The sequence below is a fragment of the Chryseobacterium pennae genome, assembly GCF_003385515.1.
GTDB lineage: Bacteria > Bacteroidota > Bacteroidia > Flavobacteriales > Weeksellaceae > Chryseobacterium > Chryseobacterium pennae.
In genome coordinates this window covers 57,672-115,342 of record NZ_QNVT01000017.1, presented here as the reverse complement: position 1 = coordinate 115,342, position 57,671 = coordinate 57,672, and the positions used below count along the sequence as shown (strand labels likewise).

Genomic DNA, 57,671 nt, shown 5'->3' with positions numbered 1-57,671 from the left:
CTACCATGCAGGCTTTACAGACTACAATTGGGCAGCTGATTGTTATTAAAGAAAGATACAAACAACAGGATCCTACACTTACCCCACAGGAAATAGCAAGAGTTACCACCACCTTACCTTATAATCTGGATGCGTGGGATGGATATTTCATGGAAAGAGAACAGCTGTATTCCCTTCTTACTGGTAAAAATGTTATCGTGCTGGCAGGTGATACCCACAATGCATGGCTGGGGAAACTCACCAATGCACAAGGAAAGATTATTGGAACTGAGTTAGCCTGTAGCTCTGTTTCGTCACCAGGGCTTGAAGGTTATCTTGGGATTACATCAGATCCAACTCAAGCAATTGCTTTGGCTCAGGCATTTTCATCATTAATTGACGATCTGGAATATGCTAATCTTTACAAAAGAGGCTACCTTCATGTAAAATTTACTGCCGGAAATTCTGATGCGGAATGGAGGTTTGTAGATAATGTTGTTTCCAATATTTATACCGTGACTACAGAAAAAAAATACACAATCTCATAGTTTTAAAGAACATATCTTATTTTCAATTTTGTACAGAGCTCCAGGGAATACTGGGGCTTTTTTTATTCTTATTTTTTCCGTAAATTGAACAGATGCAAGAGGATTTTAGAAAAGAGTTTTTACCATTAGTTTCAAAACCTAACTGGGTAATCACCTGGCTGATTAATATTTTTGGTAGAGCATTGTTACTGGTTATGTTTATAGTGCTTGCTGTATTTCCACTTTTGGTTTCCGGGAGTATAGGGATATTGGTTGTGGTAGGCGTATTATATTATCCTGTTTGGGCTATAGCTATGTATCATTTTTTCCGTCATATCAGGAAAAATATGGCTATAACCATAAAAAAGATAAGAGTAGATGATACAGGTATTCATTTCTATAAAAGGGATGGAAGTATAGATGATGTGCTTTACAGTCAGTTGGGACCATCTTATCTTTCAGATGATTACGAGGTGTATATATCAAAAGAACACAAAACATGGATGCTCGCTGTAGGAATAGATCGTAATGAAACTAAAGTGGTTTTTGATGGAACACACCTTGGAAGTATATATTATATCAAAAATGCAAGAGCTTTACGGGCCAGGTTTATAGAAGGAATTGTTCGTTTCAGACCAGATTTGAAAATAGACCCGTTTGTATTTAAGGAATTCAGTATTCATCCCGAAAAGTTTACGTTCGACGGGAAAAGATATATGAAACATGTTTTAGAAGGTGCAATAATAATAGGCATTATATTACTGATAAGTTTTGGAATAATGTTTCTGGTTGTAAAATTATAGAGCATAAACCGTAAAATGTATCTGTTTTTCCTGAATATGTATCATAAGGACACCACTCAAAAGATGTAATTTTACCCATTATTGAAAGCCTGTACAATGAGCATGAAAATATTAAATATCCCCGAATTCTGCCGTTACCTGAATGTTGGCCCCCTGAAAAGTGATGATCTTCACATCGTAGATTTTGAGACAGAGAATGATATCAGGTTAAAATCCGAACCGGTAACCATTGATTTTTATCTTTTGGCTATCAAGCCCCCCATGGAAGTGAAATTTACTTCTTACCAGCTGCTGGAAGATCAGTCTGATTCATCCTATATGTACGTAGATTGTCCGCAAAATACGTTGGAATGGGAGATTACAGCGCCATTTTCAGGATTATGCATTATGGTGGGCGCCAAATACCTTGAAAAATATGCCAAGGACTACAGCTTTGTACATTATAACAATCACGAAGCTCTTTTCCTCACCAAGGAAGAAGAGAATATTGTTTGGGATCTGTTCAGAAAAGCCAATCATGAATTTCAGAAAGAATACTATTCAAGAACAGTGATCATTTCTTATGTCAACCTCATTCTTACCTATGTTAAAGACTTTTATGATCGCCAGTTCGATACCAGAAGTGAAATTTACCACAGGGTTATTGATGAGTTTTATAAAAATCTGGACTATTACTTCAGAGAAAATGAAAACCTTGCAGGACTGCCATCTGTAGCTTATTTTGCTCAGAAAAGTAACCTTTCACCTAATTATTTCGGTGACCTCATCAAACATTTTACAGGCAAATCACCGCTGGATCATATTCACGACTATGTTATAAAACAGGCCAAAGATAAGCTCAAAAATACCAGTCTTTCCATAAGTGAAATATCTTACAGTCTCGGTTTCGATTATCCCAACTATTTTGCCAGGTTCTTCCGGAAAAAAACAGGACTTTCCCCAAAGGTCTTCAGAAATCAATAAATAATTATACATACCATTATAAAAGGCAGCTCAATGAGTTGCCTTTTTATTTTCAGGAGCTTTTTCCGGCTATCCACTTATACTCCTCACGCCAATACACCCCAAGGCTAAGTCCTTCAGTTCTCCAGCTATGTTGCGGGGTAACCGTTACTATCCGGGCTAATTTATAAGTAATGAGTAATAATACTTTTAGACCCCAAATGATGCCTTGTTTTCAATAATATCCAAAATCATCTGTGAAAATCTGTGTCATCTGTAGTTATTCAATAAATCATAAATCACTTATACCGTTGTAATCTGTTTCAATTTGTGTTCAATAATATCAATAGAGGTCGGCTTTAGCCCGCCTGAAAAATATAAAAAAATCATCTGGCTTTAGTCAAAACTTACTATTGAAACATTAAAATACAAAAAGTAAAATGTATCTGTTTTCAGGTAATGAGTCTCCGTTTGCAGCATATTCTCTTCCTACCTTTGATCTGTCAAAAAGAAAGAAAATAGACCGGAGAAAAGCAATCAAAAATAGAAAAGTGCTTTCCACTTCGTTCTGCAAGATTTCATTCGAATAAATAATAACAAATAAAATACAAAATCATGTCACAGGAAAAAATCAGTATTAAAAACACAAACGCTCAGGAAATTACTTTATCAGCAATCATCAATTTCCCAGAAGGGTTTGATCAAAACAAAAAATATCCGGCAGTAGTTGTATCTCATCCGGGAGGCGGAGTAAAAGAACAGGCGGCAGGTCTATATGCGGGAAAATTGGCAAACCACGGATTTATTACCATTGCCTATGATGCCTCTTATCAGGGAGAAAGCACAGGAGAACCGCGCCAATTGGAAAATCCTTACATCAGAACAGAAGATGTAAGTGCCGTAATTGATTACCTTACGACCTTATCTTATGTAGATACTGATAAGATCGGTGCTATGGGAATTTGTGCGGGAGCAGGATATACAGCTAATGCGGCAATCAACGATCATAGAATTCAAGCAGTGGGAATGGTAAGTGCTGTAAACATTGGATCTATGTTCAGGAATGGTTGGGAAAACAATGTGAAAGATGCCGATGCATTACCTTATTTAGTGGCAGGTTCCAATGCCAGAACAGCAGATGCAGGGAGTGCAGAAATTCAGACCATTCCGTTAGCCCCAATGAGGGAAGAAGATGCACCTAATGAAGAATTGAGAGAAGCCTGGGAATATTACCACACAGACCGTTGTCAATACCCTACAGCACCAGGTTTTGCTACAGCCCGAAGCCTTTCACAGATCATTTCTTATGATGCTTATAATAAAGCAGAAGCCTTCTTTACGCAGCCACTGTTAGCCATAGTGGGAAGTATAGCAGGAAGCGCATGGATGAGTGATGATCTTATAGCGCGTGCAGCCTCTGTAGATAAGAGAAAATATATTATTGAAGGAGCAAACCATATGTCTTTATATGACAGGGAAAACTATGTTAATGAAGCCATAGACCAGTTAGTTCCGTTCTTTCAGAAAAAATTAGCTTAACAGAACCCTGTAAATGCTGTTGTATTTTGGATATGGCAGCATTTATTTAATATTAAAACCAATTAAAATGTCAACAAAAGTATTAGTGTTAGGAGCCGGAGGTGCCATTGCACAACATGTCACAGAATTTCTTAAAGAAAATAAAAATATTGAACTTACCTTGTTTGCAAGGAATATAGAACATTTAAATCAACATCAGTCCTCTGCAAATATTGTAAAAGGAGATGTGCTCAATCCCAACGATCTCAACAATGCCATAAAAGATCAGGATGTTGTATATGCAAACCTTTCAGGACCGATGGATAAATTAGCAGGAGAAATCGTAAAAGCTATGGATAAGAATGGAGTTAAAAGGCTCATTTTTGTTACCTCATTAGGCATTTACCACGAGATTCCCGGAAAATTCGGAGTGTGGAATGAAAGAATGATCGGAAAAGACCTCATTCCTTACAGACAGGCCGCTGATATTATAGAAAGATCTTCTCTTAACTATACCATAGTTCGTCCATCATGGCTTACTGATAAAGATGAGGTGGAATATGAAACTACCCAAAAAGGAGAATCTTTTCTAGGAACAGAAGTTTCAAGAAAAGCGGTTGCTGCATATATCGCAAATATCATTGAACACCCTGAAAAAGATAATAAAGCAAGTGTTGGAGTCAATAAGCCTGGAATATATGGTGATAAACCAGTATTTTATTAAATAAAAAAGAAGCAAATTCCAGATAAAAACAAACCATATTTATCAAAAAAATATATACATTAGAGGTACACAATTAATTGAAGAACAAATGGTAGAAAATTTTATTTATTATCTCGGGTTGGTTTTGGTGATCATTGGAGCCATTATGCTGGCGAATCGTTTAAGAGTAGCATATCCCATTATATTGGTTATTGCAGGACTGCTTATCAGTTTTATCCCCGGATTACCACCCCTTAAAATTGATCCTGAACTTATATTTATCATTTTTTTACCGCCATTATTATACGAAGCAGCCTTTGCTGTTTCATGGAAGGAAATCTGGAAAATGAGGCGGATTATCACCAGTTTTGCCTTTATTGTAGTATTCCTTACAGCCATATCAGTAGCTTTTGTGGCTAATTCTTATATTCCTGGGTTTTCATTAGCATTAGGTTTTGTACTGGGAGGGATAGTTTCTCCACCGGATGCGGTGAGCGCAGGAGCTATTTTAAAATTTGTAAAAGTTCCTAAAAATCTGTCTACCGTTTTAGAAGGTGAAAGTCTCTTCAATGATGCTTCCTCTCTTATCATTTTCAGATTTGCAATGGTAGCTGTAGCAACCGGACAGTTTATCTGGCAGGATGCCGTGGTGAGCTTTGGATGGATGGTATTTGGCGGACTGGGAATAGGTCTTGTATTGGCCTATATCTTTCTCAAAATTGAAAAAATATTTCCCACCGATGTCAATATGGATGCCATTCTCAGTTTAGTGGCCCCTTATGTAATGTATATTGCTGCTGAAGAAGTACATTCATCCGGAGTATTGGCTGTGGTGAGTGGAGGATTGTTTCTGTCTATCAGAAGACATGAAATTTTCCGGACCTCAGAATCAAGGCTGAAGGGTTCCAATGTATGGGAAAGTTTTGTTTTCCTGATTAATGGAATTGTATTTCTATTAATTGGCTTAGATCTTCCGGAAATTATGGTAGGGCTTGAGAAAGAGGGAATAAGCGTTTTCAACGCAGTTGGTTACGGATTATTGATCACAGCAGTACTGATTGTTGTACGCTTTTTATCCTCTTTTGGAGCCGTATTCGTTACCCTGATTATGCGAAACTTCATTAATGTAGCAGATAGAGATCCTGGGATGAAAGCTCCTATACTGATGAGCTGGACAGGAATGCGTGGAGTAGTTTCACTGGCAGCAGCTCTATCTATTCCTGTAGTAATGGAAAACGGTCAGCCTTTTCCACATCGCGACCTGATTCTTTTCATTACCTTTATTGTAATTCTGGCAACCCTGATTATCCAGGGGCTTACGTTACCTTCACTGATCAAAAAACTTAATCTGTCCGATACCGGAAGTGGGTATCTTTCTGAAGAAGAATCCGAACATTATTTAAGAAAAGAAATGCGAGGAGTAGCTTTCAGATTTCTTGATGAAAACTATAAGGAACGAAGAAATGAAAACGAATATTTTAATAAACTAATGGACCGTTGGGAGCAGGAAGATAAAGAAGATTCTATCCATAAACTATCAGAAGACGCCAAAGAAATTTATTTCGAAACCCTTGAGCAGCAACGCATCTGGCTTCGGGAAGAAAACAGACGCAATCCTAATATTGATGAAGAATATATAAGACATTATTTAACGAGGCTGGATCTTGAAGAAGAAAGGCTCAGAATGTAAAAAAATAAGGAAATGAATTTAGTAAAACAGCTCGGGCAGTTTCCTGATGAAAAAAGAAAGGAATACTTCAGCACCTTACCCAATTATGCCAATGGGAGATTTCATAATATACTCATCACTCCGCCTTTATTGGAAGGAGAAAGTATGACTAAAGCCCTTCTAAACAGCTTGTGTAAAGTGGAAAACACCTCCCCCAAATCGGCTCTTCCATTTGTCATAACAGACCTGAAAACCCTTGACCCGGAAGAAAATGCTCTGGTATGGTTCGGGCATAGCTCATACTTTATACAGGTGGATGGTAAAAAATTCCTGATAGATCCTGTTTTCAGCGGAAACGCTTCACCTATGCCAGGATCTATTAAAGCATTTCCGGGAGCAGATTATTACAAACCGGAACATATGCCGGATATAGACTTTCTTTTGATTTCCCACGATCATTGGGATCACCTGGACTACAAAACCGTACAAGAATTAAAAGATAAAGTGGAAACCGTAATTTGTGGATTAGGAACAGGACAGCATTTTGAATACTGGGGCTGGGAACCGAAAAAGATCATTGAAAAAAACTGGTGGGAAAGTGTAGATATTGCAGATGGTTTCAGAATTACCCTGACTCCCGCAAGACATTTTTCCGGAAGGTTACTGAACCGGAATATTTCCCTCTGGACCTCTTTTGTCCTGAAAACACCTGCCAAAAACCTGTTTTTAGGTGGTGACAGCGGCTATGGAAATCATTTTACGGAAATTGGAGAAAAGTACGGTCCGTTTGATCTCGCTGTCATGGAGTGTGGGCAATACAACGAAAAATGGCCCTACATTCATACATTACCGGATCAATTGATTGGTGAAATTAAAGAGCTAAAAGCGAAAAATTTTATTCCTGTTCATCATTCAAAATTCAAACTTGCCCAGCATCCATGGTTTGAACCGGTGGAATTAGCTGCTAAAAATGCAGAAGATAATAATCAGCCTATTACTTTACCTTTGATAGGTGAAAAAGTAGATCTGGATCAGTTAGGAAATGTAACCTGGAAAAAATGGTGGGAAGAATATTGGTAAGAATAGCATGTATAAATAGTTTAGAACTCAGTGGACAGTTTCTGTTCATTCTATTCAGAATAAAAATAAGTAATTCACTTAACCAATAAAATTAAAACCTGCCCATTACTGAACAGGTTTTTTTTATTATCAAAAAAAATAATCATTACTGAGGTTCTTTGTGAGAATCCTTAGTATGAATGATGTCGTAAAATACGGTTGGGTTAGTTGCATCAGGAGTAATTCTGTAAGTAAAAGTAGTTTCGTTCAGTACAAGAATATCTACAGTACGGGTAAAAAGTACATTTCCGTTAGCATCTAAAGCAACAAGAGTTCTTGTTTTTCCATCAGGAGAAATAGTCCATGTTCCTTGGGATCGTAGAACATCATTTAATCCAAAGATTTTAAAAGTTCCGTTAGCTTTGAAGTAAGAATATCCAACATAACCTGCTACACTGGCATTATCCAAAGCTACAGCAGCTCCGACGTTATCTTTTGCACCTGTAGTTTTCCATGGAGTAGAAGCTAAGGTAAGCTGTCCGTTTTTTGGTTCCGCATGAGGAGTTCTCATATGGATAATGTCATAATAAACTGATGGATCAACAGCGTTAGGACGGATTCTGTAAGTGAATTCATTTTTGTTTAAAACAAGAATATCAACATCTCGGGTAAAAATAGCAGTTCCATCCGGATTTAAAGCAGCAATAGTTCTCGTTTTTCCCTGAGCATCTACAGACCATGTTCCTCGTGATCTCAATACATCATTTAAGTTGTAAATGGCAAAATTTCCGTCTGCTTTGAAGTAGGCAAATCCTACATAACCTGCTACGCTGGCATCGGTTAAAGCTACGTTAGCTCCATTTTTATCCTTTGCTCCGGTAGTTTCCCATGGAGTAGAAGCCAGAACCTGTGAAGGGGTCTGTTGTTCAATAATAATTTCATTATCATCGCTTGAACACGAAACGAAAGAGGCTGATAAAAGTATCGCCGCAGATAGATAACAAAGTTTTTTCAGTGTATTCATAAGAGTATTTTTAAGTATTTGCAAACTTATCCCTAATAAACATCAAAAGTGTTGTATGAAACATCTCTTTTCTTGTAAAAAATATAACCGATGGTAGATTGAGCTGAAGATAACAGTATTACCAACCTGTTATCAAAAGGTTTCTTGCTGCTTTTACACTGCATTTCTGATATTTTGAATAGGCTAGTGCCGCTCTGCTTCTGATCTGTTCACCCGATTCATTATTGAGGTACCCTGTTAAAGCATCATGCAGGATATAGGCTTCAGGAGCCATCAGATGGCTGGTCCACACCAAAGGATTAGCTTTGGTTTCCTGTAACAGTGGTGAGAAAAATCTTTTGCTGTAACAGGCTAAAATGATACAGTCCCTGGTCTGTTTATCTGTATTTTTAAAAGACTCTGATAACTGGAAGTCCATTAATCCGTCATGGCCTATGTAAGAAACAAGTTTAGCATTTCCGTAAAGTCCGATTTTAGTATTATTAATGGAAAGTATATCCTTCATCTGTCCCGAACTGCTGTAGAGAAAGTCCTTTGTACAGTTTTTGATATACTGTCCATCATAGGCATCAGCAACCAGATAATGATTTTTCTTTGAAGTATGCTGGAAAATAAGCCTTTCCATTCTTATAGAATCCTTTTTTTCGGTCTTTAAAAGCTTCCATTCCTTACTCTTTTTGAAGTAAGTCCGGACGCCATAGCCTGCCCCCCAATACAAGTTCTGGTCAGGATCCTGACCATTTCCTATTTTCTCAGAAACCGGAACAATTCCCTGATATTTATTGTCACATAAAGCAACCAGAACATGGATCGTTTTAGTATTCTTGTCAAAAGTATCAACATTCTTCAGTGGTTCCTGAGCTTTAGTAAAACCAGCAAGGTTGGTTATCTTTTCTTTTACTTTATTTTCACAGCTTTGAAAGCACAAGCAGAAAAAAAAGAATAATAAAACAAAGAAAAAGGATCTGGGTATTTTCATGATTTTGTGCATTTTCCCTAAAAGTACAATAAACTGCTGGCACGAAACAATGATTTCCCGAATTTTAAAGGTAAAGTATTAAGAAATCTATTAATTTTAAATCTTATTTCTCTCAGATGATTGTGCAAAATCTGTGAGAATTTTATCTCTAAAAACTCTATTTTTGAGTATGAATAACAGAAACCGAGGGAAAAATACAGGTGATGACACCCTGTTTGGTTTAGAAAAACAGATCAGCAAGCTGAGACTGGCAGTTCAGGATATGCAGTACCTGCTGACAAGAGGATATGCAGAAAAAGCTGGATCTGATCTTGTTGGAAACAGGTATAGACTAAAGACAAGACAGATACAGGTATTGCGTGGAGCTTCAGCATCTGACGGGCAGATTCAGAACAGGAAAGAAAAGCTGTTGGAAATTTCAGATCTGAAAGATAAAACGGTTTATCTTGACGGTTTCAATGTATTGATCTTATTAGAAAGCCTGCTATCCGAAGCGTATATTTTTGAAGGTGTCGATGGCTGTTTCCGGGATCTTTCCGGTGTTCATGGAACTTATAAACGGGTGAATCAAACGCAGAGGGCAATAGAGCTTGTTGCTGTTTTTTTTCAAAAGGCTCAGATTCAGAAATTAGTCTGGATTTTCGACCAACCGGTTTCCAACAGTGGAAGAATTAAACAAATAGTACTTGATTTTGCCGTTGAAAATCAGTTCAACTGGGAAGGCGAATTACAATATAATCCGGATAAATTTCTGGCTGAAAGTTCAGGAATCATTATTTCCTCGGATGCTTGGATTCTGGATCACTGTAAAGAGTGGTTCAATCTCATTGCTTATCTTATCAAAGAAGAAAACCTGTCCGTTAATCTGATACAATGTTACGATGAATAAGTTTGAAAAATACACTTCTTTACTTTCAGAAGGCTGGAAAGAAAAATATCAGGCGGTTTTAGCGGAAGAATATCTAAAGGGGCTGTCGGAGAATATTCAAAAATTTCAGGATAAAACTCTGAAGTATAATCTCCCGTATTTTAATGAAGAAGTTGAGATTAACAGGGAAAAAATATTTAATCAGTTTGTTAATGTTTTGATAAGTAACGATACTGATGAGGGTAAAGCAAAGCATTTGGAAGAAGTATCTTTTGAAGATTGGCTGATTGTTTTAGGACAAAGGTTGACCTCAGCCAGCATCCGTGACGAAAGGGCTGTTCCTCCGTTGACTTCTGTGTTGATTGAAGCTTGCCAGAAACCTTTTAATGAAGAAATTACCATTGCACAGCGCGCCTGGGAAAAGCATACCGGACGAATGGATGATAATTTTTGGGGTGAAGTGAAAGGAAATAACCGGCAGAAGCAGGAAAAAGTAATGCAGAAAATTCATTATATCCTTGAAAATAAAACCTGGTGGAATGTCTTCTTTCATTATAAGCACGAACTTGTCTTTGAAGTAAGAGAAAAAGAAGGACATGGAATCCGCTGGAGTCACGGCGGTACAAAGCTGATTGGATTTCTTGAAAAATTTATCAATGAATAAAGTCTGGAAGCTGGAAGAAGGAGGCTGGAAGTTACTCTTTGCCGTGAAATTTCTAACCATCTTTTTATAGATTTTAAGGATATAAAAGAGAAATAGAATTGATCTTTATAACTTCCTTCTTCCAGCTCCCATCTTCCAACCTATTTAACTAATATTTTCATACTGCGCAAAAAGATTGCGTTTTTGAGGAATAACTTTGCCTCATCATTCAGACATGATCTGAGCTTAAAAATAAAAATGATGTTGAATAAAATAATAAACTTTTTTAAAAATAAGACTCTCGGAGAAAATCCTCTCTCAGAGGACAACATACAGAAAGCTGATGCGAACAGTATTCCGGAAAATTCATTTCCTCAGCAAGAAACAGAACAGATTAAAAAGGATGCTTCCGCTTATTATAAAAACACAAAAAGTTACAAAGAATACTGTCTGGAAAATACAGGAAATCCACATCTTTTAAAAGCATCAGACATCAGAATTACAGACAAAGACGGAAGTACAGAAACTTTTAAAGTTTCAGGAGATGCACAGGTCTTTCATAAAGAGGAAAAGCCACTGCAGATCGAAAGTGAATACTTTGTGAAATACGTTCAGCACGAATATAATCCCATCACAAAATTCATGAAAAATGCATACTACTATTGATCCCATACAAAAATATAAGATTTTCGCTGAAGAAGATCTTCAGGTTATAGATCCTACCCAGGAGAGTACAGTTGAGGTATATGCCAGACATATTACATGGAATATTGATGAGCTTAATGGAAATCTTGTGTTGCGTGGATCAAATTGCCATTTTCCTAATCTGGTAAAGGTAAAAGGGTCACTTTCTATAGATGCAGAGAACTGCTCTTTACCTCAATTGAAAACCGTTGACGAGAACTTTATGCTCCATTGTCAGGCAGAAATAAATCAACTGGAAACGGTAAAAGGACATTTTAAATGCATCATTGATTTCAACTTTGAAAATCTGAAAAATATTGGCGGAAGTATTTCTTTAAAAAAGGCGAAGGTTTTTGCTGGAAATCAAAAACTGGAAAAGAGAAGCGATGTTATTCTTATTTACCATCAGCATGAAGCAGATCAGCTTCCGGAAAACGGGATGTTTAATGTCGATATTTTTGGTGATGATATCGTGATTCAGAATCATGAAATCTACGGGAAGATCAACGTTCTTGGGAAAAATGTTTCTTTTCCTAATCTTGAAATTATTCAGGGTGATCTCAGTATTAAATGCAGGGATAAAGATGGTTTTCATTTTACGCATGATTTTTCAAGACTGAAGAAGATGATGGGGAACATTAAGCTTGAAAAAACAAAAGCATTCTTTCCTCTGCTGAGGCAAAGTAAGAATATCACTCTGCAAAATAACTCTTATGCCTCTTTACCTCTTTTGGAGAGATCGGGAAGTATTTTGGTAGGTATGAATTCTGCTGCAAATATTCCTGTTCTGAGTGAAGTAAATGGATATTTTAATAATTATGGTTCTGAGACTTGTCACCTTCCAAAACTGAAAAAAGTAACAGGTTTATTGAATGCTACGAAAACCATAGCGTGCAACCTTACAGAAGTAGGAGATATTATTATAAACAGACAGGCTGGAGGACATTTTGATAAACTGAAACGTATCACGGGGAAAGGGCCTTCTCATGATGTAGATTTAAAATCTTTAGAATATCTCGGAAGATGGGGCGGCCATGTCATAAAACCTTCATACTCATTTCCGGTACTGAAAAAGATTAAAGACTATTTATACAATAAAGATGAACATCTGGCAGACAATGTTTATTTTAAAATTAATGAATGGCTGTACATTACCAAAAATATATTTATCATTTCAAAGAATGGTTTTTATTTTATAGATAAGTGCCAGCATTATAGTATCAGGAAGTTTATTGCTGTTCTTAAATTAAAATATAACAGTTTTCAAAGCTTTATGATCCGGGAATATCCAAAATGGGAAAACTATGAAACGCCTCTTTTTGCTGAAATCCTGGAGAAAATAGATCTGCTTTGGGATATGGTAGACCCTGTAGCTGCTGAAGACTTCCTTCATTCAAAAGATCGGTATTTTCAGGCATTATGTTTCCTGTATGCAGATGCCGGTATTGTGATGAAACATTTTCAGGAAACAAAGATCAGCGAAAAAGATATAGAATTGACTCATCATGAATATGACGAACAGGGAAATAAGGTACAGGTAAAAAGACTCAACTGTTATGAACTTTATGAACTGGATAATATTGCATTAAGATCTTTAAATAGTTGGAATACGGAACGTTATTCTTATGTCTTAAAATGTTCATGTCCTTCTACAGAAAAAGAGCACTGGCACTGGATAGAAAAAGAATATAGTGAAGATGCGCTTACAGCTGCTGCATCAACCTTTAGAATTCATGAAAATATAATTCCTCACATAAAATGTGTGAAAAGGCAGGGAAATATTTTAATCTGTGAATTGAAAAAAGAAATAATACCCCAAGGATTTCCAAGAGTTCTTACCCCAGCCGAATATTTTGGATTTTTAGAGGTAGAAATATAGAATAAGAAACAGTAGCTTAATCGGAAAAGCATACCAGAATGATGGAGAGTCACAGGTTCGATCCCTGTCTGTTTCTTTTTAAAATAAATAAAACCTATACATCACATCTTATGAAATATATTTTACTTTCAATAGTCACATTGGCATTGTTCTCCTGCAAAGGAAAAGAAAACGGAAAACCTGTTGGGAAGAAAGATTCATTAGCGACCGTAAAACCTGTTCCTGTTTCAGAATCACAAAAAAACTTTGACATTCTGAAAGTATTACTGGATGAAGAAGTGGGTGATGAAAAACCTGAAGAAATAGATTATAAAAATTATATTGTTTCCTTCCGCAATGATGATGATCCATATACAGTGACCTTTCATAAAATAGCTTCTGATGATTTTAATAATGATGGAATTACAGACTATATCATAGAAAGAAATTCCGAAGGAATGCTGGGTGGAAATGCCAACACCAATTCCGAGATTTTATATATCATTATGGGAAAAGACCATAAGATCAGTGAAAAACATGAAATACAGGAATCAGCTCCATTTTCATACAATATTCTGGATGGAATCTCCTATGAAGGCGGAAAACTGAAAGCAACAGCACAGCAGAACTACCGTTCCTACAATAAACCGACAGACAGCCTTGAATCTACAGATCTTTCTTTTGTTTACAAAGACGGAAATGTTTTCGAAGAATCTTATCTCACCAGCTGTACGTTGGCTAAATGGAAAGATAAAAAAATCTTTAATCCAGATTCGGAACACCACAGAAGTATCGACAGGCATAATTATACGGAAACAATAGAGGAAAAATATGCTTCTGATGGTTTTAAAGCTTCAGCAGAACTGTCCGGATGTGATAATCTGGAGATTATTTTTGAAGGTACCTATAAAACAGCAGACACAAGTTCAAAATCCATTGGAGAAAAAGCCAATCAGTTCCTGAATTTTTTAGCTAAAAATACAAGTCCCATTCTTCAGAAAGACCTTTCCGTTATTCAGAACTATTATCTGAATCATAAGATGTCTGAAGATAACATCAACGTAGGAAACCTGTCCTTTAATATCTTCAGCAATAAAAATAAAGGCGAACTCAATTTCAGACTGGTCATGACAAAAGAATCTAATCCTAACCAAAACGAAAACTGGGAAATTGTAACCCGGACAAAATAATAACTAGTTTCAAATAAGAGGCTGGAAGATGGAAGAGTGAAGCTGGAAGTTGTTTGTAATCATATGATTACTGAGGTCCACGGTAAAATAAATATTAATAGCAATAAAAAAATAATAGCCATTTTTTATGACCTTCATAACCTCCATCTTACAACTCCCATCTTTCAGCCTAATAATAACACAAAAATCTTAAAACAAATGAATACATACATTGATATTGGTATCAATTTAACCAATAAACAGTTCTACAATGAACACGAAGAAATCATTAACCGTGCTTTAGATAATGGAGTAGACTATATGATCCTCACTGGAACAAGCATCCGTGGAAGTAAAGAATCAGCGGAAATAGCAGAAGATTATCCTGATGTCTTATTTTCAACAGCGGGAATTCATCCGCATGATGCAAAATCTTTTAATCATGAAAGTATGAATGAGCTTAGAAAACTGTTGAAGAAGGAGCATGTCATTTCAGTAGGTGAGTGCGGATTGGATTTCGATCGTGATTTCTCACCAAGACCTGTTCAGGAGAAATGCTATAAGGCTCAGCTGGAACTGGCAATAGAAGTTGATAAACCTCTTTTCCTTCATGAAAGATCTGCTTTTAAAAGGTTTAATGAAATAACGGATGATTATCTTTCGAAGTTACCGAAAGCCGTCGTACACTGCTTTACAGGAACCCTGGATGAAGCAAAAACATATCTGGACAAGGGATTTTATCTCGGATTTACCGGAGCCATCAGCGATGAGAAAAGATTTAAACATTTAGAAGAAGTGATCCGATATGTTCCTCTGGACAGAATGATGATTGAAACAGATGCACCATTCATGCTTCCGAAGAATATGCCGAGAATGCAGAACAGACGAAATGAACCCTCCTTTCTCCCTTATGTGGCACAGACCATTGCCCAACTGAAGAAGATCAGCATTTCTGAAGTTGCAGACGAAACCACAGAAACCGCCAGGAATTTTTTCAGACTATGAAAAAGAGCTCTACTGATACAGTAAAGCTCTTTTTTTATATTGTTGAAAAGGCAGCCTTTTCTTATAAACTTTTGATTGCAGACTCTAATGCCAGTTCCATCATTGGTTTCAAAGCTGTTTCTCTTTCGTCAGCAGAAATTTTCTCATGAGTTGGGATAATGTCAGTTACTGTAAGAATAGTCGCAGCATTTTTACCTAAGTGCTGAGCATTTGCAAACAATCCGAAAGCTTCCATTTCTACCGCAGGACAGTTGTATCTTGTAGCAATCTCTGGAGTGTTAGGATCTTTTCTGTAGAAAATATCACTACTGTGGATATTGATTGCTTTAGCATCTAGAGACAGTTCTTTAGACGTTTCATTGATCGTATTGAAGATATTTCCCTGGTGAGGAAGGAGGTCTTCTTCAATTCCCCATGCAAATTTAGCATAGGTACTTTCGCTGGCAGCATTTTCAATATTTAAAATATCAAAAAGCTTAAGGTCTGTATTGTAAGCCCCACATGTTCCGATTCTGATGATCGTATCTACTTCATATTCTGTATATAACTCAAAAGAATAGATCCCGATACTAGGGAATCCCATTCCGCTGGCTCCTACAGTAATCTCCTTACCTTTGTAAAGACCTGTATAATAAAAGATACCTCTGGTTTTGCTTACCAGTTTTGCATTTTCTAAATAATTTTCAGCAATATACTGTGCACGAAGCGGATCCCCCGGCTGCAATACTACTTTAGCAATTTCTCCTTTTTTAGCACTGATGTGAATACTCATAACTTTATTTTGAATGGCACAAATATAATAACTTTTATATTGACCTTATCATTGTGGAAAGTGAAATGATAAAGCTGGTTTATCAGAAAATAATGTATAATTTGTTGTAAATAAATACTTTGTTTACGGACTTTGAAGGTGAGATTTTGAAACTTTATTTCTTTAGGGTAAAAAAATAAAATCAGTAAATACAGAACAAAGATAGAATAACAGAGAGCGGACATGCCATAGTTCCGGCAGCTACTTTTGCAATTATTAATATTCTTAAAATTTTAAAAATGAAAATAGAACATGTTGCAGTCTGGGTAAAAGACCTTGAAAGATCCAGAGTATTTTATGAAAAATATTTTGGAGCCGTTTCCAATGGAAAATATAATAATCCTGTCAAAAATTTTCAATCCTACTTTCTAAGTTTTGATAACGGGAGCCGTCTCGAAATCATGACCAGGCCAGACCTTATAGAAAATAAAAATTCCTATGAATTTCAACAGTTTGGAATCATCCATCTTGCATTCTCTGCAGGAAGCAAAGAAAAAGTAAACGAGCTTACAGAGACTTTAAGAAAAGATGGGTATACGATCGCTAGTGAACCCAGGACAACAGGTGACGGATATTATGAAAGCGTCATCCTGGATCCGGAAAACAATATTATTGAAATAGTAGCCTAATCCGTCACTACAGGAGCGCTGGCGACGAAGCAATCTCTTTTTATAAAACCTCTATTGTTATAAACGCAAGGGTACAAAGATTTTAAATAATATACTGCTTTTAAGATACAGGAAAATCCAAAATTTTCAGCAAGTAGACTGTTTTATGCAACGAATTCACGAATAAAATCATTCGTGAATTCACGGCAATAAACTAAACACTCACAAATTTTATCGCAGATAAAATCCTGGCGCCTTAAAAACATATCAAAATGGAAAAACTCGCACCCTTGCGTTTTCCAAGATAACCCGGTTTTAAAAGTGAAATCTCTGCATTATCAAACATAAAAACGGCATTTTTTCATCATCAGCATAATTTAATATCAATCCTTTCTTTAAAAATTTTATTCTCAACGAAATAATTCTATTTTTGTTATATGATGGAAACCAAATCACCATTCTTAGACACTCTCTTTCTGCTAAGGAAGAATGAATGTATTACTCTTTTTTCGAACATCCGGAACATCTCCCCAAAAGAAGAGGCGGAGGCAGAGGTATATTTTGAAGCAGAGTTTGAAAAAGAAAGGCTTGAATTTCTGTCTGATCAACTTATCTGTAATACATCAACAGCTGTCTGGGCCGCAAAAATACTCTATCATAGTGCACAACTGTATTTGATAAGGGAAAATACGGCTGACAATCTGGAAAATTTTATTCCAACATTTAAAGGGACAAAAGACATTTCCTCTATGCTGTCAGCCGATTTATCATTAAGGTTCCTACCCGATGTGATGATGGCCCTGAATTCAGTAGATCCGGAAGATACACTCCTTAAAATGCTTGAAGATATCCTTACAGAGTTCCATTATTCAGGAGTCGGGTATGAACTTGATCTGAAAGGGATGAACTGGGAAGAAGAACTGAAAGATAAAACCTACCGGAAATTATATCTGGAGAGAATTGTTGAAAAAAAAGATTACAGACTGGCGGAAATTCCGTTCATCAATAAATTGCTTATTTCAGAATTTGGAATGTACAAAGATGCATTCTGGAGAGAATTAAAAATAATAACTGAAGAAAATCAATGACGCAGAATATTAATAAACTTAATACGGTCCTGAACTACGTAAAAGATACTTTTGTAGGTAAAAATGACGTTGTAGACCTTCTGGGAATCTGTCTTTTGGCCAGAGAAAATGCCTTTTTATATGGTCCCCCGGGAACAGCGAAGTCAGCCATTGTAAGAACATTGGCAAAGACCGTAAAGGACGGAAAGAATTTTGAATATCTATTGACCCGTTTTACAGAACCCAATGAGATATTCGGTCCTTTTGATATCAGAAAATTAAAAGAAGGAGAACTTCTTACCAATACCGAAGGAATGATGCCTGAAGCTTCCATGGTTTTCCTGGATGAGATCTTCAATGCCAATTCCGCGATTTTGAATTCACTTTTGATGGCACTTAACGAAAAAGTATTCAAAAGAGGAAAAGAAACCAAACATCTACCCGCTTTGATGTTTGTAGGAGCAAGTAATGTTCTTCCGGAAGATGAAGCTCTGAATGCGTTATTCGATCGTTTTCTGGTAAGAATCAATGTAGATTATGTCAATCCGGAACTTCTGCAACAGGTACTTTTAGCTGGAAGAAAGCTGGAAAATGAAGAAGAAACAGAAGTACCGGAAATTCATGCCAATGAGATCAGAGAATTGCAGAACCTGTGCAGAACGGTAGATTTAAAACCTATTTATGAAGTATATCTGAATACCATCATGAGTCTGCGAAACACAGGAATTGCTATTTCGGACCGTAGAGCTGTGAAACTTCAGAACCTCATTGCTGCAAGTGCATTAATTTGTGGAAGAAACGAAGCCGTTCGTTCAGACCTTTGGGTGTTAAAGCATATCTGGGATACAGAGGAGCAGATTGAAACACTGGAAGGGATCGTCAACCGAACTATTGAGAAAGACGATCATCCGGATTCTCATCCACAAGCTATGCATAACAAAACGCCCAATTCGGAAGAGGTGATGAAAGATGTGAAAATCCTTGTGGATAAATGGAATCAGGGTCAGCTAAGCTTTGAAGAGCAAAACGTGATCAAAGATAAACTGAGATACCTGCAGACCCGCTGCGACTGGATTAGAAACCCGGAACAAAAACAATATATTCAGCAGGAAATTGAAAGCTTATGGCAGAAAATTCTTCAGACCCTATAAAAGAATTTTGGGCAGAACTTCCCCATGCCGATCAGGACTATCTGGGCTCTATCAGAGACTGGAAGAATGTTCAGATCGCAACGGAGGATGAAACCATATGGCTCAAAGGTTTTACTGAAGAACAGGTTGTAGCCTCAGAGCTTCATCAGTTGCCTAACCTTTTGCTGTACGAATTCCGCGATGGCCTGCTATTTAAAAAAGAAGCATTGGTTCCCAGTAAAAAAATGAGAACAGCATTGCTTTGGATGTCTATTGATAAGGCATTACGGCTTACTTTTCCTGCATCCAATCAAAACTATTTCGGAATCAGTGAAAAAGTTCAGATCAGATTAAAGGAAAGTGATGAAGAACATTCCGTAATAGGTTTGTTGAGTGATATAGAGGATATAAAAGATAGTATTGCAGCATTGCCAAAATTCAGACTGGAGAAAATAGAATGGACTGTGATGGGAGAGAAAGCTCTTTTTTTAGGAACTCCATTATTAAGTCTTCCGGGAAAAACATATTGGGCTAAAGACGGGCATCTTTTGCCTTCCGGTTATGATTTTGAGTTTAAAAATCTGAGTACATTCTTACAGCAGAAATATAATAAAATGTCAGATGGATGGCTTTTATGGGATGAGAACGGAAATTATCTTGTAATAAAAAACACAGATTTCCGGCCATTATCTGTAAGCTCATTCCGTCTTACCGAAAAATCAAGAGAATGGAATTAAAGGCTTATTTCCAATCCTATGAAAATTACTTCTGGGAATGGAAAACCGATGAAGATATTCCCGGAGATTCCGGATATAACGACAATAACCTCCTCTCCATACCGGGAGTAGGAGCTATTGCTTATAGACCTTATATCATGGAGATACTGAAAGAGCTTTGTGATCAGGGATGGCCGCCGTTTGGTGCTTTACTTATGGTTTTATATGCAATGCAGGATGGTTATACAGATTTTGCAGGCCCTTTAAGATATACTACGGATTTTTACAGTAGTGGAAATTTTGAATTCAATGCAGAAAGAGAAATCGAATTTCTTGAAAAGATAAAAGCACTTCCGAAAGTTTATAAACAGAAGCAAAATAAGATTATCCTGTTGCAGACTTTGTTTAAAGATAGTCACAACAGAATATCTTCTTCACAGGCTAAAACGTATTTGAAGATTTATGCCAGAATGCCACAGGATCTGTCTGTAAGTGCAGAAAAACAACATGCAGGCCCATCTGTTTTAAATAAAGATCTGGTGGCAATGGATCTCAACAAAAAATTTCCAACTGTACAATCCATCATTGATGCTATGAAAGGGCTCATTGAAGAACCGGAACTGGATGATGAGGTTGTAGAGGAAGAAGCTACTGCAGATACAGATAAAGACTTTATCAGAGAACTGATAGAAGAACCCAAAACATTCCAGGTAGGAAGCCTTATCAAAAGAATCTGGAGTGGACTGAAAATTCCGATGCGTCATCTTTCCCCTGGAGAACAACCTATCGGAGGAATTTCTGATATGACCAATAAAGGAGATTTTCATAGAATGCTTCTGTCTGAGTTTGCCAATGAAGACGATGTATTCATGAGCCGTGTAGCCAATAATGAAGCTTTATACATTCAAAGAGAAATTCCACCTGAAGAAAATATTTTTGAAAGAATTATTCTCATTGATACTTCCCTGAGAAACTGGGGAACTCCAAAAGTGCTGGCATTTGCATCAGCCATTGCCATCATTAAACATCCGAAAGCCCATTCAGAATGTACAGTGATGGCTTTGGGACAGGCAGCCATTCCTATTTCCTTGAATAAAGTGGAAATGGTGATTGAAAACCTTAATCAGGTAGGTCCGGTGCTGGAAGTTTCAGAAGCATTGGAAAAGTTTTTTAATGAAGAATATTCTCAAAAAGATATTGAAGTATTTTTCATCACTCATCAGGAGAATCTTGAAGATGAAAATATTCTGAGAGTAGTTCATCAGAACAGAGACAGGCTTAAGTTTTTGGTGACCACCACGTCAGATGGAGAAATTAATTTTTACAAACACCATAAAGGGACAAGGAAACATATCCAGAAAATAAAACTTCCCCTCCATGAACTGTGGGCCAATCCGCCACAGCAGAAAATGACAGTAAATAATTCGAGCGGAAAGAAAACCAATCTTCCGTTGAATTATCCAATCCTTTTCCCAACACCTGTTAGTAAGATTGCACAGTTTTTATATGAAGGAGAGTTTTTTATACTAAGTTCAAAAAAGCAATTACTGAAAACCTATCTTTCGGATAATTATTATGACAGGAACTCTTATGATTACTATAAGACTTACCATGGTTGCGAAGTGATGTTTGAAGACATTTCTGTAAAGCCAACCGGACAGTTTGCACTGGCAAAAAATAAGCAGCACCACTTTATTATCTGTCAGTATCAGCCTGCTAAAAAATTAATATCCAAGCTTAATCTGAATACAGGAGAGTATTCCGATCAGAATATCACGGGACTAAATATCTCCGATGCTTATGAACTGATCTATTTTGATCAAAGCTTTTATCTTCATCAGGCAGCTAATCCTCAGTTATATAAGATAAATATAGAAGGAAATACTTCTGTAGAACCTTTTGATAACAAATACAGGGATATAGACAAAAATACAGCAAAAGTAGAGACTGAAGTCGCCAAACTGAACCGAAGCGGATTGAAAATTATCGGTAACTTTAATAAGATCGGGATTAACGTGCATGATAACTTTGTTTTTTCAGGATGTGAAATAAGCAGTGTATATGAGAATACCCTGAACCTTTACAAAAACAGATACGAGATCAGGGTTTTTGCAGAACAGAATAAAAATAAATATACCTTCCCTGACGGAAGTGAGGTCATCACAGATTCCCGTGGGATGCTGACATTCAGAAGCAGTAACAAAGGAATAGAGGAGTTTTACATTCCGACTACAACCTATGGATTTCTTGCGCTGGCAACTCAGACAGAATTTGGCGGATCAGAATATTATCTTCCGGAACAGAACTTATTGAAAGTGAAAACGATGGAAGAAATGTATTATCAGTATTTAAAGCCGTTTATAGACCAGGTTATAGCATAGATTAGATTATGGAGCTTAGAATAAAACCTTTTCCGAAAAATATATATCCTAAAAGAGGGCTTTTAATAAAAGGTTCCTCACTATTGATATGGCTTCAGGAAATGGAAAACCTGGGAATAAACTTAGATCAGGTAAAATGTTATGCTATTCCAGCCAATAATCCAATATATTGTATGGATGTTTTCTTGTGTTTTATGACCACCCCCCACAGGAGATTGGAAAGAATTTTTATTTTCAACGGGTGGATAACAAACTTTTTATCCCCGAAAATACTACGTTTTATCCAAAGGTTAATCCGGAGGAATGGGAAGGGGTAGACTCAGACTTCCTCATCATGCATCCTGAATTTGGATTGGTAAAACTATCAGAACAGATCAATTGGATCGAATTGATTCAGGAGCCGGAAAAGATAGAAGAAACAATCAGAAAACCTTTGAACGGGGTTAAAATTCCACAGACTATAGAAAGCTATACGGTGGAGATGGATGATGAAAAAATGCTCGAAGCATTACAGAAGCCTCAAACCGAAGAAGAATGGATGAACAGCCTGCCGTTTGACCTGAAGAAAGTAATGGCCGGAAACAAAAAAGAAATTGAAAAATATTTAAAATACATTGAACAATATCCTGAAAGAGCTATAGAACTCGGAATTCCTTTAGATATCATGGGGACTTCCAGAGGCGACGGTTTTAGTAAATTCACCTGGCTTGAAGGGCTGTTCGGTAGTTCCAATGGTAGGCAGGAAAGTGCAGGTACTAAAAATTTCCGCAGAATATTTTGGATGGTTATAGTAATTGCTATTGTGCTAAAAATAGCTTTGCCGTCAGATAAAGATAATGCAGGAGAGGATGGAAATGTGGTTTCTTCCGGAAACATTGTAACAGATGCTGTAAAAGCTCCTTCAGACATGATTGCGTTTCATTCAGGTGTATCTGAAATAGATCAGAAGATAGACTCGATGTATTTTGATCAAAGGAAAGTTCTTTCCAATGAACTATTGAATGCAGGTCTGCAGGAAAGTAAAACGAAAAAAGAAAAAGAAGAATATAAAAAGAAAGGAGGCAGAGAGGTAAATGCCATTGGCCATGATATTCAAAAGCTTAGCAGTAAGGAACAGCAAAGCCGCGATTCCCTTAAAACGATTTATACCAAAAAAATAACAAAACAGATTAAAGAAAGAAGTGAAGTACTGAAACGTAAAATTTCAGACTCTTTAAAGCAGTATACCAGAGGGAAACCTGTGAATGGAGATGTCGTCAAATACCTTTTAAAGAAAAAGCAGGTTCTGATGCAGGACTCTTTGGGTAAATTGTACGGAACCATTGATCTAGCCGATATGTCACCTCCGTCACCCATCAAAGATTCAAAAATAAAAGGGATGGAATCAGGTGGCAATTCGCTGAAAGAGAATGCTCCGGTTTCAGATATTCTGTACATGGTAATTCTTATGATTGCTGCTGTTGGATTGTATTCCTTCCTGTTTAAAAATAAATCATTGAATCTGGGTGGAGATAATGTTCCGGCATGGGTGAAATTCTTTCTGATTGTAATCCTTATTGCGATGTTAGTATATCTGTTTTATCCGTTGGTCAAGATGTTTGGTTACAACTGGTTTGTATGGATACTTGCTATTGGGGTGATGGTACTGCTTTACCGACTGTTCAGAGATGATAAAACCATTTTAAACTCTGATGATGATGAATAAACAAAAATTTATAGACAAGTTCATGGCTGCTTTTGTACTGCTGGCCATGTTTAAAGTCATCGGAATTGTAGCCCAGCTGTTCCATGAAAGCTTCTGGAGTGTAGTCGGAACTCTGGTGATCTTTTTAATTGTAGCATTCATTATTCTGATGGTCATTACCGCTTTGAAAGATAAAGAACAGAATGAACGCAACTCAGGAAAAGGAGGAGCCGGAGGAGGGAACTTCTATTTAGAGAATTCACTGTTTGACAGAATCCGAAGCAAATATGAAGAGCTGGCTCAGAAATACATCGACGAAAAAGATTATAAAAAAGCAGCAAAAGTGTATATGAACCTGTTACAGGACTATTACAGAGGAGCAAAAATGTTGGAAGAAGGTGGATTCTATAACGAAGCAGCAGCAGTATATCTTAAAAAATTAAATAGCAAATCTGATGCAGCCAATTGCTACGAAAAAGCAAAACAGTACAAGAAAGCCATTGACCTGTACAAAGAAATGGAGCAGAAAGAAAAAGTAGGAGATCTTTATAAAGAGATCAATGATCTGAAAAATGCTCATATCTATTATCAGATGGTGGCGGAGGATTATACAACCAATAACCAGATGGTAAAAGCTTCACTCATATACCGGAAGAAAATGGAAAAGCCGGAAGAAGCTCAATCCATATTGCTAAAAGGCTGGGAAGAAGATAAAGATGCCTTTAACTGCCTGAATAACTACTTTGCCAATATTTTTGACGTTAACAAACTGGAAGTGGAAATAGAAGAGATATACGGGAAAACTCCGGCTTACAAAAAGGCCACTTATCTGGAAGCCATGAAATATGAATTTAAGAAAGACCCTAAACTACAGGCTGTCACAAGAAAAATAGCATATGAGATCATTGCTGAAAAAGTAGAAAACCGCTCAGAAATAATAAATGAGCTTAAACACTTTAATCCTGGTGATGAGGTAATACTTAAAGACATTTCAAGATTCAAGACCGGAAGAAACAAAATGTTTAGAAACTAAAGAATAAAAAAAATGGACAATGCCGTAAAATACCTTGATTTATAATATGACAATAAAAATCCCTTTGAAATTGTACAGGAAACAATATCACAGGGAAAACTTCCATTATTTGCAGTAAAAGATATTCGGGAAAAATTTCCTGCATTCTCATTAATGGAGGCTAAAGAAGTAGTTGCCATAGCTACCTCAGAACATAAAAGTCTTTACGATTATCAGGGAGGACTGCTCAGTCAACTTGAAAAATTAGATGAAGAAATAGAATAATAACTTTACAGTAAATCTAAAAAGGCTTAATTGTAAAAGCTCTGAACTTTAGTTATAATTACCTCAATAACTTCCATCCTCCATCTTCCAGCTCCCCGCTTCCTCGCGATCCTGTTTTTCAGTAGTTTTTCAAGAACATCTTACCTCATTTATTTTTAAAAGAAAACTTATTAAAAATGTTGGATATTGGTAGTAGTCACCTCAATAACTTCCAGCCTCCATCTTCCTCACCATTCTGTTTTTCAGTAGTTTTTCAAGAACATCTTACCTCATTTATTTTTAAAAGAAAACTTATTAAAAATGTTGAATATGGGTAGTAGTCACCTCAATAACTTCCAGCCTCCATCTTCCAGCCCCCATCTTCCTCACCATCCCGTTTCCCGATAGTTCTTCAAAAGCTTTCCATAAAGTTCCAGATCCCCCTGATTGATCTTTACAATAGGATGAAAGATTCTCATAGCACCATCTACAGGATCTAAAGGTGGTATTTTCGTTTTTTCGAAAAGTCTTTCCCTTTTGGATTCTATAGCTCCAGTGGAAATCCAGCCCACATCCACGGCATTCATGAAAATACCATTTTTTACAAAATCAGAAGCAGAGGTTTTTGTGAGCATATTCAACGCTGCTTTGGTCATATTGGTATGTGGATGAAATTCATTTTTACTCTTATAGCTGAACTGGCCTTCGGTGGAGGTAACATTGATGATATGTTTGTGCTCTGCATCACTTTTTTTCATCAGAGGTTTCAATGCAGAGATCAGCAGATAAGGTGAAATATGATTGATGAGATTCACTTCCAGTAGCTCCTCAGTCCCGATTTCATCCATGAGGGAGTTCCAGCTGTTTTTGTCTCTGGAATCTTTAGGCTGCCCAAACCGGGTGACAGGTATTTCAGGCAGATCCTCGTGAGATAAAGTTAAAAAATCATGTTCCCTATCATGAACGGGAGTTTTATTTTCAACCAGGTTTTGAGGAATATGAGATAAAAGAAGCTTTTCCTTTACTATCAAAGGCTGATAATATTCCGAAGTATATTTGATAGTTTGAGCCGCATTGTTGATGAGAACCTCAATACTTCCAAAATTTCCGTAACAGTAATCAGAGAACTCCTGTACTGATCTCAGACTTCGTAAATCCAAACCATAAAGAAAAAGACGGTCCTTCCAGACATCATAATCATTCTCTCTCTGAAACTGTTCGGAAGCCAGTGCTGGAAATCTTGAAGTTGCAATCACTTTTGCTCCGCTTCTTAAGAACTTTAAAGCTGCAGCATATCCTATTTTTACCCTTCCTCCGGTAATAATTACAGTCTGCCCAGTGAAATCATAAGTTAAATTCCTGTTTTTATAATTCTCATCAGCACAGGAAGGACAAAGCTTGTGATAGAAAAAATGAACCTGATAATAAGACTGATGACAGCAATAGCATAATTGAGGCTTTTGCAGTAATGAAAAAGACTGAATCGGCTCTTCAGTGTGAACATACAAAGTTTCATTGTCCAGAGCTTTCTTTACAATAACTGATTGTTTAAGAATTTCCAGGTCAGAGCTCTTAGCATGTAATTCTTGATGATCTCTGTATTCCTCAGGATTTTTACTGATGTTCTTCTGAGCCTTTTTACGAATCGATGAGATCAGGGTTTTGAAACGCTGATTATCCGGATTATGCAATGGGTTTTCCTGAAGTGCTTCCAGAACCTTCAGACAGGTTTCCCATTCTTCGTTGCTGAATGGATATGAGGCCATAATAGAATTTTGTGGGGGAGGAGGGTTCGAACCTCCAAATTCAACGTTAGCAGTGTAGTGTTTTTCCAGTTAAACTATCCCCCGTATTGGTGAACAAAAGTATAGTTTTCCGTTTTGAAAAACAATTTTTCATATCTTTGCGCCAGAAAATTATGACAATACAAAGAGCACATATCAATGCAGAGCTATTCGAAAGTCCTTCTAATAAAGGATTATTAGGATATGATTGGATGATATGGAATGAGGCGAAATGTGCTGACTTTGGAAATTATTTACTGTAAACCCGTAAAAAATTAATCAAAATACAACAGAAACGTCTCGAAAAATCGAGACGTTTTTTGTTTTTTAGGTCAGAAATTATTTAGAATGAAAAAAAATAACCATAAACATGAAAAATTTTTAATTAACAATGCAACTTTAATACAATAAAATAGAGTGATAAGTAACCCAATGAGAGACAGTCATTTAGGTAATTAAGATATCTGCAAAATATTGCGGACAAAAATCGCTTATTCTTAAAATTGATCGTAAATATTTGATTTTCAATTATTTAATTTGAAAATTTATTTGCGGATTCCAAAAATTCATATTTACTTTGCAACCGAAAATTGAAAGCAACATGTTTTCAGGATTCAACAAAAAATAATTTAAAAGCAAAACAAAAATAAAATGAAACAATTGCATAACATACTCAATCAGTATTCAGAACTATTCGGACAGGAACCGGCAGGGAGAGTGTGTAGTTATGATAGTGAAATTGTGGATAAAAGGTGCTTATATACGTGGATCAGCTAATGATCTTTCACGTCAGAATATAAACGAGCGCCTCCCAAAAAGAGGCGCTTTTTTTATGGTTTCTTTAGCTTATTTGGTAAAGCGCCGGTCTGTGGAACCGGAGAACAGGGTTCGATCCCCGGAGATACCCAATTAATCTCATGGCTTAAGGCAGAATATCGGAATTGACCCGAAGGTTGTTTAGGGTTCAAGTCCTTCTGAGATAGCAAAATGGCTTCATAGCTCAACTGGATAGAGCATGGGTTTTCTAAACCCAGGGTTACAGGTTCGAATCCTGTTGAGGTCACAAAAGGAGAGTAGGCAAATATTGGTTTGTTGCGGCTTACTGCTAATAAGTTCTATGACAGTAGTGAAGGTTCGATTCCTTTGCTCTCCGCAAAAAAGGTCTATTGAGGTAATGGTAACCTGCCCGACTGTCTCTTGGGCACTGCGAGTTCGATTCTCGCATAGACCGCAAAGATTCGTAGAAAATCTCCGCTCCGGCTGTCTCCCGGAAAAGAATGGAAATGAATCTGCAAAACTGGAAAGATAACGGTGGTTGTTTACCCGCCTTGGACGCGGGAGGTCGCAAGTTCGAATCTTGCTTTCCAGACAAAATGATTAGTAATAAATAATCAGTAATAAATAGAAAGTAGTTTTTGCTATTAATCATCACTAATTACTATAAAACCGCCGCGGGAATGGTGGAACGGTAGACACACTTGATTTAGGATCAAGGCGCTGAGGGTTCGAATCCCTCTTCCCGTACAAATGATTTTGTAGCTCAATGGTAGAGCGCTGGTCTGTTAAACCAGAAGTTGAAAGTTCGAATCTTTCCAAAATCGCAGTGACTGAATGTTAATTGTTTCAGGAGAAAAATAAAAGTTTGTCGAGAGCAGAAGATCTTTACACCAAAACATAAAAATATAGACAAACTTTTTCTTTCTCAATCATAACAGTTAGAAGCTAAAAAAAATATGATTAATACAATTTTAGGTAAAAATAAAGTCTGTCAAGCGCAGAAGTTCAAACACAAAAATAGAACAGGCTTTGTTTTTTTGAATAATGGGCATTAAAAATTACTCATATTAAAATCTGATGGTTCGCCGAAGTGGAAGAGTCGGGGCGGTCTGCAAAACCGTTGCGTGAGCTGAGTGGGTTTGAATCCCATAACCATCTCAAAGTAAAATTGTAAGTGAATAGAACAAAGTATTCATCACTTATAAGAATAAAGAATATCCTTTATTAGAAAAGAAAAATGTCTGTCAAGAGCAGAAGATCTTTAAGCCAAAACACAAAATACAGACAGGCTTTTTCTTTTTATCAATAATGAGTAATAAGTAAAGAATGATAGAAAAGTAATTTTCATCATTACTCATTACGTATAAAAAATCTGGAAGTACGCCGAAGTTGGAGAGTCGGGGCAGACTGTAAATCTGTTGCTTCATTGCTGAGTAGGTTCGAATCCTACTACTTCCACCCACCCACTGATAATGTAATGGCAGCATGCAGGAACTATACTCTTGTTGTTTAGGTTCGATTCCTAGTCAGTTGGTCAAAGAGAAGAAAATATTAAATGCTCAATATAATTTTCGAAAGAAAGGCTTGTCAAGCGTAGAAGTTCTTTTTGTTAAGCAAATTTAAGACAAGCTTGTTCTTTTTTAATAATGAACAATAAGTAATTAACGATATAAAGTATTTATTATCATGACTCATCACCAATTACTCATTGCTTATAAAATGCTCTATTCGTCTAACGGTAAGGACGCCTGCCTTTCGAGCAGAAAACAAGGGTTCGATTCCCTTATAGAGTACTGGATGTGAATAACTGGTCAATATTAAATTGATTTTAATACCATGAAAGTTCAGATAAAAAAATGGCCAGTTACCATTCACACAAATAAAGAAAAGAGAAAAGGTTTGTCAAGCGCAGAAGATCAAACAAAAAATATAGACAGCCTTTTACTTTTTTAATAATGAGTAATAAGTAATGAATGATAGAAAGAGGTTCTTGTCATTACTTATCAATCAATTATCATTTATGAATTATAAAAAGTATAGAACTTAAATATGTAAAAAAATGGAAACGCAACAACAAACATGGCAGAATATGACCGGAAAAATTTTCCAACACTCTATCGCACAGCTGGTAGAAGAAGCCATTATTCGCGAACAGGCAAACGGACATCGTCTGAAAGTATGTGTGGGATCAGACTCTCACGTATATGGAGAAGCTATTAATTATGCTACGGCAGTAGTATTTATTCGTGAAGGAAAAGGAGCGTTTACCTTTATCAGAAAAGAAAGAGAAATACAGACCATCAGTATCAAAGAGAGAATGCTGAATGAAGTCAACAAATCTGTTGAAATTGCTTATGCAATCTGTTCTGTATTGGACATTTATGGAGTGGAAATGGAGGTACACGCAGACATTAATACCGATCCTGATTTTAAATCCAATGTCGCATTAAAAGACGCCATGGGATATATTCTGGGAATGGGCTATGTGTTTAAAGCAAAACCTTTTGCCTTTGCAAGCTCCAATTGTGCCGATATGATGGTATAATATGAGGCTGGAAGCTGGAAGTTTTAACGTTATAATATGAACTTCCATCTTCCATCCTAAAAATTAAATAATAAAAACTAATAACCATGTATTTTTTAATTCAGTCTAATGTGTATTTAGATCCGGATCATTACAAAATTTTTAACGCGTTGGAAGAATTGAATATTGATTATGATGTTATCAATATTCCGCCAACGGCAGATAAAATAGACTTTGAAACAGATAGAAAAGATGTTTTTGTATATGGTTCGGTGACGATTGCAAGATTGGCGAAACAGAATTCAGATTGGGTTCCCGGTTCTTTTTACGGAGGTAACCATTTATATGAGGTCTATTCTCAGCATTATGGTGAGAACCTTTTGAATCATAAAGTTTCTATTCATCCAATTTCGGAAGAATTATCGTGGAAAAAAGGTGAAGAAAAATTCATCAAACCATACAGTGAAGCGAAAATTTTTACAGGAAAAGTTTTTACAGAAACCGAATGGAAGGATTTTGTGTTTGAAGGACTGCAAAATCAAAACAACAGAATTACAACGGATTCTTTAATTCAGAGCTCTGAAGCAAAACGAACCATAAAAGAAGCAAGACTTTGGATCGTTGGTGGGCAAATCGTCGATGGCGGCTATTACAGATTTAATGATAATGCTCCTTTCGAAGAAAACGTATCACAGGACGGATTAGATTTTGCGAAAAAAATGATTCAACTGTTTACTCTCGAAGAAGCTTTTGTAATGGACATTTGTTTAACGGATGAAGGCTGGAAAATCGTTGAAATAAACTGTATCAACAGTTCCGGATTCTACCCCAATACCAACGTGAAAAGTGTGATCAAAGCATTGAATCTCTACTTTTCAAATTAAAAAAACAAAGACATGCTTTTGTATGATAAAATTACAGTAATAGACATAGAAGCTACATGCTGGGAAGACGAAAAGCCCCCTGAAAATCAGGAAAGGGAAATCATTGAAATCGGAATCTGCAAGCTGAATATGTCAGATGGAAGTATCGAAGATAAAAGAAGTTATTTCGTAAAACCTTACAAATCCGAAGTAAGTGAGTATTGTACAAAACTTACCGGAATTACAGCAGAAAAACTGGAAAAAGAAGGAATCTCTTTTCAGGAAGCCTGTTCAAGAATAAAGAACAGGTACAATTCTCTGGTCAGAACCTATTCAGCATACGGAGGATTTGATAAGGAAATTATTGAAAATCAATGTAGAGAATTGGGAACAAGATTCCCTTTTAGTGACACTTATATTGATTTGAAAATACTCATAAGTTTAATGAAAGGAGAAAAGCCCAAAGGTCTTTTAAAAGAACTCCAGTTCAGAAATCTTGAATTTGAAGGGAATAACCACAGCGGAGCAGATGATGCTTATAATACCGCCAAACTATTATATAGCGTGTTAAGAAAATAACACACCAAAAAACTAAAAACATGACTCACAATAGAATAGCCGTTATCGGTTTACACGAACAGGAATACGAATATATACGACAACATTATGATGGTCTTATGATCTGGCATCAATCCATTCCGATGATTAAAGTAGTGGACGGAACATTATATGTCGAAAAAGCTCAGGGAGTAGGAATGCTTCCTGTAGATAAAGTGGTGTATCACGGGATTTTTGAAGAAGATCTTGATCTTATCGCCGGGTTGACAATTTGGAATGGCCCATGCTTTCCAAATGCATACGGAATGCTGGAATGCCGGTTGAAAATTCCTTGTCTTGCCAAAGCGATGAAGTATTCAAAATTCAATTCCCAAAGAGGATTTATTTCGGCAGGAGCTTATGTGAATACCGATAGAGAGATGGTTGCAAAGTGGGGAAACTGGCATTGTGGAGAAAACAAGCATAAGTTTACAGGAAGTTGGGAAAGTACAGAAAACAGCATATTGGAGCCTTATTTTGAGGGAGATGCTGTAAGAATTTTAAACATAGGCGAAAAATCCTGGCAGATTAAGCTAGAAGGAGATACGTGGTTGAAATCCATACATCCGGACGATGCCCAATTCATGGAAATGGATGCGGAACTTTTACAGGATACTTTAATGTTGAAAGATAAAATAGGAATGGATGTTATCGCGAATGATTATATCATTCAGAAAAACGGAAACAAACATTTATTAGAAATTAATCATATTCCTAATATTACAAGGTTCGAAGAAGTCAGAATGCACTTTTTGAAGACCGTTGTAGATTGGATTGATGAAGACTAAGTTAAAACTAAAACCATGGAAATGACCAAAAGACTATTGTTTCTGGATGATATCCGATATCCTATTGAGGCGTATCGTTATACCAAACAGGACATTTTTCTCAGAAGAGACTGGCATATTGTTCGGAATTACGATCAGTTTGTCAGCAGGATTCAGGAAAAAGGACTGCCGGAAATGATTTCTTTTGACCATGATCTTGCAGATAAGCATTATCTGAAAACAGATACTGGTGAATTTGTGGAAAAAAATGGCTATGACTGTGCAAAATGGCTGATAGAATACTGTATGGATAATTATTTAGACTTACCTAAATTCTATTGCCACTCCATGAACCCTGTAGGAAAAGAAAATATTGAAAGACTTTTAAAAAACTTTAAAAAATTGTAATGGACATTTTCAGATCTATTCAGGATATTAAAAATCATCTCAGCCTCAGCTTTAATGCACAAAGACACATTACCCAAATGGAAAATAACCAGTCAGAAATGACAAAAAACTAAAAAAATGATTTTCAAAACATATAACTCTATAGAAAATGCTTACCAAACCCGTATGATCGATCAGATCAGATTGCAGGGCTTTGGGGATGAGGTTTTCATCGTGCAGGAAAAAGTTCATGGCGCTAATTTCTCTTTCTTTACCGACGGAAAGGAGATTAAGATCGCAAAAAGAACAGCTTTTATTGAAAAAGATGAAAAATTTTACAATGCACATCAAATTTTGGAACAGTACAGAAAAAATGTAATTAATTTGTTTCAAAAAGTGAAAACAATATACCCGGACGTTGAAACAGTAGTCATTTACGGTGAATTGTTCGGTGGCAGTTACAAACATAAAGAAGTAGAACCCGTGAAAGATGCGATAAGAGTGCAGGCAGGAATTGAATATGCACCTTACAACGATTTTTATGCATTCGACATTAAGTTGAATGGGGTAACTTATTTAGATGCAGATATTATCAACTCAATTTTTGAGGAGGCGGGATTTTTCTATGCTAAAACCTTGTTTGAAGGAACTTTAGAAGAAGCATTGAGGTTCCCGAATGTTTTCAATTCTAAAATCCCAACCTGGTTAGGATTTCCGGAAATGAACAATATGTGTGAAGGAACCATTATCAAGACCTTAAAAACCAGATATTTCGGTAACGGAGCCAGAGTCATTCTGAAAAATAAGAATGAAAAATGGATCGAAAAATCTAAAATGGTCAAAAAAGAAAATAAAATTGTTCAGAAACAGCTTCATTTCAGCGAAACAGCTCAAAATATCTGGGAAGAAATCCAACATTATGTAACAGCAAACAGACTGAATAATGTGGTGAGCAAAATTGGTGAATTTGAACCCAAAATGATAGGGAAAGCCATAGGCCTTTTTGCACAGGATATTTTAGAAGATTTTGAAAAAGATTTTCCGGCAGTTTTTACAACCATTGAAAAAGATGAGCAGAAAAAGATCAACAAAAAGTTGAATTCTTTAGTCATAGATTGTATAAAAGAAGAGTTGATGACTCTTAAAGTTTAGTTTCGGTAATTCATTACCGGAACTTTTTTATGTATAAACCCAACCACAAACGTTGAAGTATTGAATACTCACAAATATCTCAGTTGAAGATGTGAAAATTCCCTTTCTCTGAAGGGGAAGCAAAAATTTTTAATTTTTGACGGGGTGGTTTAAAAAGAAAAGAAATGTTACAGGCAGAAATAAAAAGTCTCTTAAAAGAAGATATCAGTATATTAATAAAAGTTCCAAACTCAGCAAAGCATTATGTATGTGATTGTGGAGAAGCAAGTTTATTAACGGTAAAGGAAGCACAGGCGATATCGGCGATATTCATCAGCCATACTCATATCGATCATTTCTCAAATTTTGACGGAATTTTCAGACATCAGATCGGAAGTGGAGAAAAAGTCGTTATCTGTGGGCCGAGAAATATTCATCAGCAAATTGAAGCAAGATTAAAATCTTATACATGGAATTTAATAGATGAAAATGCTATTGAATATGAGATCCGTGAAATTGTTTCCAAAGAAGAAATCAATGTCTACACTATTCGTCCGCCTTACTGGAATCTTGAATATGTAAAGACGCAGAATGTTCTTTTTGAAGATGAATATGTAAATGTAGATTTTGCAATTCTGGACCACAAAACAGATTCTATTGCTTATCTGTTTAAAGAAAAAGATTCTGTAACGTTCCATGAAAATATCTCTGATTTTAAGAATGGAAAATGGATCAGCGAATTAAAAACAGCCTTTGAAAATAATGATCCGGATAAAGAAATTGAAATAGAAGGAACGCTGTATAAAGCATTAGGTCTGTTTCATTTGCTGACCAGAAATGAAGGCTATAAATTAGGAGTTATCATGGATCATGCAGCGGATGAAGACAATTATAAAAAGATAAAAGATGTTTTCAATCATGCAGATATGGTGTACATTGAAACATTTTACAAGGACGAAGATCAGGAATTTGCCAAGATGAATCACCACAGTTTTGCCTCTGCATCAGGAAAGATTATGAAGGAATGCAATGTGAAAGAAGCTATTCCTATCCACTTTTCAAGAAGATATACTGAAAACGACCAGCAGGAAATTGAAACCGCTTTTTATAAAGCATTTAGAAACTAAAAACCCTCAAAATTCCCCTCTTCACAAAAACCTCAGTTGAAGACGTGATATTCCCCTCCTCCGGAAGGGTGTCAAATCTACGATTTGACGGGGTGGTCCTAGGAGCAACTAACAACAAAAAAAATAAAAAAAATGAAACCCAATATATTTTTTACAGCAGACCATCATTTTGGTCACGAAAATATTATAAAATTCTCCGAAAGGCCCTTTGAGTCTATGGAGCATATGAATCAAGAACTCATTAAAAGATGGAATGAGAGAATCAATCCCGGAGATACAGTCTACCATTTAGGAGATTTCAGTCTTGGAAAACCGGACTTTACAAAGGAAATCTTAGATCAATTGAACGGAAATATCCATTTGATCAAAGGTAATCATGAAGGTGTAGCTTTAACGTATCCCAAACGATTTGCGTCCATCAGAGATTATCACGAACTGAAAATTGATGAGCTGGATAATCAAAACGGAAAACAGAAAATCATTCTCTTCCATTACGCAATGCGTACCTGGAATGGTTCACACCGCGGAGTCTGGCAGTTATACGGACACTCACACGGAACATTGCCGGATGATGAAATGGCATTAAGTTTCGATGTGGGGGTAGATTGCCATGATTTTTATCCGGTTTCCTACGAAGAAGTTAAGGAAATCATGAAAAAGAAAAAATGGACCCCGCCATTCGGTCCCCGAGAGTAATTTTTAAGACAACCATGAAAACAACTAATGAAATAATAATTGTCGATTTGGAAGCAACCTGTTGGGAAAACGACAGGATTCCAATCGCGCAACAAGTTGATATTATCGAAATGGGAATTTGTAAGTTGGATCTGATATCCAATACCATTTCCCAAAAACAAAGCATTTATGTTATTCCCGAAAGATCAGAAATCAATAGATTTTGTACAAAACTAACGGGAATTACACCGCAGCTGATAGAAGAAAAAGGAATCTATTTTGAAGAAGCCTGTGAGAAAATCAGAGATGAATATCATCCTGAATCTCTCACCTGGGCCGGATACGGAAACTTCGACAGAGAGCAGATCATCGAACAAAGCGATTGGCTCGGAATAGAAAACCCTTTTTCAGGACAATACATTGATGTGATGTATGAATTCAAAAGACATTTCAGGCTGTATAAATCTATCGGACTGAAAAGAGCCCTGGATTATCTGAAAATAGATTTCGAGGGAAATCATCACAGCGGAGCAGACGATGCTTACAATACAGCCAAAATTCTTAATAGGATTTTGGAATAATAATCCGGATGGAAGCAGAAATTTAAAAACAATAAATGGCTTCTATCTTTTACCTTAAATAAAATACAATGAAAACAACAGAAAATATACTGATCATAGACCTTGAGGCCACATGTTGGGACAACCGCCCGCCACGGGGTCAGGAAAGTGAGATCATTGAAATCGGGGTTTGTATCATGAATGCAAAAACCGGTAAAATTTCTAAAAATGAAGGGATTTTAATAAAACCCCAATATTCGAAAGTGAGTCCGTTTTGTACAGAACTTACCACCCTTACCCAAAATATGTTGGATAGTGAGGGGATTATGCTGGATGACGCATTTGATATTCTGAGAGCAGAATACGACTCTGAAGAATTAACCTGGGCAAGCTATGGAAATTATGATCTGAATATGCTTCAGGATCAGGCCAGAAGATTTTATGTGGATTATCCCTTAAGCGATGATCACATTAATGTAAAAACCTTATTCGGAGAGACTCATCCTACTGTAAGAAAAAGTGTAGGCATGCAGAGAGCACTGAATGAACTTGGATTTAAATTAGACGGTACCCATCACAGAGGTGTGGATGATGCCCGAAATATTGCCAAAATTCTGCATTGGTGCATGCAGAATAATTAAACTGCAATACAGAGAATATAATTGATGCTGAGAGACTGTTCCAAAAGGTTCAGTCTTTTTTTATATACCTTTTATTTTTATAATTTACCTTTGATAAAAATTGTATCCTTTGGAGGAGCTCGCCGGATTACTGGAACATACCAACAGAAGTGTATTCTTGACAGGAAAAGCAGGAACAGGAAAGACCACCTTTCTCAATAATTTTGTAAAGACCACACGTAAAAAGCATATCATTGTTGCTCCCACAGGGATTGCAGCGATCAATGCCGGTGGAGTAACCATACATTCGCTGTTTGCCATCCCTTCGCGTACATTTGTTCCTACTACAGAACCCGTTGATCCTAATCTTGCAATGAATATCAATGAGCTGTTTCCTCACTTTAAATACAGAAAAGAAAAACTTGATCTTTTTCGGGAGATAGAATTGATTATCATTGATGAAGTATCCATGCTGAGAGCTGATTTATTAGATATGATAGATCATTCATTAAGAAGGGTGAGGCGGAACCAGTTGCCGTTTGGAGGAGTACAGTTATTGTTAATTGGTGACTTATATCAATTGCCACCTGTAGTAAGAGATGATTCAGAAAAGATTTTATCAAAATTCTATGAAACTCCGTTTTTCTTTTCAGCCAAAGCGTTAAAGAATGTAAGATTAATTACAGTAGAATTAACGACAGTATACCGCCAGCAGGATGAAGAATTTTTGGAAATACTTAATGCTGTTCGGAATGCAGATTTCCATGAATTGGATTTTGAAAAGCTGAATTCCAGATACAATCCTGATTTTGAACCTGAAAATGAAACCTACATTCATTTATGTTCCCATAACCGCATCGCAGATCATATTAATCAGAAAAAGCTATCTGAGCTGGAGGAAGAGTCTCTGTTTTATAAAGCATCAGTGATTGGTGAATTTAAAGAAACTCAATATCCGATGGAGGAAACACTGGAACTTAAAGTAGGTTCCCAGATTATGTTTATCAGAAATGATTCCTCACCAGAAAAAAACTTTTATAATGGGAAGTTAGCCGAAATTTCTTATCTCGATGAAGACATCATAAAGGTCGTACTGGATGAAAGTAAGAAAGAAATTATTGTGACCACCGAAGTCTGGGAGCAGAAAAGATACACGCTGGATTCAGAAAAAAATATTAAAACAGAAGTATTGGGCAGCTTTGAACAATATCCCATACGGCTGGCATGGGCCGTTACCATTCATAAAAGTCAGGGATTGACGTTTGACCGGGTAATTATTGATGCCGGAAGATCCTTTGCGAGCGGACAGGTGTATGTGGCATTAAGCCGCTGCCGTACCCTGAATGGAATTGTTCTGAAATCTGAAATTTCACAGAATGCCATATTCAAGGACCGTAGAATTGAAGATTTTCAGGATTCTACCAATGCTAACGAAAGTTTACTCCAGATCATTGACCATGAAAAATATGATTATACACTGTATAAAGTTCAGATGACAGTAGATGCAGGCTGGTTAAAAGAAGCTGTAATGAACTGGAGAGAGATTACCTTTACTGTAGGAATACCAGATGCAGAGAAAGCGAATACTCTGTCTGATGATTTTGAAAGAGAAAGTGAATATCTATTTAGAATATCTCAAAAATTTAAAAAGGTCATTCGTTTGAAATTAACAGATTTTATATCCGGAGAAATTCAATGGAGTGAACTAGAAGAAAAATGCAGTGGTGCCATAAACTTTTTCTATAAAAATGTAGCAGAAAAGATCTTATTACCTTTAAAAAAGCTTTATTCAGAAACCATAGGGACCAAAGGTTTGAAAACTTTCAATGAAGAAACAAAAATGCTTCTGCATGATCTGGAAGAATATATTGAAAAGCTTAAGACCTGTTACCTTTTGGATGTATCTTTATTTGATAAAGAAATTGAAATGGATACTTCCACAGCAATTGTTAAAAAGCCAACCCACATGATCACATTTGAGCTATTTGATGAAGGAATGCCCCCTTTTGAAATTGCTGAGAAACGAAATCTTACCCTGGCGACTGTTTACAGACATCTGGCAAAAATGGGGTTAACAGAAGTAGAAAGAACTTTTAAACAATAATGGGTTGTAATACATTATTTGTTTTAATTGTTTTTGAAGTATAAAAGGTTAATAGTATGCACTTCCGAGTTTCTGACTTTACAAAATCTACGTTAAAGAAATTCCAATTATAAATGAACTCTTCTGATATTTTATCTCATATATCTTAACAAAGAGAATTTAAATATGGACTGAAATAGCATTAGAAGCTGTTTTATTAACTTAAAATTTTGTTAAAAAATTCACTTTTTAGGGATAATTTATCGCCTATCAGTCAAATTTTTCTATTTTAGCCGCCAAGAATGAATTTATGCTTATTAACGAAGAGTTTAAAGCAATATATTTAAACTATAGAATCAAGGACATCATTCCTTTTCTTAAGAAACTTACACCCAAAGATAAACAAGAAGTTGCTGCCATTTTAAAGAAGAATATCAATAAAGAATGGGGGCACAATACAATATCGGTGTTGGCTGCTTTGGCATGCAGTAAAACAAAAGAAGAATATGAAAAGATGAGACCGGGATACCATTCCATTCCGGTAGAACTTGTTGATGACCTTTTTGAGGCGTATATTCCTGACTGGATTGGAGAAAGCCATCTTTTTCTTTATGGATTCGATTATCTGAAAGTCCTGGAATGGGTACAGAAAGAGTATCTTACCCTTCCCAATGACATCTGGGCATCATTGCTTTCCTCATCGTCGAGAGCAGAAGAAATATTTTCAGCATATCCGGTAACTCTGGAATTGCATATCTGGCTTTTGTTTGAACACGAATGCAGTATTACATCCAGTTATCAAAACAGAAGTTGGAAAGATGTTTTGAAAATCCTAGTAGAGGAAAAGAAAATTAACCGTTCAAGAATACTTAAAGCCAGTCTTGCGGCAATCAATTTTAATTTTTCAAAAGAACACAATACCTGGTTCCTTGAGTTTTTTGCTTATCTGGAGCCTGGTCATGAAGAAATTCTGGATTTGCAGGATGAACTGTTTATGATTTTTCATTCCACTCAATATTCATTATTTCCGGGAGTGATAAAAATTATCAATCCGATAATAGCAGAAAAAGATTTTAAAACAGAAGATTTTCTACAGGCTACTGCAACTTTAATGACCCTTCCCACCAAGAATATTGTCAATGCACTGCTCCTGGCTCTTGAAAAAATAGCCAAAGAAAATCAAACATATCATGAAGCCATATGTCTGTTCCTTTTGCCAGTATTCCTGAATAAAGATAAGGCACTTCAGACCAAAGGAGCCAAGATCATTGTTAAGTACGGAGATCTTTACTCAGAAAAAATCAGGGAAGAACTCACATTTTATAAAGAATTCCTTCTCTCTGATGCCCAGAATTTATTGAAAAAGTATCTTGTAGAAAAGGAAACCAAAGACAATAAGGAAGAAAGGAACTATGAGGCAGTTCCATGGCATCTGTCACAGCCTATTTCATCAGTTGAAACTCTGGATGATTTTATTTTCCTGTCTTCTCAGTTATTTAATAATAATGAAAACCATCACATTGATCTGTTTTTAGATGCTTTGATTAAATTGAATGATAGTTTTGAAGAAGATCATTTCAGCCACCTTGAACCTGCCTTTAAAGCAGCATTCAAAAGAAAAGAAACCGTTGGTTTTCAACATTTGCTGGCCACTTTCCTGATCAATTACGGACTGTTGAAACAAAAAAAGAAATCGCAGGTCTTATTGGATGCACATCTGGGCTTTCCAACGCTGGAAAACTGGAGTGAAAAAAGAACCCCTCTTATTTTCAAAGCCTACCATCAGCTGCTGTTAGGAATTTTTGAATTTTTAAAACAGAATAAAAAGCTTCCGTTACTTTCAGTTCCGGATCATACTCCTTGCTGGATCAGTATTCACACGCTTATTGACAAATTAAAGATCTATCAGGAACAGAATGAAAAACCTATTTCTTTTGATCTGCAGATTGCAATACTCCGGGTGAAAAAAGAAAATCTGAAAAAAGGAGAACAATACGCAAAACAACAGCTTAAAGAAGAATATTTCGAATTCCTTAGCCCTGTCTTCGAGCAGACTTATTTTACAGATCATTACGAGAAAGAATATCTAGATGGTAATTTCAGTTGGAAGCTGGATTATAAGAAAATCTATAAATGGAATAATACTGAGGAAGTAGCTCAGTCATTACTCTCTCTTGAGAATCATAAAGAACTTCCTGAAAATGCTTCATTCCTGAATTATTTTTTCAACTCCTATCATACCCTTGATCAGGATGATCTGATCCGGGCATTATATACGGTTCCTTATTTTTCGGGATCTGTAACTGCAAGAAAATACAATGGAGATTTATCCTGTGCTATGTACCAGTATGATGTAAAAGGGAATATAGAATTTCTTGACGCATGGATGAAACTGGATCTCCCATTTCAGCCTGTACATTATTTATTCCTGTCAGCAGGATTATTTCATAAAGATAAAACATTCTCTGGTATAGCTTTTGAAGTACTTATAAACAAGGCTGTTTCAGAAGATTTTAATATCCAGGAACTGGGAATTATAATCGGTAAAAAGATCAATTTTGAGTGGGCGCCGGTAAAACGGTTTACAGATGGTCTTTCCGGATTTATTAATCTGAGTACCAGTCATAACAAAGCCTTTGAGAGGCTGCTGATATCCATTCTTTCAGCAGTTGAGAAACCGGTTTTCAATCTTAAGAAGCTGCTGGAGCTTTATTATGAGTTGCTAAACCAAAACCGGACAGCAGTAGATGAAAAAGTCTCAGAAGTCCTTAAAGAATGGGAAAACGAAAATAACCTGAAAAAAATTATACTTCAAATTAAAACAAATGAAAGAAAGACTTTATGAGATCCTTAATGAGGAAAAAATACATGAGATTGTCCCTTTTTTGAAACAGCTTACAGCAGAGGAAAAGCAGACATTAGTACCTACGATAAAAAAAATGGATCGTGAGATCAATAAGATTGTCATGACCAAAAATTCTTACCATACTGCAGGTTCAGTCAATCAGCATTCCATCATTGATATTGCATCATTTGTCTGTATGGACCAAAAAAACTTTGGTAAAAACTATTGGAGTCTTTTCCGTAATATAGAACAGACAGAGCAGATTCTGGAATGGGGCTGCCCGGATTGGTTCTCCGATTTTATCAATGATTCTATTGATGCTGAATTTACGGCTTTTAATTATCAGCATATTTTAGGATGGACAGAAAAAGGATACATCAGGCCGAAACCAGAATTGCTGGGGCATCACCTGAGCAATTATCCTGCTGATCTTGATCAGTATCCCGAAACACTCAGTACCCACTTTTGGTATCTGTGCGAATATCCGTCCAAATCATTACCCTTCCAGAAAGAATGGTCCCCATTAGTACAAAAGCTGGTTACAGAGCAAAAAATCGACAGAAAAAGATTTTTAAGAGAATGTCTGCTGGCTTCCAACAGAAACTTTAATAAAAACGTGACAGGCTGGTTTATGGACGCCTTTACGAGCTTAAAACCCACAGAAGCAGAACTGGTAGAATTACAGGATGAGTTACTGGGCGGGTTAGCCTCTGCACAGTCAAAAGCAGTTAATACCATCCTTATACATCTTAAAAAAATGGTAGGAAATCCTGCCTTTAAAAATGATGAATTTGCACATTACCTTCCCAATCTATTGAGTGTTGAGGTTAAAACAGTTGTCATGGGCAGCCTGAGTTTAACCGAAAAGATCTTCCAGCATAGAAGACTGGATCCTGAAACATTAGGAATTGCCCTAACCTCTGCATTTGTATGCAAAGATGACAGTATACAGTCAAAGGCAGCAAAAATTATCCTTAAATATATTCCTCCATCCAAAGCAATAAAAGAGTCTCTTTCCCATTATTCAGATAATATACTGACGAATGTACGTTCTCTTTTAGAAACTTATATAGAAGAAAAGCCGCAGGAATTAGAAGCGATGGTCTCAGAAAAGCTTCCTTTGATTACAGAAGAAAATAAAGTTAAAGTACTTGAAAGCTTTGAAGATCTGATGTTCTTCCTTCCTTTGGCCATAGAAGATCCATATAGTCATCATTGTGATACTGCTTTGTCCGGATTCGCTTACTTTGCCAATGACGTAAATGAAGAATCTGTAAAACTCATAGAGCCGGTATTTCTGAAAGCTTGTAAAACCATTGCAAAATGGGAAGTTCCTTATCTGAATGTCCTGTTATGTAACCTGATTATTAACTACGGATTGAATTTATTGGAAAAATATCCTGTTCAGCTTAAAAATCTGGAAAAAATATATCAGAAAACCAGTCAGGAGGAGGCTGCAAGGGAAGCTTATTCAAACTATCATAAAAAGCTTGGTCCCATTGGAAAAGTAGGAGCAGGAAGTCCTGTCATGAAAGCTTTTAAAGAACTTGCAATATACACTTATGAAAAAATAAAAGCGGGTGACAGTGTTCCATTGCTGTTTGCAATTACCCACGCACCTTGTTGGATTTCTCCGGTTACTTTAGTGGAAAGGCTGGAGGTCTATCAGAACAAAAATATTGAACCTCATCATCTGGATATGCAGCTGGCACTCCAGCGATGTGCTCTGGATAATACATCTGAAGCATTACAGCTGGCTGAGAAAAAATTAAAAGGAGAATATAAAGAATTATTACTTTTCTTCTTTGGTAAAAATACTGAACCAAAAGGGAAATTTGAACATCCTGCATGGTGGATGACGGCCGGGATTACACGCTCTCCTGAAAAGGTATTCAAAGAATTCAGTAGCTTTGAATATCATACAATTCCAACAGAATTCTTTTCAGGAATTTATAAATGGAAAACCATAGACAGTAAGAAAAATTCATACTATCCTGCCGAACTGAATATTGAGATTCCAAAATATCATGTTGAAAAAAGAAAAGATCCTCTGCTTCTGGAGTATTTTATTGCTGAGCCGAGAGAACTTTCCGAAACCCTTGGTATGATGTGGTGTTTCCCGAATACCCTTGGTAATGTTTTGGCAAAAGTGATCAAAAGCTGTCTTTTCTATTCCGGTATTGCAGAAGTGTATGAAAGAAATCTGGTGCTGAATACAGTACAGGCCCTTTATCAGGTTAAAAAACCTTTGGATGAAATGGGATATCTTTTCCTGGGAACGGTTCTTCTGGATGGTGATAAAACCATCCGTGGAACTGCTGCTGAAATCTGGCTGGAACATGTCTCCTATAAGATGATAGACAATGCACAGCTGGGAAAAGTGATAGGAATCCATGAAAAACTGGAATGGGCACCCGTAAAAAGATTAACAGATCTTATTCAGCATCAGATGCTGAATGTAAGTAAAAATCATAATATTGCACTGGAGGAATTAATCTCCAATATCCTGCTTCAGATGGAAGATCCAATCACCAACCTGAAGAAGCTGCTGGAGGTGTATCATGAAGTATTGGCACTAAATCAGTCACAAGCCAATAAAAAAGTAATTGAGAAACTTAACGACTGGAAAGAAAACTCGAGCCTGAAGAAAATCTGCAATCATCTTCTAAAAAAATAAATTTATGGAAGATACGCTTACTTATAACTATTCAAGATCCTCTTCGCTGGTTAAGAAAGAGACTCTTGAAGAACTGTTTCTTGCCCAGTACAGCGAGATACAGAAAAATACCAATGCACCCTGCTTTTTCTGGGGAAATGTAGGACAGCCTTTTATATTGGCCCGTTGTCTGATTACGCTTTCCAATATTGTGAAATCAAGCTTCAGCCTGTCTCCGTTTCAGATGGCTCTTCTTAAAGACCCGATTGTGACTGCCGGAAATGAAAGGCTTCGTTTCGAAGGCTTCTCACACTGTGCCGGTGTGTATGCCCGGGTAGATGTTCTTCCTGGAGGATTGGATGGTGAGTTTCTGGAAAACGGAACAACCAATGTAGACTTTAATCAGCCTATGATTACTGCTTTGGGAAGTATCCGTCCCAATGAAAAAATTATGCTTTCTGTAGGCGAAAAAGAAGTGGGGCTGTACAGGGAAGACAAAAAGGTGGTGGAAAGAAAAGTTCCATTACCAATAAAATGGATCAAAGGTCTCGGAACCGTTCAGCTCTATCTTTCCGAGTCAGAAAAACAGCATACCTTTAATAAGATCCAGACCCAACAATTATTCAGAGGGATGCCGAAAGGCGTTGTAAAGGCTGATTATTACCTGATGGTAAGAGGAAACAAACCTATGTTTTCTCCCGTAAAATCTGCTGATGCTGTTTGTATAGGAGGCCTTCACAGACTTCGTTTGCTGGAGCCCTTGCTTCCATATATCGACTCCATGCAGGTTTTTTCGCATCCGAATATGCAATCTACGACCTGGCAGCTTTATATGGGAAATATAAAATTCAGTTTTTCTTTGTCAAGAGAAAGCTGGAGAGGGTTTTCAGGAGAAGGAGCCTTGCTGAATAGTCTTATTCCCGAAGTATCTGATGAATGGATTGATGCACTGGATAAATATGCTTATGCCAATCAGTCATTCAATGCTACAGCTTTGGCATTGGAAGAAAACCTTGGTCTGCGTAAAACAGAGAATCTGACAGGAAGGCTGGCTGCCATGGGATTGTTGGGCTATGACCTTGATGAAAATGAATTTTTCTACCGCAGATTACCTTTTAAGCTGAGCCGTATCTTAGGATTGAATCCTCGTATGAAAAATGCGGAAAAGCTTATTGAAGACGGAAAAGTAGAGATATTAAACAATAGCAAAGAAAGAACAGAAGCCAGGGTAGAAGGTACCGGAGTACACCATACAGTAATCCTTGAAGAAGGTAAAGAGCGCTGTACCTGTGAATGGTTCAGTAAGTATCAAGGCGAAAGAGGGCCTTGTAAACATGTTCTGGCAGTGAAAAAGGTAGTAAACCTGGTTCATTAAAATATAAATTCGGGCAAGCCCAAAGGGCTTGCCCGAATTCATTGGAATAAAAAGAAAATTACTTATTTAATTGTTTCTTACCACCGGATATCAAAACAATAATGGCAAATAAAGGAGCCAGTGAAAATGTTCCATATAGAATCCGAGATGCATTCTCTGTACCCTCGATGCCGCCAGGAAAGTTAATACCACCAATATTGGAAGCCAGGCCTGCAAAAGCAGCTCCGAATGCTGTAGCGATAAGTTGTACAGTCGTTACGGAAGTAGACGCAAGCTCTTCCTCACCTTTGGGAGCTAAAGAAAATACTTTGGTCAGCAGATGGGGCCATCCCGCTCCGATTCCTATGCCTATTGCCAGAAGAAACATACAGTTTAAAACAAGTTTTGGGGCAGGCATTATATTGATCGGAAATGAAATTAACGTAAGCCCAATGAGCCCTATCAGCATAATCATACATCCTGTAAGAATTAATCGATACGAAAACTGAGACTTTACTCCAGAAAATAATAGCGAAGAAAGAGTCCAGCCTATTGCGATAAGAACAGTAAGATATCCTGATTGGATAGGAGTGAACCCATTCAGAATCTGGGCAAAATAAGGAACAAAAATTTCAATGGATGTGGCAATTGTTAGAAGAGACATCACTGTGTATACCTTACCCAATGAGGACGAAAGCTGATAAGATCCGGAAGGAAGAAGTTGGATTCCGGAACCTTTGATTTCCTTAATTTTTACAATATATAGAAAAAACAAAGCAAGAACAACGCCAGTAACATTGGCCCATATATTTTCAAAAATGCTTCCGGCAGAAACAGAAAAAGAAGCCAGAACAAGTAAAAGTAACTTTAAAATAGGAACGGCTGGAATGATATTTTCACTTTTTTTATCAGGAAGAATAACTGAAGCAATGATCAGTATAGCCAGGCATATAATCAAAAGAACCCCAAATGCCCATCGCCACTCATGATGTTCTGCAAAGATTCCACCAATGAATGGGCCGGAAAAAGCAGCAATTCCCCACATTCCTGAGATAAGAGCCATGGCCCGGGGCCATAGGCTTTCTTTAAATACGATTCTGATCATTGCATAAGACAATGCAAACAGCAATCCGCCACCAAGCCCCTGTACGAAACGCCCCAGTAACAGAATTGGCATTGATGAGGCCATAGAACAGATTAAAGTTCCTGTTGAAAAAATGATAATGGCCATTTGATAAGATTTTCTGGGTCCTAGTTTGGAGATCCGGTTTGCAGAAACGACAGAGCCGATTACAGAGGCTACTACAAATAAAGTTGTATTCCATGCGTAATATTCCAATCCGCCAATTTCTTTTATAATAGATGGCATCACTGTGGTTGCAAGATAGACATTCGTAGCATGAAGCATCACTCCCAACGCTAAAGTGATGGCTTTTATTCCGTTCCCATTAGAGAATAAGGCATGCCAGGAGGTATTTTCCAATGGTGTTGACTGATGATTTGTATCTTTCATATGATCTTAAAATGTATGACTACAAATTTCATAAGAGAGATGAAAAATAACAATATCAAAATTGCGGTTTATCTGTCACATTTTACGGTTGGCAGCGGTAAGTATTTGGATTAACACCGCTATTGTTTTTAAAAAATCGGGTAAAATAGGAAGGAGTTTCAAAACCTAACTTATAGGCACATTCTTTTACAGAGCAGGTGGTGTGTTTCAGTAAATATTGACTTTCCAGTAAAAGTCTTTCATGAATAATCTGTAAAGCCGTATTTCCGGTTTCGGTCTTTATAACTTCTGTCAGATGCTTGGCACTGATTCCTAAAAAAGAAGAATAGTTAGCTACTGTTTTCCATTCTGTAAAATGCGCATCCACCAATTTTTTGAATTCGTAGGTGAGCTGATAATTGCGATTCATATTCTTTTTAAAACCCAGCAGACAAAATTCACAGGCTCTGTTGTATTCGTATAATATTTCCAGAGTGATCAGACGTACAACGTCCAGATGATAGGCAGACTGTATCTTCAATTCGTTTTCTATACATCTGAATTTATCCAGAACACGCATAAAAGAATCTTCCAGAGAATATACTGGCGGATAGTCGGGGTTCAGTTCCAGCAGTTCGCGCAGGACTTTTTCCCGGAGGAAGGTTTTATTGAGAAATGATAGATCAAAATGCAGCTGTATCACTTCCAAATCAGCTGAAGAATTTTCAGTAGAAAAGATTTTGCAGGGAGAAAGAATAGAGATCATATTCGGGCCAAGTTCAAAACTGTGATGCCCGATTTTGATCAATGTATTACCCTTCAGACATAGCAAAACAATATAATAATTGTTTTTTTGGGGAACCGTAGCCAAAAAATGACCGGTATCCTGTGTGTAAAGGATTTCAGAATTCATTTTTGAATTTTATTGAAGTTTCATCCATTCCTCATAAGAAAGTACACCCAATTCAGGCTTCCCATCACCTTCAAGGATAGAAATAAACTCCAGCTGATTGCCATCAGGATCGTTAAAATAAATGGCCAATGCAGGCATCCAGCCGAATACCATAGGTTCTATACTTCCGTTTTTCAGAAAATTGTAAGGCTTTAAATTTTTATTTTCCAAAAACTTCACAGAATAGTTCAGGATATCTTCTTTAGTACTTGTAAAGGCAAAATGTCTTGTCTGAAGGTTTTCTTTCTGTTCCCATAATCCAAGCATAAACTCCTTTTCTTCTCCAATCCAAAGAAATGCAATAGGTCTTGTTTCATCCCTGTGCGCTACCCTCAACCCCAATACCTCAGTATAAAACTGAACAGCACTTTCCAAATCACTTACCTGAACATGCGTTTCATATAATCCTTTAATCATAGCTTTAATTTTAATGCAGACAAAGCTAGTTAACACTGACTGAAAACCCTGATAATACCGATTTCTTTCATGAAAATGAATGATAGAAGAAAGTTATAAAAGATAAAAGATAAAAGATAAAAGATAAAAGATAAAAGATAAAAGATAAAAGATAAAAGATCTTGTCATTAAACAACAATTATCCATACGAATATCAACATCAATAGGGGCGGGCTTTAGCCAAAACATAAATATTAACACAGCCAAAAGATCTGAAGCATCAGCAAAATCTATAAACGTTTTAAATGTTTTTATCAATCAATCTGAAATAAAAAAACATTTTTTTTCAAATAAATAATCTACGCAAAAACATTGCGTAATACAACCCTTACTTTGCATCAGAAATCAGAGAGGAAGCAATAACTCTTCCTATGTTTAACAATAAAAACAGTAACTCATGAAATTTAACTTTCTAAAAAAAGAAAAAATAGAGGTAACAAACTACGAAGGTGCAAAGGCTTATATGATGACACCTGCAGAAGAATTGTATAGTGCTGTGGTTACAACAGGACTGTCAAATATTACCTATGAAAAAGGAAATGACAGATTAGAACGTATACAGTCTCTGATTCAGAAAAATGATCCGGAATTTGTAGCAAAGCTGGCCGTATATGCAAGAAAAGAGATGTATTTGCGTTCTATTCCGTTGGTTTTGGTGACAGAATTGGCGAAGGAAGCTTCCGGTACTGATTTGGTGAGCAAAACAATAGATGGGGTTATTCAGAGAGCTGATGAGATTACAGAATTGCTGGCTTATTATCAGATGGCCAATAAAAGAACAGAAACCAAGAAGCTTAACAGATTGTCAAAGCAGATTCAGAAAGGCCTGGTGAAATCCTTCAATAAATTTGATGAATATCAGTTTGCCAAATACAACAGAAAAACAGAAGTAACTTTTAAAGATGCTTTGTTTCTGGTTCATCCAAAAGCCAAGGATGAAAATCAGCAGACTATTTTCAATAAAATTGTTTATAATATGTTGGAAGTGCCTTATACATGGGAAGTAGAACTTTCAGTATTGGGACAGAAAAAATTCACAAATGAGACAGAAAAGAAAGAGGCCTTCAAAAACAAATGGGAAGAACTTATTTTCAGTAATAAATTGGGTTATATGGCCATGTTGCGAAACCTGAGAAATATCCTTGAAGCTGAAGTATCCCCTGAAGCAATGAGTAAAGTGTGCAGCTATTTGTCAGATGAAAGAGCCGTGAGCCATTCAAAACAATTGCCATTCCGTTTTCTGGCAGCGTATAGAGAATTGAAAAAGATTGATTCACCTTATCTGTCCTCCGTTTGGAATGCGTTGGAAGAAGCTATTGTGGCAAGTGCTCAAAACATCAAAGGTTTCGGATTCAATACTTCAGTAGTGATTGCAGCAGACGTTTCAGGCTCTATGCAGAAATCGGTTTCTCCTAAGAGTAAAGTCTTGCTGTATGATATCGGTTTGCTGATGTCTATGATTCTGCAGTCAAAATGCCAGAATGTGGTGACAGGAATCTTCGGTGACCGTTGGTTGCGTGTTCCGATGCCAAAGCAAGGTATTCTGAATAATGTGGATACCTTCTACAAAAGGGAAGGTGAAGTAGGCTATTCTACCAATGGTTATTTAGTGATCGAAGATCTGATCAAAAGAAAAGAAACTGTAGATAAAGTAATGCTCTTCACAGATACCCAGATGTGGGATATTAACGGAACCAAAAACTCTCTTGAAGATTCGTGGAACAGATATAAAGCAATTGCTCCTGAAGCTAAACTCTATATTTTTGACCTGGCAGGATATGGCAGACAGCCCATTGATATCAAAAGAAATGATGTATACCTTATTGCAGGTTGGTCAGACAAGATTTTCGATATATTGGATGCCCTGGAAGACCAGAAGTCAGCCATTGAAATGATTGAAAAAGTAGTGCTGTAAAAGGGATTGCTATTTCAATTATCCTTAATTCCTAAAAAATAAACCCATGAAGATTATCAATAAATATCCCGTGTTTGTAAATGTTGTACGGATAGGGGAAGAATCTTTCCAATTTAAATTTAAGAAGTCATTATGCTTCGATTATGGAGAAGATTTTTTTGTAGTAAACTTCCATGGGTTAAAGATTCATCAGGATGCTGAAGAATGGATTAAATTTATAAAAGATGATCATATGAATATGGATTCAGTCATTACGATTGATGGCAATACTATGGAAATCTTTACAGGAAGCTCTGAAGAATACCTCTGGGGCGATTGGTGTACAAGCTTTTCTCCATTTGAATTTGAAAGATATGATACCAGATACGTTCAAAAAGAACAAAAGGATTGGGAGGATGAATTATTGCTAACCGTTAGAATGCAGGTTCTGGAAAAAATGCGTCAGTATGTAATGAGTCCGGATTTTAGAGATAAGATACATGAATATTGTACAGATCATGTACAGAAAGCAAATCTGAAACGCAAACAACGGGAAAGATTAACGGATGTTCTGGAAAAAATCAGCAAGCTTAATGCTGGGAATTACTATGATATATTTGTCAGAAAAGGGAGATTTGATACCAATTAAATTACACCCAATTTATTATCATTAAAATCAAAAATAATGACAGAAGATCTTACCCATCTCTGTATATGCCCTGTTTGCGGAGCTCCTGATTGTGGAGCTGAATATACATTATGGGCAGAATTTGAAGGACAAAAAGAATATGTAACTTTTGGCGGTGGCAGCTTCGGAAACTACCTTGACTATTGGTATTATGAAGGAATTCCTTTCTGTGAATACAGAAAATTGCCGGAATTTGTAAGGCATCATACTGAATGTATAGGATGGCGTGATCACGATTCTCCAGAAATAGATGCTAATGATTTTCTGAGAACGTTAGAATCCATAAAGAATAGTAAAAAGTCAGATCAGGATTTTGAGGAATATTATTATCCTGTTTTTAAAAGATTTGTAGAAAATGCTATTAAGAATGACAGTCAGCTATTTATTGAAATTTAAAAATAAGCCTTTTAAAAATTAATATATTGAGAAGCTTATTCCCGCTTTCCGCTGTATCTTTTTCCGCTGCGTTAAGGCCTATTCAGAAAAAGGATGCCGCTGGAATCGGGGCTAGAAAAATCAACTGATAAATTATGATAGAACTTATTAATACAATTGAAATCAATCCGTTCAAATATTGTAAAGAAGATATTCAGCTACCTACTGTTACAGAATATCCGGATCCTGAAGAATGGTTTATGAAGTGGGAAGAAATGGCTTGCCAGCTCAAGATCAACTTTAATACCATTAAGAAAGGATCTTACCTTGCAGATATTGAAGCGATTGACGATGAGAGTTTACAAACTATTATAGACGTCAGGCTTAGTGAAGTAGAATTTGACGATCCTGATGAAGAGGTTTTCTTACTCTCTTTTGATGGCGGTATTGTTCTAAAAAAGGATGGTGAAATTCTCATTGAACCCAGCTGCTGTGGAGATCTATCGAATATAGAAGATTGGCAGAAAATTTTTGACAGCCCATCTTCTGAATGGAAAGATTTGTGGATTGGCCATCCCTGGGTTTTGTATAAAAGAGAAAACGGAACCATAAGCTTTTCAGAGTATACAGAAGACAATATTGCTGATATCAAAAACATAAAAATAAGGTTTGAAGTTGATGAGTCAGCATTGAAAGCAGAATTGGAAAAAATGAGACAGCAACAGATACATTTTAAAAATAGAATTTCAGGAATTGTAATGAAAAAGAATATAGACAGTGCAGAAAGACTTTCACAGCTCATGTCCGGCATTCAATAAAAAATAAAACCATGGGAGATTTTTTTTATAAAATAGAGCAGGATCTGAAAGCAGGAAAAAAGAAAAAAGCATGTGACAGATTAAGAAACTTGATCAATCAGTTTCCGGATGATCTTTCTTTGAGAAATAAATTAGGTCAGATTTACTATGCAGCAGGCTTTATAGATGAAGCCGGAAAATATTGGATTTTGTCTCAACCTGAAAATAAAGAAATGGAAAAAGCCGTTGAGCTTTACAGAAAAACATTAAGTAATTCCGGAAATGCTATTTTAAAAGATATTGTCTTCAGAGGAAATAAAGCTCAGCTTAATGAATATGCCACGAAGGTTTTAGCTGAACTTGAGAAAGACAGTCTTAAAAAAACTAAGCATATTCCTGATTTTAAGCCTAAAAACAGAGAGAAAGGAAAGTATTCAGAAGCAGAAGACCCAACAAGTTTTGTAAATAAAATATTCAAAGTAATATTCATAGTATTTCTGATATTACTTCCTATTTTAGGGTTTTTCAAACTTTTAGAGCTGATAAAGGCATTATTTTCTTACTAAAAAAACAAACTACGTAAAAAGAATGCGTACTTAGAGGGTAATTTTGCAGTGTTAATATTACCGGTGTCGTTAGAAAGACTTACTTCGATTCCAAAACTGACAGCGTCTTTCACCAAATTACCCGATAACAACAAACCAATGCCGTATGTAAGAGTTTCATCGTCAACTTCCAATTGAAAAAACATTACTCTTATGATTTGTTGCTTGGTTTTTAATAAAAAAAATGAACTGCGTAAAAAGAATGCGCAGTAACCATATAAATTTGTAGCATAAACTAATAACCATGAATTACTATAAATCAGATTTAAAAGAAGCAGTGTATTGAGGCTAATACTCAATACTCATGAAAAAAAATAAAAAATTAAAACAAACCTTCGGAACCAATGAATATGAATTGATTGATTTTCCGAAGAAAATTTCCGGAGTACAGATTTCCAGACTCCAATACGGAAATGACTTGGGTTGTTCATATTGTTTTCCACACGGCTTAGAAGTGGTGAATGCAAAGTACACTAAGTTTCAGCGATGCTGGAAGAAATACAGGAAGGCCCAATGGAAGAATTAAAGCAAGTGCCGTAAAACAGGACTACTTCGTGGGGTAACAGAAGTCAGGTTCAAATCCTGTTCTGCAGAAGCAGATGGTGTAAAGATAGCACTCTGTTAATACGGGTCTGTTTGACTGATTGCCTTGCTCTTTTTCAAAGGTCGTTTTAAAACTAATACAAATGAAGAAGTAAAAAACTAAAAATCAGGTGTCGTCATAGAATCATACTTCGAGATTGAATAAACATTGGGGCGCAGGTTCGAATCCTGCCTTTTCCCTCGAAAAGGAGAGGTAGCTCAGCAGGTAGAGCAAATGCATGAACGATTCTGGAAATATTACCCTGATTTGTATAAAAGAGTGCCGTAGAAAAGACTTACTTCGGTTTATTTGGTTCGACTCCAGAAGGTCATGAAAATGATCTTGTACAAGTCTTTTCGAAGCTTGCCTCTTTTTATTTTTAAAATTAATAACAATGGATATACCAAGTAATCTGACTGAATTTTTATATTGGATCAAAGAACGTACAGAGAAAATTTGGTCCGTAGAAGATGAATATTGCTGTAAAGGGTTTTATGGAGCCAAATGGCAAGGACTTTCAGAGGCGCAGATCGATGAGGTTGAGCAGAAGTATAAGGTCAGATTTATTCCGGAGCATCGGGAGTTTTTAAGAATCCTGCATGCTATTGATAAAAAAGAAGTTGTAGAATATGAAGATGAAGGAGAGATCATTTCGGAAGAATGTACTTTTTTTTATAACTGGCTGGAAAATGAAGAAGAGATAGTGCGTGAGATAGGCTACCTTTATAAAGGGATGTGGAATGGTGTCACCGGCGTCAACCATGTTTGGTTGAAATCCTGGGGAATAAAACCTAAATCTCTGGAAAAAAGAAAAGAGATCTTTGATGAATGGTTTTCCCGTCTTCCTGTTCTGTTACCTTTAAAATCTTGCCGTTTTATAGTAAGTGATGAAAATCTAAGGTGGAGACCGGTTATTTGTGCATTCGGCTCCGAGGTTACCATTATGGGATGGGATTTCAGAACTTATTTATTGAACGAACTTAGAGATCATCTGAATATTCATATTGATGTTTTCGACGACGAAGATCAGATGTTTTATAAGGAAATAATAGGTGAAGTACAAAGTATTTTTGATGAGAATATGAAGTATGATGAAACCAAAGATATACCCTATCTGAAAGAAATGATTTTATATTGGTCATCCGGATGGAGTAGTTTTGATTTAAATTATTATCCCGAAAATACAAGAGTTCATCCCATTGAAAGGACCTATATTGCTGAAGAAGAGCAATAAGCTTTCAATATAAAAAAATAACAAGTGTCGTAGAATAGTGTTACTTCGCTCATTACGACGGGGACACGGGTTCGAATCCCGTCTCTTCCACTCAAAACACAGGAAGAGTAGCTCAGCTGGTAGAGCACGACAATACACTATTTGACTGTTGCCTTGTTTTTTAATGAAATATTTACAAAAGAATAAATTAAATGAAGCCAAAAGCGGGAAGTAGGAAATAATCTTTGTATCGTAATTTTCTATAAAGTCAGACAAGGTATTCTTTCAGACTTTAACAATTTCCTTTCTTCCCACTTCCAGCTTCCTTTTTATGAAATCTTAAGTGTCGTTAGGAAAAATTTCATCGTACCTAATGGGGGAGGAATAGCGAAGTCGGTCACTCCGGCAAGGCTGTCCGGTTCGACTCCGGCTTACGAATACCCCGGTTTTTCCTTATCGTTACCTTTACAAAAAAGCCGATATACTATTTATCGGCTTTTTTCATTGTTTTTTCCAGCTCCTCCTCAAACATCAGTTTCCATTTTGAAAGAGTCGTTCTGCTGATCTTATATTTTTTAGACATATAGCTGGTAGAATGCCCATGCTTCTTTTGGTATTCAAGAAGTTTAAGCATGGTTTTCTTATCATAGGTCTTCAGCTTCTGATTATTTCTCTGGCTTTCTCTGGAAGGTTTGAAAAGCCGTTCATTGAACTTCAGCACATCTTCACTGGTATCCAGCTTTCCTAGGAGTTCTTTTATTTTTGGATCTTTCAGCTTCTCCGGATAATCCATTGTAAGCATGTCCTGGTATATTTTTTTATAATTGGGACGCATCTGTTGATCAATTTATCCGTTAATAGTATCACTTTTCTGAAGCCATCTGTGAAGAGTACTTTTTGGAATAGAGTATTCCTTAATCACGTCACTTTGGGTCATTTCACCGGAAAGAATCCTTTTCATGATGAATTCTTTGATTTCCTGAGTGTAAATATTTTTTCTGAAGTAGGGGATTTTGTCAGATTTCTGCTGATTTTTATTCACTGCTGCAGGCGGAGCATATAAAATCAAGTGTGAACTGTAAAGCCTGAAAAAATCATATTCCAAGAGTTTACTCCATCTCAGAAGAAGATCCGCATCCAGTGATCTGCTGCTGTACATCCTTTCTATAGCATCTTCATCTTTGTCCAGGAATTTACATATCCTCTCCATTGTTATTTCATTTTCATCAATCCTCTCCTTAATAAACTTTCCAATATGGATCTCTTTGTATAACATTTTTATTTAATATTATCTATTTATTAAACTTCTGCATAGAAAAATATAAAATAGGCGACATATATTATTATGTATTACCGAATATAATTCATTTAATTTTGAAGTTGGAAAATCTATGGTACTATTCAAAAATTTTGAATACCATTAATGAGACTTCATAAAGTCTTTGGAAATAGATCGGACAGCTTAATCTTAAAAGGATAGGTGTAATGTACCTTCAGGTATAGGCATTATCTCCAATGGGTAATCGCTCATCTTCTTTTTCAAACTTCTTTTTTCTACCATTTGTGTAAATAATATATAGCCTATTAAAGTTGTTTCATGCAATTTTATTTACGTTAAGCTTGTGTGTCGTACGGTTGTATGTGTTGACAACCAGTTTTTTATGTTTAGAATATCTTGTTTAGTACCAAATAATCTGCTTAATTGTTTTCAAATTTAAACAAAAATTAAAAACCAAGACAGTCAGAAATACAAAAAAGTATGTTTATGGACATATTTTAATTAAAATTAACATATTATTTAGACATATGTGTGAATTATCCTAAAGTGAATGCAGAAAATAAAAAGGGAAAAAGAAAAATTGTATACCATCCGGTAAGTCTATACCTTTGCACTTCAATGAAAAATACGATCAGCTTATTCGACTTCTCGAAGAAAATAAACTATAAAAATGAACTGCTGGCGGGCTTTACTGTAGCCATGACCATGATTCCTGAGTCGCTTTCATTTGCGATTCTTGCCGGACTTTCACCTCTTACAGGATTGTATGCAGCCTGCCTGATGGGGCTGGTAACAGCTGTTTTAGGAGGACGCCCGGGAATGGTTTCAGGAGGAGCCGGAGCCACTATTGTTGTCCTTATTGCCCTCATAAAATCTCATGGTATAGAATACCTTTTTGCTACAGTAGCCCTTGCGGGAATACTCCAGATGCTGGTCGGGATTTTTAAATTGGGGAAATTTGTTAGACTTATTCCACAACCGGTCATGTATGGATTCCTGAACGGGTTGGCAATCATTATTTTTATGGCCCAGGTCGAACAGTTTAAAATTACAGATACTAACGGAGTTGTAAGCTGGCTTCAGGGAATGCCTTTGTACATTATGGGAGGGTTAACGGCGCTCACCATTGCTGTAGTCTATTTCTTTCCGAAGCTTACAAAAGCGGTGCCTGCATCCCTGGTAGCTATTATTGTAGTATTTGCCGTAGCTCTTGGATTTAATATCCCAACGAAAACAGTAGCAGATATTGCCCATATCAGTGGAAATTTACCAAGCTTTCACATTCCGCAGATTCCATTTTCCTTAGAAACCCTACAGATTATTTTCCCTTATGCACTCATTATGGCTGGAGTCGGTCTTATCGAATCATTGCTTACTTTGTCTATGGTGGATGAAATTACCAATTCCAAAGGAAATGCCAACAAAGAATCAGTAGCACAGGGATTGGCTAATATTACCAACGGATTTTTCGGCGGAATGGGTGG

General features: G+C 36.5%; 53 protein-coding genes and 12 tRNA genes (2 of these 65 cut by a window edge). 55 read left to right on the top strand and 10 right to left on the bottom strand.

Annotated elements, in window-relative coordinates; all coding sequences use genetic code 11:
* From DRF65_RS17255 to DRF65_RS17225, 7 genes are all read left to right on the top strand, one after another.
* Positions 1–527, top strand: partial view of an alkaline phosphatase D family protein gene (locus DRF65_RS17255; protein WP_115971992.1) — the end only. The gene continues 1,228 nt to the left of window position 1, outside the view; only the last 527 of its 1,755 coding nucleotides appear in the window; its start codon lies off the left edge, out of view; it ends in the stop codon at positions 525–527.
* Positions 528–619: 92 nt separating this feature from the next.
* On the top strand, positions 620–1,309 hold the full coding sequence (locus DRF65_RS17250) for a hypothetical protein (protein WP_115971991.1): 690 nt from the start codon (positions 620–622) through the stop codon (positions 1,307–1,309).
* Between the two features lie 96 nt (positions 1,310–1,405).
* Complete coding sequence (locus tag DRF65_RS17245) at positions 1,406–2,272, top strand: helix-turn-helix domain-containing protein (protein WP_115971990.1); 867 nt, start codon at positions 1,406–1,408, stop codon at positions 2,270–2,272.
* 594 nt (positions 2,273–2,866) lie between these two features.
* Positions 2,867–3,790, top strand: coding sequence for an alpha/beta hydrolase (locus tag DRF65_RS17240; RefSeq protein ID WP_115971989.1), 924 nt, complete (start codon positions 2,867–2,869; stop codon positions 3,788–3,790).
* A 67-nt stretch (positions 3,791–3,857) separates the two neighbouring features.
* Entirely contained in the window at positions 3,858–4,493 is a 636-nt protein-coding gene (locus DRF65_RS17235; protein WP_115971988.1) for an NAD(P)H-binding protein, read from the top strand.
* A gap of 88 nt (positions 4,494–4,581) precedes the next feature.
* Entirely contained in the window at positions 4,582–6,162 is a 1,581-nt protein-coding gene (locus tag DRF65_RS17230; RefSeq protein ID WP_115971987.1) for a Na+/H+ antiporter, read from the top strand.
* Positions 6,163–6,174: 12 nt separating this feature from the next.
* Positions 6,175–7,221: an MBL fold metallo-hydrolase gene (locus tag DRF65_RS17225; RefSeq protein WP_115971986.1), complete on the top strand. Its 1,047-nt coding sequence runs from the start codon at positions 6,175–6,177 to the stop codon at positions 7,219–7,221.
* A 145-nt stretch (positions 7,222–7,366) separates the two neighbouring features.
* Here the strand turns inward: DRF65_RS17225 and DRF65_RS28525 are convergent, their stop codons facing one another.
* Entirely contained in the window at positions 7,367–8,224 is an 858-nt protein-coding gene (locus DRF65_RS28525) for a DUF4822 domain-containing protein (RefSeq protein ID WP_165852252.1), read from the bottom strand.
* Positions 8,225–8,342: 118 nt separating this feature from the next.
* Positions 8,343–9,203: a hypothetical protein gene (locus DRF65_RS17215; protein ID WP_228438770.1), complete on the bottom strand. Its 861-nt coding sequence runs from the start codon at positions 9,201–9,203 to the stop codon at positions 8,343–8,345.
* A 169-nt stretch (positions 9,204–9,372) separates the two neighbouring features.
* Here DRF65_RS17215 and DRF65_RS17210 point away from each other — a divergent pair, with 169 nt between their 5' ends.
* From DRF65_RS17210 to DRF65_RS17180, 7 genes are all read left to right on the top strand, one after another.
* Complete coding sequence (locus DRF65_RS17210) at positions 9,373–10,092, top strand: DUF434 domain-containing protein (protein WP_165852251.1); 720 nt, start codon at positions 9,373–9,375, stop codon at positions 10,090–10,092.
* Positions 10,085–10,735 carry a hypothetical protein gene (locus tag DRF65_RS17205; RefSeq protein ID WP_115971984.1) on the top strand — a complete coding sequence of 217 codons (651 nt, stop codon included), beginning with the start codon at positions 10,085–10,087 and terminating at the stop codon, positions 10,733–10,735. Before DRF65_RS17210 ends, DRF65_RS17205 begins: the two co-directional genes overlap by 8 nt.
* A gap of 237 nt (positions 10,736–10,972) precedes the next feature.
* A complete protein-coding gene (locus tag DRF65_RS17200) occupies positions 10,973–11,380 on the top strand; it encodes a hypothetical protein (RefSeq protein ID WP_123947374.1) in 408 nt (135 codons plus the stop codon).
* The gene (locus tag DRF65_RS17195; protein ID WP_115971982.1) at positions 11,364–13,277 is read left to right on the top strand and encodes a hypothetical protein; all 1,914 of its coding nucleotides are present in this window, start codon (positions 11,364–11,366) and stop codon (positions 13,275–13,277) included. The genes DRF65_RS17200 and DRF65_RS17195 overlap by 17 nt, the downstream gene beginning before the upstream one ends.
* Before the next feature lie 5 nt (positions 13,278–13,282).
* Positions 13,283–13,353: transfer RNA gene (locus DRF65_RS17190), tRNA-OTHER, on the top strand.
* A gap of 34 nt (positions 13,354–13,387) precedes the next feature.
* Entirely contained in the window at positions 13,388–14,446 is a 1,059-nt protein-coding gene (locus DRF65_RS17185; RefSeq protein ID WP_115971981.1) for a hypothetical protein, read from the top strand.
* A 198-nt stretch (positions 14,447–14,644) separates the two neighbouring features.
* A complete protein-coding gene (locus tag DRF65_RS17180) occupies positions 14,645–15,430 on the top strand; it encodes a TatD family hydrolase (protein WP_115972010.1) in 786 nt (261 codons plus the stop codon).
* A 61-nt stretch (positions 15,431–15,491) separates the two neighbouring features.
* Here the strand turns inward: DRF65_RS17180 and deoD are convergent, their stop codons facing one another.
* Positions 15,492–16,202, bottom strand: a complete 711-nt coding sequence (gene deoD, locus DRF65_RS17175; RefSeq protein ID WP_115971980.1) for a purine-nucleoside phosphorylase — start codon at positions 16,200–16,202, stop codon at positions 15,492–15,494.
* Positions 16,203–16,480: 278 nt separating this feature from the next.
* Here deoD and DRF65_RS17165 point away from each other — a divergent pair, with 278 nt between their 5' ends.
* The 8 genes from DRF65_RS17165 (at position 16,481) to DRF65_RS17135 (ending at position 24,860) form a co-directional block, all read left to right on the top strand.
* Positions 16,481–16,870 carry a VOC family protein gene (locus DRF65_RS17165; RefSeq protein WP_115971978.1) on the top strand — a complete coding sequence of 130 codons (390 nt, stop codon included), beginning with the start codon at positions 16,481–16,483 and terminating at the stop codon, positions 16,868–16,870.
* A 416-nt stretch (positions 16,871–17,286) separates the two neighbouring features.
* Positions 17,287–17,937 (top strand): hypothetical protein, encoded by a 651-nt coding sequence (locus DRF65_RS17160; protein WP_228438768.1) that lies wholly within the window; start codon positions 17,287–17,289, stop codon positions 17,935–17,937.
* Positions 17,934–19,067 (top strand): AAA family ATPase, encoded by a 1,134-nt coding sequence (locus DRF65_RS17155; RefSeq protein WP_115971977.1) that lies wholly within the window; start codon positions 17,934–17,936, stop codon positions 19,065–19,067. The genes DRF65_RS17160 and DRF65_RS17155 overlap by 4 nt, the downstream gene beginning before the upstream one ends.
* Positions 19,040–19,783: a hypothetical protein gene (locus DRF65_RS17150; RefSeq protein WP_115971976.1), complete on the top strand. Its 744-nt coding sequence runs from the start codon at positions 19,040–19,042 to the stop codon at positions 19,781–19,783. The genes DRF65_RS17155 and DRF65_RS17150 overlap by 28 nt, the downstream gene beginning before the upstream one ends.
* Positions 19,774–22,143 carry a hypothetical protein gene (locus tag DRF65_RS17145; RefSeq protein WP_115971975.1) on the top strand — a complete coding sequence of 790 codons (2,370 nt, stop codon included), beginning with the start codon at positions 19,774–19,776 and terminating at the stop codon, positions 22,141–22,143. The genes DRF65_RS17150 and DRF65_RS17145 overlap by 10 nt, the downstream gene beginning before the upstream one ends.
* A gap of 8 nt (positions 22,144–22,151) precedes the next feature.
* Positions 22,152–22,460, top strand: a complete 309-nt coding sequence (locus DRF65_RS29120) for a hypothetical protein (protein ID WP_262511438.1) — start codon at positions 22,152–22,154, stop codon at positions 22,458–22,460.
* Complete coding sequence (locus tag DRF65_RS17140; RefSeq protein WP_262511439.1) at positions 22,358–23,848, top strand: nicotinamide mononucleotide transporter family protein; 1,491 nt, start codon at positions 22,358–22,360, stop codon at positions 23,846–23,848. Before DRF65_RS29120 ends, DRF65_RS17140 begins: the two co-directional genes overlap by 103 nt.
* Positions 23,835–24,860: a soluble NSF attachment family protein gene (locus DRF65_RS17135; RefSeq protein ID WP_228438766.1), complete on the top strand. Its 1,026-nt coding sequence runs from the start codon at positions 23,835–23,837 to the stop codon at positions 24,858–24,860. Before DRF65_RS17140 ends, DRF65_RS17135 begins: the two co-directional genes overlap by 14 nt.
* Before the next feature lie 629 nt (positions 24,861–25,489).
* Here DRF65_RS17135 and DRF65_RS17130 read toward each other — a convergent pair.
* Both DRF65_RS17130 and DRF65_RS17125 read right to left on the bottom strand, forming a co-directional pair.
* Positions 25,490–26,869, bottom strand: a complete 1,380-nt coding sequence (locus tag DRF65_RS17130; RefSeq protein ID WP_115971973.1) for an SDR family NAD(P)-dependent oxidoreductase — start codon at positions 26,867–26,869, stop codon at positions 25,490–25,492.
* Between the two features lie 11 nt (positions 26,870–26,880).
* Positions 26,881–26,953, bottom strand: a tRNA-Ser gene (locus tag DRF65_RS17125).
* A 68-nt stretch (positions 26,954–27,021) separates the two neighbouring features.
* On the opposite strand from DRF65_RS17125, the gene DRF65_RS17120 reads away from it, so the two are divergent.
* The 25 genes from DRF65_RS17120 to DRF65_RS17025 all read left to right on the top strand — a co-directional run bounded on the left by DRF65_RS17120 (position 27,022) and on the right by DRF65_RS17025 (position 45,874).
* Positions 27,022–27,150 (top strand): penicillin-binding protein, encoded by a 129-nt coding sequence (locus DRF65_RS17120; protein ID WP_165852250.1) that lies wholly within the window; start codon positions 27,022–27,024, stop codon positions 27,148–27,150.
* Positions 27,151–27,727: 577 nt separating this feature from the next.
* Positions 27,728–27,795: transfer RNA gene (locus DRF65_RS17115), tRNA-His, on the top strand.
* A gap of 81 nt (positions 27,796–27,876) precedes the next feature.
* Positions 27,877–27,950, top strand: a tRNA-Arg gene (locus DRF65_RS17110).
* A gap of 5 nt (positions 27,951–27,955) precedes the next feature.
* Positions 27,956–28,040 (top strand) — tRNA-Ser (locus DRF65_RS28520).
* 7 nt (positions 28,041–28,047) lie between these two features.
* Positions 28,048–28,118, top strand: a tRNA-Asp gene (locus DRF65_RS28515).
* A 66-nt stretch (positions 28,119–28,184) separates the two neighbouring features.
* Positions 28,185–28,256: transfer RNA gene (locus tag DRF65_RS28510), tRNA-Pro, on the top strand.
* An 82-nt stretch (positions 28,257–28,338) separates the two neighbouring features.
* Positions 28,339–28,411 (top strand) — tRNA-Leu (locus tag DRF65_RS17105).
* 5 nt (positions 28,412–28,416) lie between these two features.
* Positions 28,417–28,488 (top strand) — tRNA-Asn (locus DRF65_RS17100).
* A 252-nt stretch (positions 28,489–28,740) separates the two neighbouring features.
* Positions 28,741–28,822: transfer RNA gene (locus DRF65_RS28505), tRNA-Cys, on the top strand.
* 216 nt (positions 28,823–29,038) lie between these two features.
* A tRNA-Tyr gene (locus tag DRF65_RS28500) sits at positions 29,039–29,122 on the top strand.
* 263 nt (positions 29,123–29,385) lie between these two features.
* A tRNA-Glu gene (locus DRF65_RS17095) sits at positions 29,386–29,457 on the top strand.
* Positions 29,458–29,723: 266 nt separating this feature from the next.
* Positions 29,724–30,209 carry a ribonuclease H-like YkuK family protein gene (locus DRF65_RS17090; protein WP_115971972.1) on the top strand — a complete coding sequence of 162 codons (486 nt, stop codon included), beginning with the start codon at positions 29,724–29,726 and terminating at the stop codon, positions 30,207–30,209.
* 86 nt (positions 30,210–30,295) lie between these two features.
* Positions 30,296–31,072, top strand: a complete 777-nt coding sequence (locus tag DRF65_RS17085) for an ATP-grasp domain-containing protein (RefSeq protein WP_115971971.1) — start codon at positions 30,296–30,298, stop codon at positions 31,070–31,072.
* A 12-nt stretch (positions 31,073–31,084) separates the two neighbouring features.
* A complete protein-coding gene (locus DRF65_RS17080) occupies positions 31,085–31,630 on the top strand; it encodes a 3'-5' exonuclease (RefSeq protein WP_115971970.1) in 546 nt (181 codons plus the stop codon).
* Between the two features lie 20 nt (positions 31,631–31,650).
* Positions 31,651–32,436 (top strand): hypothetical protein, encoded by a 786-nt coding sequence (locus tag DRF65_RS17075; RefSeq protein ID WP_115971969.1) that lies wholly within the window; start codon positions 31,651–31,653, stop codon positions 32,434–32,436.
* 15 nt (positions 32,437–32,451) lie between these two features.
* The gene (locus tag DRF65_RS17070) at positions 32,452–32,823 is read left to right on the top strand and encodes a cyclic-phosphate processing receiver domain-containing protein (protein WP_115971968.1); all 372 of its coding nucleotides are present in this window, start codon (positions 32,452–32,454) and stop codon (positions 32,821–32,823) included.
* A 117-nt stretch (positions 32,824–32,940) separates the two neighbouring features.
* Positions 32,941–33,954, top strand: a complete 1,014-nt coding sequence (locus DRF65_RS17065; protein WP_115971967.1) for an RNA ligase, Rnl2 family — start codon at positions 32,941–32,943, stop codon at positions 33,952–33,954.
* A gap of 164 nt (positions 33,955–34,118) precedes the next feature.
* A complete protein-coding gene (locus tag DRF65_RS17060) occupies positions 34,119–35,060 on the top strand; it encodes an MBL fold metallo-hydrolase (protein ID WP_115971966.1) in 942 nt (313 codons plus the stop codon).
* Between the two features lie 132 nt (positions 35,061–35,192).
* Positions 35,193–35,756, top strand: coding sequence for a metallophosphoesterase family protein (locus DRF65_RS17055; protein ID WP_115971965.1), 564 nt, complete (start codon positions 35,193–35,195; stop codon positions 35,754–35,756).
* Between the two features lie 14 nt (positions 35,757–35,770).
* Positions 35,771–36,316 carry a 3'-5' exonuclease gene (locus tag DRF65_RS17050; protein WP_115971964.1) on the top strand — a complete coding sequence of 182 codons (546 nt, stop codon included), beginning with the start codon at positions 35,771–35,773 and terminating at the stop codon, positions 36,314–36,316.
* Between the two features lie 68 nt (positions 36,317–36,384).
* Entirely contained in the window at positions 36,385–36,936 is a 552-nt protein-coding gene (locus tag DRF65_RS17045; RefSeq protein WP_115971963.1) for a 3'-5' exonuclease, read from the top strand.
* A gap of 109 nt (positions 36,937–37,045) precedes the next feature.
* On the top strand, positions 37,046–39,019 hold the full coding sequence (locus DRF65_RS17040) for an AAA family ATPase (RefSeq protein ID WP_228438764.1): 1,974 nt from the start codon (positions 37,046–37,048) through the stop codon (positions 39,017–39,019).
* 289 nt (positions 39,020–39,308) lie between these two features.
* On the top strand, positions 39,309–41,843 hold the full coding sequence (locus tag DRF65_RS17035; RefSeq protein WP_115971961.1) for a DUF6493 family protein: 2,535 nt from the start codon (positions 39,309–39,311) through the stop codon (positions 41,841–41,843).
* Positions 41,824–44,520: a DUF6493 family protein gene (locus DRF65_RS17030; protein WP_115971960.1), complete on the top strand. Its 2,697-nt coding sequence runs from the start codon at positions 41,824–41,826 to the stop codon at positions 44,518–44,520. The genes DRF65_RS17035 and DRF65_RS17030 overlap by 20 nt, the downstream gene beginning before the upstream one ends.
* 4 nt (positions 44,521–44,524) lie before the next feature.
* On the top strand, positions 44,525–45,874 hold the full coding sequence (locus DRF65_RS17025; RefSeq protein WP_115971959.1) for an SWIM zinc finger family protein: 1,350 nt from the start codon (positions 44,525–44,527) through the stop codon (positions 45,872–45,874).
* A gap of 58 nt (positions 45,875–45,932) precedes the next feature.
* Here the strand turns inward: DRF65_RS17025 and DRF65_RS17020 are convergent, their stop codons facing one another.
* From DRF65_RS17020 to DRF65_RS17010, 3 genes are all read right to left on the bottom strand, one after another.
* Positions 45,933–47,366: an MFS transporter gene (locus DRF65_RS17020; RefSeq protein WP_115971958.1), complete on the bottom strand. Its 1,434-nt coding sequence runs from the start codon at positions 47,364–47,366 to the stop codon at positions 45,933–45,935.
* An 82-nt stretch (positions 47,367–47,448) separates the two neighbouring features.
* On the bottom strand, positions 47,449–48,258 hold the full coding sequence (locus DRF65_RS17015; RefSeq protein ID WP_115971957.1) for a helix-turn-helix domain-containing protein: 810 nt from the start codon (positions 48,256–48,258) through the stop codon (positions 47,449–47,451).
* A gap of 9 nt (positions 48,259–48,267) precedes the next feature.
* Complete coding sequence (locus DRF65_RS17010; protein ID WP_115971956.1) at positions 48,268–48,714, bottom strand: VOC family protein; 447 nt, start codon at positions 48,712–48,714, stop codon at positions 48,268–48,270.
* A 436-nt stretch (positions 48,715–49,150) separates the two neighbouring features.
* Here DRF65_RS17010 and DRF65_RS17005 point away from each other — a divergent pair, with 436 nt between their 5' ends.
* The 7 genes from DRF65_RS17005 (at position 49,151) to DRF65_RS16970 (ending at position 54,929) form a co-directional block, all read left to right on the top strand.
* A complete protein-coding gene (locus DRF65_RS17005; RefSeq protein ID WP_115971955.1) occupies positions 49,151–50,668 on the top strand; it encodes a TROVE domain-containing protein in 1,518 nt (505 codons plus the stop codon).
* Between the two features lie 46 nt (positions 50,669–50,714).
* The gene (locus DRF65_RS17000; RefSeq protein ID WP_115971954.1) at positions 50,715–51,296 is read left to right on the top strand and encodes a hypothetical protein; all 582 of its coding nucleotides are present in this window, start codon (positions 50,715–50,717) and stop codon (positions 51,294–51,296) included.
* 36 nt (positions 51,297–51,332) lie between these two features.
* The gene (locus DRF65_RS16995; protein ID WP_115971953.1) at positions 51,333–51,731 is read left to right on the top strand and encodes a hypothetical protein; all 399 of its coding nucleotides are present in this window, start codon (positions 51,333–51,335) and stop codon (positions 51,729–51,731) included.
* A 134-nt stretch (positions 51,732–51,865) separates the two neighbouring features.
* Entirely contained in the window at positions 51,866–52,528 is a 663-nt protein-coding gene (locus DRF65_RS16990) for a hypothetical protein (RefSeq protein WP_115971952.1), read from the top strand.
* Positions 52,529–52,539: 11 nt separating this feature from the next.
* The gene (locus DRF65_RS16985) at positions 52,540–53,073 is read left to right on the top strand and encodes a DUF6584 family protein (protein WP_115971951.1); all 534 of its coding nucleotides are present in this window, start codon (positions 52,540–52,542) and stop codon (positions 53,071–53,073) included.
* 343 nt (positions 53,074–53,416) lie between these two features.
* Positions 53,417–53,638 (top strand): phosphate ABC transporter substrate-binding protein, encoded by a 222-nt coding sequence (locus DRF65_RS16975; RefSeq protein ID WP_115971949.1) that lies wholly within the window; start codon positions 53,417–53,419, stop codon positions 53,636–53,638.
* A 451-nt stretch (positions 53,639–54,089) separates the two neighbouring features.
* Positions 54,090–54,929, top strand: coding sequence for an SMI1/KNR4 family protein (locus DRF65_RS16970; RefSeq protein ID WP_115971948.1), 840 nt, complete (start codon positions 54,090–54,092; stop codon positions 54,927–54,929).
* Positions 54,930–55,392: 463 nt separating this feature from the next.
* Here DRF65_RS16970 and DRF65_RS16965 read toward each other — a convergent pair whose 3' ends face one another.
* Together DRF65_RS16965 and DRF65_RS16960 are read right to left on the bottom strand one after the other, a co-directional pair.
* Positions 55,393–55,710 carry a helix-turn-helix domain-containing protein gene (locus tag DRF65_RS16965; protein WP_228438762.1) on the bottom strand — a complete coding sequence of 106 codons (318 nt, stop codon included), beginning with the start codon at positions 55,708–55,710 and terminating at the stop codon, positions 55,393–55,395.
* 45 nt (positions 55,711–55,755) lie between these two features.
* Positions 55,756–56,184: a transposase gene (locus DRF65_RS16960; RefSeq protein ID WP_115971946.1), complete on the bottom strand. Its 429-nt coding sequence runs from the start codon at positions 56,182–56,184 to the stop codon at positions 55,756–55,758.
* 621 nt (positions 56,185–56,805) lie between these two features.
* Between DRF65_RS16960 and DRF65_RS16955 the strand changes: the two genes are divergently transcribed.
* Positions 56,806–57,671, top strand: the 5' portion of a protein-coding gene (locus DRF65_RS16955; RefSeq protein ID WP_115972007.1) for a SulP family inorganic anion transporter. It continues 673 nt past the right edge of the window; only the first 866 of its 1,539 coding nucleotides appear in the window; the start codon lies at positions 56,806–56,808; its stop codon lies off the right edge, out of view.

Excerpts from the sequence above, each read along its gene's own strand:
- DRF65_RS17250 (WP_115971991.1), top strand. The coding sequence starts at position 620 with ATGCAAGAGGATTTTAGAAAAGAGTTTTTACCATTAGTTTCAAAACCT.
- DRF65_RS17245 (WP_115971990.1), top strand. The coding sequence starts at position 1,406 with ATGAGCATGAAAATATTAAATATCCCCGAATTCTGCCGTTACCTGAAT.
- DRF65_RS17240 (WP_115971989.1), top strand. The coding sequence starts at position 2,867 with ATGTCACAGGAAAAAATCAGTATTAAAAACACAAACGCTCAGGAAATT.
- DRF65_RS17235 (WP_115971988.1), top strand. The coding sequence starts at position 3,858 with ATGTCAACAAAAGTATTAGTGTTAGGAGCCGGAGGTGCCATTGCACAA.
- DRF65_RS17230 (WP_115971987.1), top strand. The coding sequence starts at position 4,582 with ATGGTAGAAAATTTTATTTATTATCTCGGGTTGGTTTTGGTGATCATT.
- DRF65_RS17225 (WP_115971986.1), top strand. The coding sequence starts at position 6,175 with ATGAATTTAGTAAAACAGCTCGGGCAGTTTCCTGATGAAAAAAGAAAG.
- DRF65_RS28525 (WP_165852252.1), bottom strand. The coding sequence starts at position 8,224 with ATGAATACACTGAAAAAACTTTGTTATCTATCTGCGGCGATACTTTTA.
- DRF65_RS17215 (WP_228438770.1), bottom strand. The coding sequence starts at position 9,203 with ATGAAAATACCCAGATCCTTTTTCTTTGTTTTATTATTCTTTTTTTTC.
- DRF65_RS17210 (WP_165852251.1), top strand. The coding sequence starts at position 9,373 with ATGAATAACAGAAACCGAGGGAAAAATACAGGTGATGACACCCTGTTT.
- DRF65_RS17205 (WP_115971984.1), top strand. The coding sequence starts at position 10,085 with ATGAATAAGTTTGAAAAATACACTTCTTTACTTTCAGAAGGCTGGAAA.
- DRF65_RS17200 (WP_123947374.1), top strand. The coding sequence starts at position 10,973 with ATGATGTTGAATAAAATAATAAACTTTTTTAAAAATAAGACTCTCGGA.
- DRF65_RS17195 (WP_115971982.1), top strand. The coding sequence starts at position 11,364 with ATGCATACTACTATTGATCCCATACAAAAATATAAGATTTTCGCTGAA.
- DRF65_RS17185 (WP_115971981.1), top strand. The coding sequence starts at position 13,388 with ATGAAATATATTTTACTTTCAATAGTCACATTGGCATTGTTCTCCTGC.
- DRF65_RS17180 (WP_115972010.1), top strand. The coding sequence starts at position 14,645 with ATGAATACATACATTGATATTGGTATCAATTTAACCAATAAACAGTTC.
- deoD (WP_115971980.1), bottom strand. The coding sequence starts at position 16,202 with ATGAGTATTCACATCAGTGCTAAAAAAGGAGAAATTGCTAAAGTAGTA.
- DRF65_RS17165 (WP_115971978.1), top strand. The coding sequence starts at position 16,481 with ATGAAAATAGAACATGTTGCAGTCTGGGTAAAAGACCTTGAAAGATCC.
- DRF65_RS17160 (WP_228438768.1), top strand. The coding sequence starts at position 17,287 with ATGATGGAAACCAAATCACCATTCTTAGACACTCTCTTTCTGCTAAGG.
- DRF65_RS17155 (WP_115971977.1), top strand. The coding sequence starts at position 17,934 with ATGACGCAGAATATTAATAAACTTAATACGGTCCTGAACTACGTAAAA.
- DRF65_RS17150 (WP_115971976.1), top strand. The coding sequence starts at position 19,040 with ATGGCAGAAAATTCTTCAGACCCTATAAAAGAATTTTGGGCAGAACTT.
- DRF65_RS17145 (WP_115971975.1), top strand. The coding sequence starts at position 19,774 with ATGGAATTAAAGGCTTATTTCCAATCCTATGAAAATTACTTCTGGGAA.
- DRF65_RS29120 (WP_262511438.1), top strand. The coding sequence starts at position 22,152 with ATGGAGCTTAGAATAAAACCTTTTCCGAAAAATATATATCCTAAAAGA.
- DRF65_RS17135 (WP_228438766.1), top strand. The coding sequence starts at position 23,835 with ATGATGATGAATAAACAAAAATTTATAGACAAGTTCATGGCTGCTTTT.
- DRF65_RS17130 (WP_115971973.1), bottom strand. The coding sequence starts at position 26,869 with ATGGCCTCATATCCATTCAGCAACGAAGAATGGGAAACCTGTCTGAAG.
- DRF65_RS17120 (WP_165852250.1), top strand. The coding sequence starts at position 27,022 with ATGACAATACAAAGAGCACATATCAATGCAGAGCTATTCGAAAGTCCT.
- DRF65_RS17090 (WP_115971972.1), top strand. The coding sequence starts at position 29,724 with ATGGAAACGCAACAACAAACATGGCAGAATATGACCGGAAAAATTTTC.
- DRF65_RS17085 (WP_115971971.1), top strand. The coding sequence starts at position 30,296 with ATGTATTTTTTAATTCAGTCTAATGTGTATTTAGATCCGGATCATTAC.
- DRF65_RS17080 (WP_115971970.1), top strand. The coding sequence starts at position 31,085 with ATGCTTTTGTATGATAAAATTACAGTAATAGACATAGAAGCTACATGC.
- DRF65_RS17075 (WP_115971969.1), top strand. The coding sequence starts at position 31,651 with ATGACTCACAATAGAATAGCCGTTATCGGTTTACACGAACAGGAATAC.
- DRF65_RS17070 (WP_115971968.1), top strand. The coding sequence starts at position 32,452 with ATGGAAATGACCAAAAGACTATTGTTTCTGGATGATATCCGATATCCT.
- DRF65_RS17065 (WP_115971967.1), top strand. The coding sequence starts at position 32,941 with ATGATTTTCAAAACATATAACTCTATAGAAAATGCTTACCAAACCCGT.
- DRF65_RS17060 (WP_115971966.1), top strand. The coding sequence starts at position 34,119 with ATGTTACAGGCAGAAATAAAAAGTCTCTTAAAAGAAGATATCAGTATA.
- DRF65_RS17055 (WP_115971965.1), top strand. The coding sequence starts at position 35,193 with ATGAAACCCAATATATTTTTTACAGCAGACCATCATTTTGGTCACGAA.
- DRF65_RS17050 (WP_115971964.1), top strand. The coding sequence starts at position 35,771 with ATGAAAACAACTAATGAAATAATAATTGTCGATTTGGAAGCAACCTGT.
- DRF65_RS17045 (WP_115971963.1), top strand. The coding sequence starts at position 36,385 with ATGAAAACAACAGAAAATATACTGATCATAGACCTTGAGGCCACATGT.
- DRF65_RS17035 (WP_115971961.1), top strand. The coding sequence starts at position 39,309 with ATGCTTATTAACGAAGAGTTTAAAGCAATATATTTAAACTATAGAATC.
- DRF65_RS17030 (WP_115971960.1), top strand. The coding sequence starts at position 41,824 with ATGAAAGAAAGACTTTATGAGATCCTTAATGAGGAAAAAATACATGAG.
- DRF65_RS17025 (WP_115971959.1), top strand. The coding sequence starts at position 44,525 with ATGGAAGATACGCTTACTTATAACTATTCAAGATCCTCTTCGCTGGTT.
- DRF65_RS17020 (WP_115971958.1), bottom strand. The coding sequence starts at position 47,366 with ATGAAAGATACAAATCATCAGTCAACACCATTGGAAAATACCTCCTGG.
- DRF65_RS17015 (WP_115971957.1), bottom strand. The coding sequence starts at position 48,258 with ATGAATTCTGAAATCCTTTACACACAGGATACCGGTCATTTTTTGGCT.
- DRF65_RS17010 (WP_115971956.1), bottom strand. The coding sequence starts at position 48,714 with ATGATTAAAGGATTATATGAAACGCATGTTCAGGTAAGTGATTTGGAA.
- DRF65_RS17005 (WP_115971955.1), top strand. The coding sequence starts at position 49,151 with ATGAAATTTAACTTTCTAAAAAAAGAAAAAATAGAGGTAACAAACTAC.
- DRF65_RS17000 (WP_115971954.1), top strand. The coding sequence starts at position 50,715 with ATGAAGATTATCAATAAATATCCCGTGTTTGTAAATGTTGTACGGATA.
- DRF65_RS16995 (WP_115971953.1), top strand. The coding sequence starts at position 51,333 with ATGACAGAAGATCTTACCCATCTCTGTATATGCCCTGTTTGCGGAGCT.
- DRF65_RS16990 (WP_115971952.1), top strand. The coding sequence starts at position 51,866 with ATGATAGAACTTATTAATACAATTGAAATCAATCCGTTCAAATATTGT.
- DRF65_RS16985 (WP_115971951.1), top strand. The coding sequence starts at position 52,540 with ATGGGAGATTTTTTTTATAAAATAGAGCAGGATCTGAAAGCAGGAAAA.
- DRF65_RS16975 (WP_115971949.1), top strand. The coding sequence starts at position 53,417 with ATGAAAAAAAATAAAAAATTAAAACAAACCTTCGGAACCAATGAATAT.
- DRF65_RS16970 (WP_115971948.1), top strand. The coding sequence starts at position 54,090 with ATGGATATACCAAGTAATCTGACTGAATTTTTATATTGGATCAAAGAA.
- DRF65_RS16965 (WP_228438762.1), bottom strand. The coding sequence starts at position 55,710 with ATGCTTACAATGGATTATCCGGAGAAGCTGAAAGATCCAAAAATAAAA.
- DRF65_RS16960 (WP_115971946.1), bottom strand. The coding sequence starts at position 56,184 with ATGTTATACAAAGAGATCCATATTGGAAAGTTTATTAAGGAGAGGATT.